The organism is Streptomyces sp. NPDC058284 (assembly GCF_042881135.1).
GTDB lineage: Bacteria > Actinomycetota > Actinomycetes > Streptomycetales > Streptomycetaceae > Streptomyces.
This window is the reverse complement of record NZ_JBHVYE010000002.1, coordinates 1-56708: the sequence shown is the minus strand read 5'-3', so window position 1 is coordinate 56708 and position 56708 is coordinate 1. Positions and strand designations below refer to the sequence as shown.

General features: G+C 70.5%; 52 protein-coding genes and 3 pseudogenes. 35 read left to right on the top strand and 20 right to left on the bottom strand.

Translation table 11 applies throughout. The features are described from left to right. Positions 1-63 precede the first annotated feature (63 nt). Both ACFVYR_RS03475 and ACFVYR_RS03470 read right to left on the bottom strand, forming a co-directional pair. Positions 64-588, bottom strand: coding sequence for a GNAT family N-acetyltransferase (locus ACFVYR_RS03475; RefSeq protein WP_384248113.1), 525 nt, complete (start codon positions 586-588; stop codon positions 64-66). After that, complete coding sequence (locus ACFVYR_RS03470; RefSeq protein ID WP_384248111.1) at positions 585-1811, bottom strand: M20 family metallopeptidase; 1227 nt, start codon at positions 1809-1811, stop codon at positions 585-587. Before ACFVYR_RS03470 ends, ACFVYR_RS03475 begins: the two co-directional genes overlap by 4 nt. A 216-nt stretch (positions 1812-2027) precedes the next feature. Between ACFVYR_RS03470 and ACFVYR_RS03465 the strand changes: the two genes are divergently transcribed. Beyond that, entirely contained in the window at positions 2028-2969 is a 942-nt protein-coding gene (locus tag ACFVYR_RS03465) for a polysaccharide deacetylase (RefSeq protein ID WP_384248109.1), read from the top strand. A gap of 52 nt (positions 2970-3021) precedes the next feature. Here the strand turns inward: ACFVYR_RS03465 and ACFVYR_RS03460 are convergent, their stop codons facing one another. Continuing rightward, positions 3022-4047 carry an HAD-IIA family hydrolase gene (locus ACFVYR_RS03460; RefSeq protein ID WP_384248663.1) on the bottom strand — a complete coding sequence of 342 codons (1026 nt, stop codon included), beginning with the start codon at positions 4045-4047 and terminating at the stop codon, positions 3022-3024. A gap of 136 nt (positions 4048-4183) precedes the next feature. Then, the gene (locus ACFVYR_RS03455) at positions 4184-4600 is read right to left on the bottom strand and encodes a low molecular weight protein-tyrosine-phosphatase (protein WP_384248108.1); all 417 of its coding nucleotides are present in this window, start codon (positions 4598-4600) and stop codon (positions 4184-4186) included. Between the two features lie 251 nt (positions 4601-4851). On the opposite strand from ACFVYR_RS03455, the pseudogene ACFVYR_RS03450 reads away from it, so the two are divergent. Continuing rightward, positions 4852-4956, top strand: a pseudogene (locus tag ACFVYR_RS03450) (3-oxoadipate enol-lactone hydrolase); the annotation flags it as partial. A 287-nt stretch (positions 4957-5243) separates the two neighbouring features. Then, positions 5244-5405: pseudogene (locus ACFVYR_RS03445) on the top strand (IS5/IS1182 family transposase); the annotation flags it as partial. Here ACFVYR_RS03445 and ACFVYR_RS03440 read toward each other — a convergent pair. Then, a complete protein-coding gene (locus ACFVYR_RS03440) occupies positions 5363-5503 on the bottom strand; it encodes a hypothetical protein (protein ID WP_384248730.1) in 141 nt (46 codons plus the stop codon). The pseudogene ACFVYR_RS03445 and the gene ACFVYR_RS03440 sit on opposite strands and share 43 nt — an antisense overlap. On the opposite strand from ACFVYR_RS03440, the gene ACFVYR_RS03435 reads away from it, so the two are divergent. From ACFVYR_RS03435 to ACFVYR_RS03390, 10 genes and pseudogenes are all read left to right on the top strand, one after another. Then, the gene (locus tag ACFVYR_RS03435; protein WP_384248106.1) at positions 5497-6072 is read left to right on the top strand and encodes a hypothetical protein; all 576 of its coding nucleotides are present in this window, start codon (positions 5497-5499) and stop codon (positions 6070-6072) included. The two genes, ACFVYR_RS03440 and ACFVYR_RS03435, sit on opposite strands and share 7 nt — an antisense overlap. A gap of 144 nt (positions 6073-6216) precedes the next feature. Then, complete coding sequence (locus tag ACFVYR_RS03430; RefSeq protein ID WP_384248104.1) at positions 6217-6858, top strand: hypothetical protein; 642 nt, start codon at positions 6217-6219, stop codon at positions 6856-6858. A 265-nt stretch (positions 6859-7123) separates the two neighbouring features. Next, positions 7124-7685: pseudogene (locus tag ACFVYR_RS03425) on the top strand (hypothetical protein); the annotation flags it as partial. Positions 7686-7764: 79 nt separating this feature from the next. Next, positions 7765-8076, top strand: coding sequence for a hypothetical protein (locus tag ACFVYR_RS03420; RefSeq protein WP_384248102.1), 312 nt, complete (start codon positions 7765-7767; stop codon positions 8074-8076). Positions 8077-8083: 7 nt separating this feature from the next. Next, complete coding sequence (locus tag ACFVYR_RS03415) at positions 8084-12550, top strand: DUF6531 domain-containing protein (protein WP_384248100.1); 4467 nt, start codon at positions 8084-8086, stop codon at positions 12548-12550. A gap of 13 nt (positions 12551-12563) precedes the next feature. Further along, the gene (locus tag ACFVYR_RS03410) at positions 12564-13193 is read left to right on the top strand and encodes a hypothetical protein (protein ID WP_384248098.1); all 630 of its coding nucleotides are present in this window, start codon (positions 12564-12566) and stop codon (positions 13191-13193) included. Positions 13194-13506: 313 nt separating this feature from the next. Next, positions 13507-13878: a transposase gene (locus tag ACFVYR_RS03405; RefSeq protein ID WP_384248096.1), complete on the top strand. Its 372-nt coding sequence runs from the start codon at positions 13507-13509 to the stop codon at positions 13876-13878. Between the two features lie 32 nt (positions 13879-13910). Next, complete coding sequence (pcaC, locus tag ACFVYR_RS03400; protein WP_384248661.1) at positions 13911-15212, top strand: 4-carboxymuconolactone decarboxylase; 1302 nt, start codon at positions 13911-13913, stop codon at positions 15210-15212. Positions 15213-15267: 55 nt separating this feature from the next. Continuing rightward, positions 15268-15900 (top strand): MBL fold metallo-hydrolase, encoded by a 633-nt coding sequence (locus tag ACFVYR_RS03395; RefSeq protein WP_384248659.1) that lies wholly within the window; start codon positions 15268-15270, stop codon positions 15898-15900. A 30-nt stretch (positions 15901-15930) separates the two neighbouring features. After that, positions 15931-16710 carry an exodeoxyribonuclease III gene (locus ACFVYR_RS03390; protein ID WP_384248094.1) on the top strand — a complete coding sequence of 260 codons (780 nt, stop codon included), beginning with the start codon at positions 15931-15933 and terminating at the stop codon, positions 16708-16710. A 41-nt stretch (positions 16711-16751) separates the two neighbouring features. On the opposite strand, the gene ACFVYR_RS03385 is transcribed toward ACFVYR_RS03390, so the two are convergent. The 3 genes from ACFVYR_RS03385 to ACFVYR_RS03375 all read right to left on the bottom strand — a co-directional run bounded on the left by ACFVYR_RS03385 (position 16752) and on the right by ACFVYR_RS03375 (position 20655). Further along, entirely contained in the window at positions 16752-18464 is a 1713-nt protein-coding gene (locus ACFVYR_RS03385) for a GDSL-type esterase/lipase family protein (protein WP_384248657.1), read from the bottom strand. 239 nt (positions 18465-18703) lie between these two features. Beyond that, complete coding sequence (locus tag ACFVYR_RS03380; protein ID WP_384248092.1) at positions 18704-19366, bottom strand: response regulator; 663 nt, start codon at positions 19364-19366, stop codon at positions 18704-18706. Then, positions 19363-20655, bottom strand: a complete 1293-nt coding sequence (locus ACFVYR_RS03375) for a sensor histidine kinase (protein WP_384248090.1) — start codon at positions 20653-20655, stop codon at positions 19363-19365. The genes ACFVYR_RS03380 and ACFVYR_RS03375 overlap by 4 nt, the downstream gene beginning before the upstream one ends. Positions 20656-20788: 133 nt before the next feature. Between ACFVYR_RS03375 and ACFVYR_RS03370 the strand changes: the two genes are divergently transcribed. Continuing rightward, positions 20789-21700 carry an ABC transporter ATP-binding protein gene (locus ACFVYR_RS03370; RefSeq protein WP_384248088.1) on the top strand — a complete coding sequence of 304 codons (912 nt, stop codon included), beginning with the start codon at positions 20789-20791 and terminating at the stop codon, positions 21698-21700. After that, positions 21697-22524 carry an ABC transporter permease gene (locus ACFVYR_RS03365; protein ID WP_384248086.1) on the top strand — a complete coding sequence of 276 codons (828 nt, stop codon included), beginning with the start codon at positions 21697-21699 and terminating at the stop codon, positions 22522-22524. Before ACFVYR_RS03370 ends, ACFVYR_RS03365 begins: the two co-directional genes overlap by 4 nt. A 67-nt stretch (positions 22525-22591) precedes the next feature. Here the strand turns inward: ACFVYR_RS03365 and ACFVYR_RS03360 are convergent, their stop codons facing one another. The 3 genes from ACFVYR_RS03360 to ACFVYR_RS03350 are packed head-to-tail and all read right to left on the bottom strand — an operon-like array spanning position 22592 to position 23840. Next, positions 22592-23044, bottom strand: a complete 453-nt coding sequence (locus ACFVYR_RS03360) for a hypothetical protein (protein ID WP_384248084.1) — start codon at positions 23042-23044, stop codon at positions 22592-22594. Continuing rightward, positions 23041-23697: a PRC-barrel domain-containing protein gene (locus ACFVYR_RS03355; protein WP_384248082.1), complete on the bottom strand. Its 657-nt coding sequence runs from the start codon at positions 23695-23697 to the stop codon at positions 23041-23043. The genes ACFVYR_RS03360 and ACFVYR_RS03355 overlap by 4 nt, the downstream gene beginning before the upstream one ends. After that, a complete protein-coding gene (locus ACFVYR_RS03350) occupies positions 23694-23840 on the bottom strand; it encodes a hypothetical protein (RefSeq protein WP_384248080.1) in 147 nt (48 codons plus the stop codon). Before ACFVYR_RS03350 ends, ACFVYR_RS03355 begins: the two co-directional genes overlap by 4 nt. Before the next feature lie 313 nt (positions 23841-24153). Between ACFVYR_RS03350 and ACFVYR_RS03345 the strand changes: the two genes are divergently transcribed. The 5 genes from ACFVYR_RS03345 (at position 24154) to ACFVYR_RS03325 (ending at position 27953) form a co-directional block, all read left to right on the top strand. Next, the gene (locus tag ACFVYR_RS03345) at positions 24154-24597 is read left to right on the top strand and encodes a DUF6278 family protein (protein WP_384248079.1); all 444 of its coding nucleotides are present in this window, start codon (positions 24154-24156) and stop codon (positions 24595-24597) included. Positions 24598-24711: 114 nt separating this feature from the next. Continuing rightward, positions 24712-25455: an amino acid ABC transporter ATP-binding protein gene (locus tag ACFVYR_RS03340; RefSeq protein WP_384248077.1), complete on the top strand. Its 744-nt coding sequence runs from the start codon at positions 24712-24714 to the stop codon at positions 25453-25455. A gap of 15 nt (positions 25456-25470) precedes the next feature. Further along, a complete protein-coding gene (locus ACFVYR_RS03335; RefSeq protein WP_384248076.1) occupies positions 25471-26415 on the top strand; it encodes a glutamate ABC transporter substrate-binding protein in 945 nt (314 codons plus the stop codon). A gap of 9 nt (positions 26416-26424) precedes the next feature. Then, entirely contained in the window at positions 26425-27069 is a 645-nt protein-coding gene (locus tag ACFVYR_RS03330) for an amino acid ABC transporter permease (RefSeq protein WP_384248075.1), read from the top strand. After that, positions 27066-27953 (top strand): amino acid ABC transporter permease, encoded by an 888-nt coding sequence (locus ACFVYR_RS03325; RefSeq protein ID WP_384248073.1) that lies wholly within the window; start codon positions 27066-27068, stop codon positions 27951-27953. Before ACFVYR_RS03330 ends, ACFVYR_RS03325 begins: the two co-directional genes overlap by 4 nt. A 51-nt stretch (positions 27954-28004) precedes the next feature. Here ACFVYR_RS03325 and ACFVYR_RS03320 read toward each other — a convergent pair whose 3' ends face one another. The 3 genes from ACFVYR_RS03320 to ACFVYR_RS03310 all read right to left on the bottom strand — a co-directional run bounded on the left by ACFVYR_RS03320 (position 28005) and on the right by ACFVYR_RS03310 (position 31802). Continuing rightward, positions 28005-29606 (bottom strand): CocE/NonD family hydrolase, encoded by a 1602-nt coding sequence (locus tag ACFVYR_RS03320; protein WP_384248072.1) that lies wholly within the window; start codon positions 29604-29606, stop codon positions 28005-28007. 115 nt (positions 29607-29721) lie between these two features. Continuing rightward, positions 29722-30915: an Ig-like domain-containing protein gene (locus tag ACFVYR_RS03315; protein ID WP_384248071.1), complete on the bottom strand. Its 1194-nt coding sequence runs from the start codon at positions 30913-30915 to the stop codon at positions 29722-29724. 134 nt (positions 30916-31049) lie between these two features. Next, positions 31050-31802 carry a hypothetical protein gene (locus ACFVYR_RS03310; protein WP_384248069.1) on the bottom strand — a complete coding sequence of 251 codons (753 nt, stop codon included), beginning with the start codon at positions 31800-31802 and terminating at the stop codon, positions 31050-31052. Positions 31803-31906: 104 nt separating this feature from the next. On the opposite strand from ACFVYR_RS03310, the gene ggt reads away from it, so the two are divergent. The 15 genes from ggt (at position 31907) to aroC (ending at position 50969) form a co-directional block, all read left to right on the top strand. Further along, the gene (gene ggt, locus ACFVYR_RS03305; protein WP_384248068.1) at positions 31907-33736 is read left to right on the top strand and encodes a gamma-glutamyltransferase; all 1830 of its coding nucleotides are present in this window, start codon (positions 31907-31909) and stop codon (positions 33734-33736) included. Between the two features lie 160 nt (positions 33737-33896). Beyond that, complete coding sequence (locus tag ACFVYR_RS03300) at positions 33897-35399, top strand: hypothetical protein (protein ID WP_384248067.1); 1503 nt, start codon at positions 33897-33899, stop codon at positions 35397-35399. A gap of 183 nt (positions 35400-35582) precedes the next feature. Continuing rightward, complete coding sequence (locus tag ACFVYR_RS03295) at positions 35583-36425, top strand: nitrilase-related carbon-nitrogen hydrolase (RefSeq protein ID WP_384248065.1); 843 nt, start codon at positions 35583-35585, stop codon at positions 36423-36425. Beyond that, the gene (locus ACFVYR_RS03290) at positions 36422-37705 is read left to right on the top strand and encodes an aspartate aminotransferase family protein (protein ID WP_384248064.1); all 1284 of its coding nucleotides are present in this window, start codon (positions 36422-36424) and stop codon (positions 37703-37705) included. The genes ACFVYR_RS03295 and ACFVYR_RS03290 overlap by 4 nt, the downstream gene beginning before the upstream one ends. 64 nt (positions 37706-37769) lie before the next feature. Continuing rightward, positions 37770-39161, top strand: coding sequence for a dihydropyrimidinase (gene hydA, locus ACFVYR_RS03285; protein WP_384248063.1), 1392 nt, complete (start codon positions 37770-37772; stop codon positions 39159-39161). A gap of 518 nt (positions 39162-39679) precedes the next feature. Beyond that, positions 39680-40588 carry an aromatic prenyltransferase gene (locus ACFVYR_RS03280; protein WP_384248061.1) on the top strand — a complete coding sequence of 303 codons (909 nt, stop codon included), beginning with the start codon at positions 39680-39682 and terminating at the stop codon, positions 40586-40588. 193 nt (positions 40589-40781) lie between these two features. After that, a complete protein-coding gene (gene mvk / locus ACFVYR_RS03275) occupies positions 40782-41762 on the top strand; it encodes a mevalonate kinase (RefSeq protein WP_384248059.1) in 981 nt (326 codons plus the stop codon). Continuing rightward, a complete protein-coding gene (gene mvaD, locus ACFVYR_RS03270; protein WP_384248058.1) occupies positions 41752-42807 on the top strand; it encodes a diphosphomevalonate decarboxylase in 1056 nt (351 codons plus the stop codon). The genes mvk and mvaD overlap by 11 nt, the downstream gene beginning before the upstream one ends. Further along, a complete protein-coding gene (locus ACFVYR_RS03265; RefSeq protein WP_384248057.1) occupies positions 42804-43919 on the top strand; it encodes a phosphomevalonate kinase in 1116 nt (371 codons plus the stop codon). Before mvaD ends, ACFVYR_RS03265 begins: the two co-directional genes overlap by 4 nt. After that, positions 43916-45007 (top strand): type 2 isopentenyl-diphosphate Delta-isomerase, encoded by a 1092-nt coding sequence (gene fni / locus ACFVYR_RS03260; protein WP_384248055.1) that lies wholly within the window; start codon positions 43916-43918, stop codon positions 45005-45007. The genes ACFVYR_RS03265 and fni overlap by 4 nt, the downstream gene beginning before the upstream one ends. After that, a complete protein-coding gene (locus ACFVYR_RS03255) occupies positions 45004-46065 on the top strand; it encodes a hydroxymethylglutaryl-CoA reductase (RefSeq protein ID WP_384248053.1) in 1062 nt (353 codons plus the stop codon). Before fni ends, ACFVYR_RS03255 begins: the two co-directional genes overlap by 4 nt. Before the next feature lie 3 nt (positions 46066-46068). Next, a complete protein-coding gene (locus ACFVYR_RS03250) occupies positions 46069-47244 on the top strand; it encodes a hydroxymethylglutaryl-CoA synthase (RefSeq protein WP_384248052.1) in 1176 nt (391 codons plus the stop codon). 137 nt (positions 47245-47381) lie between these two features. Beyond that, positions 47382-48368, top strand: a complete 987-nt coding sequence (locus ACFVYR_RS03245; RefSeq protein WP_384248050.1) for a 3-oxoacyl-ACP synthase III family protein — start codon at positions 47382-47384, stop codon at positions 48366-48368. Positions 48369-48474: 106 nt separating this feature from the next. Beyond that, the gene (aroA, locus tag ACFVYR_RS03240; protein ID WP_384248048.1) at positions 48475-49767 is read left to right on the top strand and encodes a 3-phosphoshikimate 1-carboxyvinyltransferase; all 1293 of its coding nucleotides are present in this window, start codon (positions 48475-48477) and stop codon (positions 49765-49767) included. A gap of 17 nt (positions 49768-49784) precedes the next feature. Then, on the top strand, positions 49785-50969 hold the full coding sequence (gene aroC / locus ACFVYR_RS03235; protein WP_384248046.1) for a chorismate synthase: 1185 nt from the start codon (positions 49785-49787) through the stop codon (positions 50967-50969). A gap of 194 nt (positions 50970-51163) precedes the next feature. Here aroC and ACFVYR_RS03230 read toward each other — a convergent pair whose 3' ends face one another. From ACFVYR_RS03230 to ACFVYR_RS03205, 6 genes are all read right to left on the bottom strand, one after another. Then, positions 51164-51793: a hypothetical protein gene (locus ACFVYR_RS03230; protein WP_384248044.1), complete on the bottom strand. Its 630-nt coding sequence runs from the start codon at positions 51791-51793 to the stop codon at positions 51164-51166. A 66-nt stretch (positions 51794-51859) separates the two neighbouring features. Beyond that, positions 51860-53041: a phage tail sheath family protein gene (locus tag ACFVYR_RS03225; RefSeq protein WP_384248043.1), complete on the bottom strand. Its 1182-nt coding sequence runs from the start codon at positions 53039-53041 to the stop codon at positions 51860-51862. A gap of 48 nt (positions 53042-53089) precedes the next feature. Next, positions 53090-54115: a methyltransferase gene (locus tag ACFVYR_RS03220; protein ID WP_384248041.1), complete on the bottom strand. Its 1026-nt coding sequence runs from the start codon at positions 54113-54115 to the stop codon at positions 53090-53092. Between the two features lie 68 nt (positions 54116-54183). After that, complete coding sequence (locus tag ACFVYR_RS03215; protein WP_384248040.1) at positions 54184-54708, bottom strand: PhzA/PhzB family protein; 525 nt, start codon at positions 54706-54708, stop codon at positions 54184-54186. Positions 54709-54774: 66 nt separating this feature from the next. After that, positions 54775-55470: a phenazine biosynthesis FMN-dependent oxidase PhzG gene (phzG, locus tag ACFVYR_RS03210; protein WP_384248039.1), complete on the bottom strand. Its 696-nt coding sequence runs from the start codon at positions 55468-55470 to the stop codon at positions 54775-54777. Continuing rightward, the gene (locus ACFVYR_RS03205) at positions 55463-56299 is read right to left on the bottom strand and encodes a PhzF family phenazine biosynthesis isomerase (protein ID WP_384248037.1); all 837 of its coding nucleotides are present in this window, start codon (positions 56297-56299) and stop codon (positions 55463-55465) included. The genes phzG and ACFVYR_RS03205 overlap by 8 nt, the downstream gene beginning before the upstream one ends. Between the last annotated feature and the right edge of the window lie 409 nt (positions 56300-56708).

The following is a 56708-nucleotide window of genomic DNA, read 5'->3' as shown; positions in this document are numbered from 1 at the left end:
CCCGGTCAACTCGCGGTTGAATCAGTACGGGTTAACAAGTGGGACAGTAGGAAGAGCGTGCTGTCATCCCTCGCGTCCCGGCGCGACGGTGATCCCTGTGGACCGTTGGAACAGGGCGCCGGAATGACGGTGCGGCAGGTCGACGATGCGCAACAGCTCGAAGCCCTGGCTCAGGTAGTAGCGGTGCAGCAGGCCGTTGGTCTTCCACGCCTCCAGCCGCAGCCAGGGCTTCTCCCGCCGCGCCGCCACCCGGCCCGACCAGTCCAGCAACCGCGCGCCCACCGACTGTCCGGCGGCCGTCCGGCTCACCACCAGGTCGTGGACGTACAGGGCCGCGTCGGGATCGTCGTCCGCCCACCACTCGGGATCACCGTGCTCCTCGACGGTCACCGTCCCCACCAGCAGGCCGCCCCGGAAGGCGAGATGGCAGTCACCGGCTTCGACGGCCCCTTGGATGCGCCGGCGCCTGGGCGGGTACTGCCACTGGTCGAGCCCCTTCGAGGCGAGCCAGCGGCTCGCCTCCACCCACAGTTCTTCCACACGGTCCAGCTCGTCGGGCCGCGCGGGCCGGATCCGCAGGTCGTTCATGACGCACGCTCCTCGCCGCCGGTGCGCGAACGGCTACGGCGCAGGGCCACCGCCGCGTGACAGGCGATCCCCGCCGCGAGGGCGTCCTCGTCGATGTCTGCCCGGTTGGAATGCAGCGCAGGAGCCCGCTCCGGCTCGAGTCCGGGCGGACACGCGCCCAGAAAGGCCATGGCGCCCGGTACCGCGCGCAGGACGTACGAGAAGTCCTCGGCGCCCATCGCCGGTGCGGGCAGCACCTGGACCCGGTCGGGGCCGAGCACCCGCGCCGTCGTACGCAGCACGTACTCGGTGAACGCCGGATCGTTGCGGGTCACCGGATACCCGGGCCGGATCGACACCTCGGCCGCCGCCCCGTGGGCGGCGGCGACTCCCGTGGCGACCCGCTCGACCATCTCATGCACGCGTACGCGCGTCTCCTGCGACAGGGTGCGCAGCGTTCCCCCGAGGTCGACCGTTTCCGGGATGATGCCCGACGCTGAGCCCGCGGCGAGGGAACTCACCGTGACGACGGCCGGGTCGGCGATGTCGACGGTCCTGGTCACCGCGGACTGCAGGGCCAGGACGACCTCGCAGGCCACCGGCACGGGGTCGCACGCCGTGTGCGGCGACGACGCGTGCCCGCCGCGGCCGCGGACGACGATGCGCAGCTTGTCGGAGGCGGCCATCTGCGGGCCGGGGCGCAGCCACAGCGTGCCGCTCGGCAACCCCGGCATGACGTGCAGGGCGAACGCGGAGTCCACCGCGCGGCCGTCCCCGCAGAGCACTCCCTCCTCGATCATGTAGCGGGCGCCGTGGTGGCCCTCCTCGCCGGGCTGGAACATGAACACCACACGTCCGGCGAGGTCGTCGCGCCGCTCGGCCAGCAGCCGGGCCGCGCCGACCAGCATGGCCATGTGGGCGTCGTGCCCGCAGGCGTGCATGGCGTCGGGGACGCGCGAGGCGAACGGGAGACCGGTGGCCTCCGACAGGGGCAGCGCGTCCATGTCCGCGCGCAGCAGGACCACCGGGCCCTCCTGCCGGCCGTCGAGCGTCGCGGTCACCGAGGACAGTCGCCGACCGGTGCGAACCTTCAGGCCCAGGCCGTCCAGCGCCTCCAGGACGCGTCGTCGGGTCGTCGGCAGATGCAGACCGATCTCCGGATCGGCGTGCAGGGAGCGGCGCAGTGCCACCGCGTCGGGCAGGAAACGCCGGGCCTCGTCCAGGGTTACGTCACCGCTCGGCATCCGCACTCTCCTCTCCGCGACCACAGTAGGGATTGCACACGGGTGCCGGGCAGACGGCCGCACCACGGAAGGCCGCGTTTCGGTCAGTGTGGTGACGAGAGGTGTTGTCCTGTTCGCCCTCCTGCCGACGGCCCACGGCACTGGCATGCTCGTCATGACACAGGCTCTCAGCCCCATCTCCCATCCCCCGGTCAGCGGAAGAAGTGAGGGACGGCCATGACCGTGTCGGACGCGGACGCCGGGAGGGCGTCACGGGCGCCCTGGCAGTGGCGGGAGGAGGAGTGGCGTCGGCACGTCGAGCGGGTCCGCGCCGGGCGCAGCCTCAAACCGGCTCGGTGGCCGCACGGCGCCCGGGCCGCCGTCGCGTTCTCCTTCGACCCCGACCACGAGACGATCCCGTTGCGGGACGGGGAGGTGCTGCCGGGCAAACTCTCGCAGGGCGAGTACGGGGCCCGGGTGGCGGTGCCGCGCATTCTCCGGCTGCTGGAACGGCACGCCCTGCCCGCGACGTTCTTCATGCCGGCCGTGTGCGCGCTCCTGCGCCCGCAGGAGGCCCGGGGCTACGTGGAGCACGGCCATGAGGTCGCCATCCACGGCTGGATCCACGAGCGCAACACGGAACTCGGCCGCCAGGACGAACGGGAACTCGCCTTCCGGTGCGCGGAGACCCTCGAACGGCTCACCGGACAGCGGCCCGTGGGCATCCGCACCCCGTCCTGGGACTTCAGCGAACACACGCTGGACATCACCCTCGAACTCGGACTGTCGTACGACTCCTCCCTGATGGCCGACGACGACCCGTACGAGGTCCTCTCCTACGGGCGGCCGACGGGACTGGTCGAGATACCTCCCGAGTGGATACGGGACGACGCCGTCTACTTGAACATGGACCGCTACAGCGCCGTGCGCCCGTACACGATGCCGCGGCACGTACTGGAGCTGTGGCGGGACGAGTTCGACGCCGCCTACGCCGAAGGCGGCCTGTTCGAGATGACCCTGCACCCGCACGTCATCGGCCACCGGTCGCGGATCGTCGCCCTGGAGGAGCTGCTGGAGCACGTCTGCGGGCGCGCCGACATCTGGTACGCGACGCATGCGCAGGTCGCCCAGCATGTACGTCACGAGGCGGCGCTCGGCGACGGCCGCCCCGCCACGTGACCGGGCAGCGTGCTGAGAGGCGGGGTGCCGAGAGGCGGGGTGCCGGTCGGCGTCACGAACCCGCGCACCGGTCCAGTACCGTCAACGCCGCTGCCACCGAGGGCGGTTCGGCCGCCGACCACGCGGCCCGGCACGCCGCCCACAACGCGTCCTCGGGATCTCCCCGCCCGGTCAGCACCAGCTCGCGGTCCCGCACACCGCTCACCCAGCCCCCGCACCGGTAACCGCAGGACTGCTCCTCGACGCGGCGCGCGGGAGCCAGCAAACCGCGCAGGTCCGCCGCCAGATGTGTCGGGCGGCGGTGCTCCGGGGCGGTGAGCAGGTCGTGCGCGGTGGTGGCACCGGTGAGGACCACAAGGCTGTCGAACCCGGCACTGCGCGCACCCTCCACGTCGGTGTCCAGCCGGTCCCCGATCATGAGCGGCCGCCGGGCACCGGCCCGGGCCGCGCCCTCCCGCAACAGGGCGGCGGACGGCTTGCCCGCCACGGTGGGGACGGCTCCGGTGGCGGCCCGCACCACGCCCGCGAGAGCACCGTTGCCCGGCGCGGTGCCCCGGTGCGTGGGCGCGCTCGGGTCGGCGTTGGTGACGATCCACGGCACTCCCCGTCCCACCGCGTACGCCGCCTCGGCCAGTTCGCGCCAGCTCACCGTCGGCGCGAAGCCCTGGACGACGCAGCCGGGATCCTCATCGGCCGAGCGCACGGGCTCCAGGCCGTACGCCCGTAACGCGGCCAGCAGTCCTTCGCCTCCGATGGCCAGGACCCGGGTGACCGGCGGACGCAGCTCGGCGGCCAGGCGGGCGGCGGCCTGGGCCGAGGTCACCACGTCGTGCTCTGCCGCGGGCAGGCCGAGCCGCCGGAGGTGTCCGGCCACCGCGAGGGGCGTGCGGTAGGCGTTGTTCGTGATGTAGGTCAGGCGCATGCCCAGCGCCCCGGCGCGCGTCAGGGACAGGGCGGCGTGCGCCACTGCGTGCGGCCCCACGTAGACGACACCGTCGAGGTCGAGCAGCGCGGTGTCGTACGCCCGCGCGAGGGGAAGGGGGCCCGGTTCGTCGTCCACGGCGAAGTGCCCGGTCATCGCACCGTCCTGGATCAGTCGGAGACCGCTCGGCAGGCGTGGCGCCCGCAGGGGCACGGCCATCATGACAAGGGCGCAAAGCGCGCACAATGCCCGGGGGCGAGGCCGCGCGGGTTGTCGCCGAGCTGCGCGATGGCTAGGGGAGGTGCTGCGGTGCACCTTCCTCGATGGTGGTCGCGCAGGCGGTGAACGCCTCGTCGTCGCCCCCGTACGGATCGAGCACGTCGCGGTCACCGAGGAACAGGGCGAGTTTGTGGGCGGTCGCCCCGTCGGCGAGGCGGCGCAGCTCGGTCAGGACCGCGCGGTCCATCGCCAGGACGACGTCCGCCCACTCCATCAGGCCGGAGCTCACCTGAACGGCGCGGTGAGCACTCAGGTCGTACCCGCGCTCGGCCGCGACAGCGATCATGCCGGAGTGCGCGGGCATGCCGACCCACATGTCGATCAGGCCCGCGGAACGGACCTGCACCGCCGCCCCACCGTCCTGCGCGAGCACGCAGGCGGCATACGGCGAGCGGCAGATGTTACCGAGGCACACGGTCAGGATGCGCATGGTCCCTCCGGGGCGGCGGTGAGTCTCGCGGGGGCCGGACCGTCGGAATGCGGTCGTCCCCGAGAACGTGGCGGACAACCCATGCCTGCCTGGGTTCTCGCCGGCAGGCCCGGCGGTGCGGGAGCGTAGCAAGGTCTGCTGGGCCTGTCTTTCGGATCAGGCCGGTCCTGGCCCCGGACAGATCCGAAAGACAGGCACCTTGGCCCACCCCGGCGATGTGACAGCTCGTGACGGATGAGAGGGTCTGGCGGGTGAGCGAGACACCGATGAACACTTTGCAATACCGCTTCGACGGGCCAGAAGACGCTCCGGTCCTGATCCTTGGTGCCTCACTCGGTACCACCTGGCACAGGTGGTAGGAGCCGTCTGCTGGCGTCTATGTGGTCCAGCTCGGGAGCGTTTGACCGAGTTGGGATCTTGCCGTCCAGGCGTGTCAACGGTGTTGGTGACACGGACGTGACAGATGTTGCCCCCGTCGGCTCGTTTCGGCAGGGGTCTGGTTGCGGATCAGGCCCTATCCTCAGATCCCTGCCCCGTCACCCGAGGAAGCCCCGTCGTCTGATTGCCGAGGCGCGCGTATTTGTGGTCGCCCCGGCACAGCCACAGAGTGGCGGGCTCCGGTGAGTTGTCTTGCGCGGCGCGTCGGCCTACCTGCTTCGATTCCGTACCGTATGCCCGCAGAAACGAAGTCGAGCGGCTGGTCCGAAAGTTGAAGGTCAATCAGGCAGTGGCCATGCGCTTCGACAAGCGGGCATACGTCTTTCACGGCACGGTGACCGTGGCCGCGATCCGGTTGTGGCTGCGCTCGTGGGTGCGACGCGTCTCATGGGTGGTGTCCTTCTGCGACCAGGGTTTGCCGCAGCCCCAAGGCTGATTGAGGAGAATTCGCAGTGCGTATGTCATCGCGCGCGTGGCCCCTGGTGCCACTCGCTGCTTTGCTGGTGGCGGGATGCTCCTCCTCGGAATCCCCGGCGACAGCGTCTGCCAAGCCCGCCGCCGGAGGTGCGGCGGCGGCCGTACCGATCAAGGCAGGTGGAGTCGACAAGAGCTCCATCTGCCAAGCCGCGCTCACGGATGCCCAGCAGCAGGCCGCCGGTATCGAGGACGCCGAGCCCGACTCGGACAAGGGCGAGTTCAGTTGCTACTTCTTGATGACGTCCGACGAGGACAATCCGGCAGGCTACGTCGTCAGCCTGTTCAAGGACGAAGCCGCACTGCTCCAGGTCGCCGATGCGACGGACTCGAGCCCGACGAAGGCTGTCCCCGTGATTCTCAAGGGGCGTAACGCTGCGCGGCAGGTCATGTACGGCGACACCTGGCGGTCGTCGCTCACGGTGGACATCGGAGCGGGGCAGTTCCTGTACGTCGAGAGGTACTCGCCCGCCCACGTGGTAGCCGAGAAGGACCTCAACAGCCAGGCGCGCAAGGTGGCTGGACAGGTGTTGGAGAATCTGGGGAAGAGACGTGCGTAGCGGAATCGCCGCGGTCGCCACTTGCACCGGGATGCCTCTGCGCAGCTACGTCTCAGCCAAAGCCTGACCCGCTCTCATGGTCACCGGGTGGTCACAGATAGCGTTGCTTCGCTCGGGTTAACCCTCACCTCACCGGAGACAACAGTGACTCGCTCGATCCGGCGCGTGGCGGCCGCGCTCACGGCCTCCGCCGCCCTGTTGCTGACCGCCTGCGGAGGATCGGACGACAGCAAGGACCACGACAAGATCGCCGGCGCTGACGCGGGCAGCGAGAAGCCGGCATCGCCGTCACCGTCCGCGCCGGCAGATGGGGCCAAACGGCCGGAGATCAAACTGCCCAAGACGTTCCAGGCGAACTTCGAAGGCTGGACGAACAGCGAACCGAAGCTGCAAGCCATCCTGGACGACGGGAAAGAGCGACTGCGCGCCGGATACGCCGCCATCATCGCGAGCGATCCGCAGGACACCGCCCTGAAGTTCTACACCACGGGCACAGCCCGCAAATCCGGACCCGAGTGGGTAAAGACATACAAGGATCTCACCCTCAAGGGAAGCGTCCACGTCTTCAATCCCCAAGTGCATGTGAGCAACGAAGGGTTCGGCGTCCTCTTCTACTGCGTTGACGAGTCCAAGGGCTACACCCGGAATCTCAAGACGGGCAAGGTCGCAGGTACGCCAGAAGGCGAGGATCCCAAGATCCAGTACCGAACGCGGCTGGACAGAAATGCCCAGGGTGTTTGGCAGACCTCAACCGTGGAGACGGGCGAGGGAGGTTGCGACCGGTGACATCCCTCCGTCGTTTCGTCGACGGCACCTTGGTGCTACTGGCTGCCACAGCTGTCCTGGTTCCTTCACCAGCACTCGCCCTCGGCGACGGCGGGAAGGAGTCGCCGGTAGGCGGGGGGACACATGACTCCGTGGAAGGCGATGCCTCGGGTAAGGACCTGATGGCTTCGGTGTCCAACTCGAAGATCAAGCTCACGTATCCCGGCGGCCGGACGGCGAAGGCGTCGGTGGGTGAGCTGAAGTCCGTGGACCCCACTCCAAGGTGTGGGACTGCGGCCGGATCATGTTCTGGCAGGACGCCGGCACGATCCCCAAGCAAGAACGCCCCCACTCCCGAGACTCTCGCCGCCTTCGCGTACGACAAGATCAAGGTCCCGGACACTGAGGTGGAGCTGAAGCCCGAGGGCAAGTCGAAGGTGAACCTGCCCACCTGGGCGTGGCTGGACAAGGCCACCTTCAAGGACGTCACGGTCCGCGCCGACCTGCCGGGCACCGGCTTGTGGGCGGTGACCACGGCCAAGCCCGTCGCCCTCCACCTGGAGCCGGGCACCGAGGATGCGAAGACCTTCCCCTCTTCCGGCGACTGCCCGGTCAATGAGGATGGCTCCATCGGTGCCCCGTACAAGAAGGGCGGCGCCGGGCAGGAGCCGCCGTGCGGGGTTCAGTACCTCCGCGCCACGAGCGGTGAGCCGTATCAGTTGAAGGCGTCGATCACCTGGGAGATCTCCTGGGAGGGCACGGGTGGCGCGAAGGGCGAGCTGCCGGATGGCACCTTCGAGACCATCCAGGACATGAACGTCCAAGAGATCCAGTCCATCAACCGCTGACCGAGGCGGCAGGCCGGTCCGGTCTGCACACGTCAGCGCGTCGCACGTAGAACCATGTCAACCAACGGGGGCGGGCAGCATGTCGGACCTGAAGAAGGATGCGGAATCCCTGCACAAGGCGGCCTCCGCCCTGGGCAAAGTGGATCACCACACCACCAAGCCGCTGCACGACTTCATTTCCGCCTCGCACGACATGTCCGCCTTCGGCGTGCTGGGCTCGCTGATGAGCGCCAAGGACGACATCCAGGACGGCATGGACACCATCGCCAAGCTCACCAAGAGCCTGCACAAGGAGTGGGAGGAAGAGGCGAAGTTCCTGGGGGATGTCTCGGATGCCTTCGACCTCCTCGATGTCCTGCTGACGGCTGCGGCCCGCGCCAAGAAGGGCTGAGCCGTCCATGGGCTTCGACATCCCCGGCATCGACGTCGACGACCTCAACCCGCTGCACTGGATCAACAAGGCCAACCACGCTTTCGGTGACACCCTCGCCAGCAATCTGGAGTTCCTCGGCATCACCGACCCCGCCGTCGACCCCGACGGCATCCGCGAGATAGCCAAGCAGTGGCGGGCCCTGGCCAAGGGGCTTGACGCCGCAGCTCACGCCGCCGAGACGGCGCTCACGGATCTGGAGTGGGAGGGAAATTCCGCCAAGGCCCTCCACAAGCGGGCCAAGACCGCCCGCACGCAGGCCACCAACATGGCCGACTCGCTACGCGACGGTGCCAAGGCGCTGGACGACTTCGCCGACGAGGCCCACGAGCTGCTGACCGAGATCGGTGTGATCCTCGCGGAGATCGCCGAGTTCGAGATCGCGAGTCTGGCCCTGTCGGTGCTGACCGGTGGCCTGTCCGTGATCGCCGGCAACCTGGCGGCTGGTGCACGGGCTGCGAAGGTCGTGGCGCTGATCGCCCGGATCGAGAAGTCCGGGACCCGCATGGCCTCGGTGATCCGCACCGTCATGGAGGCCATCCGCGGCCTGGAGCGGGCACTGAAGGCCCTCGGCGAGATCAAGACGATCGCCAAGGCCGGCAAACTCGCTGGCGAGGGCATGAAGTTCGCCGCCTTCGAGGCCCTGTTGAAGGATCCGGGGACGTTCAAGGATCCGGGCAAGCTGGCGGAGACGCTGGCCATGGGGGCCGCCTTCGGGGTGGGCCTCGGCGGTCTGGGCAAGCTTCTCGGTAAGGGCCTGGGCAAGCTCAAGCCCAGCGAACTCGCCAAGATCGGACAGAAGTTGGGGCTCGACGGCTCGGGCCTGTCCCGGCTGAAGCTGCGCCCTTCGGAGTGGGAGAAGCTGCCCGCCTCCATCCGGGCCGCACTCAAGAAGTGCGACCTGGACCCGATCGACGTGGCAACCGGCGACATGTTGCTGCCGCAGACCGACGTGCAGTTGCCCGGCGTGCTCTCCCTCGTGCTGGAGCGCACGCACCTCTCGTCGTACCGGTGGGGCGGCTGGTTCGGCCCCAGCTGGGCTTCCACCCTCGACCAGCGCCTCCAAATCGACGAGGACGGGATCACCTACGCCGCGCCCGACGGCGCCCGCCTGGCCTACCCGCTCCCCGCTCCCGACAGAACTGATCCTGTCTACCCCGAGTTGGGCCCCCGAATACCCCTGACCTGGGACGACGAGGTCGACGGCGCTCTGCGCCTCAACGATCCCGACACCGGGCACACCTACGTCTTCCACTCCCCATGCCCCGCCGATGACGGGCAGGCGGTCGACCTGCCCCTGCAGGCCATCGTGGACCGCAACGGCCAGCGCATCACCGTCCTCTACACCGTCGACGGCACTCCTGTGGAAGTCGCCCACAGCGGTGGCTATCGCATTGCCCTTGACCGCGACCGCGACCTGCCCCGCATCAGCGCCCTGCGCCTGCTCGAGCCGGACCAGCCTGACGACCGGGGCACCGTCCTTGTCTCCTACGGCTACAGCGAGGAGGGCCACCTCACCGAAGTCACCAACTCCTCCGGCCTACCTACTCGGTTCACCTACGACACCGAGGGCCGCATCACCACGTGGACCGACCGCAACGGCACCACGTACGCGTACACCTACGACCAGCAGGGCCGGGTCGTCCGCACCGAGGGGAGTGACGGCTTCCTCTCCGGAACTCTTGCCTACGACGACGCCACGCGCACCACCGCAGTCACCAACTCCCTGGGGCACACCACTCGTTACGAGCACAACGAAGCCCTGCGCCTGGTTCGCAAGACCGACCCACTCGGGCACACCATGTTCCAGGAGTGGGACACCGAGCACCGGTTCACCGCGATCACGGACGCCCTCGGCCATACCACCCGCTACACCTACGACGGGCAGGGCCGGATCACCTCCGTACGGCACCCGGACGGAAGCGAAACACGCACGGAGTACAACGAGTTCGGGCTGCCGAGGACGGTCATCGAGCCTGATGGCGCCCAGTGGCATCACACCTATGACGCCCACGGCAACCGCACACAGCTGACCGACCCGGCCGCGGCCACTACCCGCTACTCGTTCACCACGGCGGGCCATCTCGCCAGCGTCACCGACGCCTTGGGTAACACGCTGCAGATCCGTGCCGATGCAGCGGGGCTACCGGTCGAGATCACCGACCCGCACGGCGCCCGCATCACCTACGAGCGCGACCAGTTCGGCCGGCCCGTCGCCCTGACCGACCCGCTGGGCGCGGTAACCCGCCTGGCCTGGACGGTGGAGGGCAAACTCACCTCCCGCATTGCCCCGGACGGCGCCCGTGAGTCATGGGAGTACGACGGTGAGGGCAACTGCACCAAGCACACCGATGTGCTGGGCGGCATCTCACACTTCGAATACACCCACTTCGACCTGCTCGCAGCCCGCACCGGCCCCGACGGCGTGCGCTACACCTTCACGCACGACACGGAACTTCGCCTCACCCAGGTCACCAACCCGCACGGCGCCACCTGGAGCTACACGTTCGACCCTGCAGGCCGCCTGGTCGGGGAGACAGACTTCGACGATCGCACCCTCGCCTACACCCACGACGTGGCAGGCCGCCTCACCACCAGGACCACTCCGGCCGGGCAGACCATCCGCTACGAACGCGACCCGATGGGCCGGACGCTCACCAAGGATGCGGACGGCACCACCGTCTACACCTACGACTCCTCAGGCCGGCTGACGGAGGCCAATGGCCCCGACGCCGCGCTGAACCGTCGCTACGATGCAGCCGGCCGACTGCTGGCCGAAACCGTCAACGGCCGCACCACCACCTACGCGTACGACCTCCTGGGACGTCCTGCATCCCGCACCACTCCCACCGGCGCGACCAGCACCTACGCCTACGACGCTGCCGGCAACCGCACCCATCTGACCACCGCTGGCCACACCCTTACTTCCGAGCACGACGCGGCCGGACGCGAACTGTCCCGCCGCATCGGCGACCACCTCACTCTGGCCAGCACCTTCGACCCCCTCGGTCGCCTGACCGACCGCACCGTCACCCATGCCACCGGCGCCACGATCCAGCAGCGCACCTACACCTACCGGGCCGACGGTTCTCCGACCGCCGTCAACGACCAGCTCAACGGTTCCAGCCGCTTCGAGCTCGACGCAGCGGGTCGTGTCACCGCGGTCCACGCCACCGACTGGGCCGAAACCTACGCCTACGACGAGGCCGGCAACCAGACCCACGCCACCTGGCCCTCCACTCACTTCGAGCAGGAGGCCACCGGACCGCGCACCTACACCGGCACCCGCATCACCCGCGCCGGTCAGATCCGCTACGAACACGATGCCGCCGGACGTATCACCCTGCGCCAAAAGCGCCGCCTATCCCGCAAACCGGATACATGGCGCTACACCTGGGACGCAGAAGACCACTTGGTGTCGGTGGTCACCCCGGACGGCACCGTCTGGCGCTACACCCACGATCCGTACGGCCGACGCACAGCCAAACTCCGGATAGCGGCCGACGGGGAATCAGTCGTCGAGCGCACCGACTTCACTTGGGACGGCACCACCCTCTGCGAGCAGACCACCACCTCGGCAGAGCTACCGAACCCGGTCACCCTCACCTGGGATCACCAGGGCATGCGCCCGATTGCTCAGACGGAACGCCTCACCGCGGCCGATGCCCCCCAGGACGAGATCGACTCGCGCTTCTTCGCGATCGTCACCGACCTCGTCGGCACCCCCACCGAGCTCGTGGATGAAACAGGGGACATCGCCTGGCGCACTCGCACCACCCTCTGGGGGGCGACCAGTTGGGAGTCGACCAGCACCGCGTACACCCCGCTCCGGTTCCCCGGCCAGTACTTTGACCCAGAGACACATCTCCACTACAACTACTTTCGCCATTACGACCCCGAAACCGCCCGCTATCTCACCCCCGACCCTCTGGGGCTGACACCGGCACCAAACGCGTGCACCTACGTCAGAAATCCATTCGTATGGATCGACCCCCTGGGCCTCACACCCTGCAGTCCTGGAACACAACAAGATGCGCTCCTGGCCCTGGATCGCGCTGAAGAGCTGCAGGCAATTCGGAATGACTACTGGATGGCCGACGTCAAGGGAACCACCTCGGTGATTGGTGTATTCAATTCCGAAACCAAGCAATACACGAAACGCATCGGTATTAATGGTGAAGGCCCCATGCCTAGCGCGTGGAAATTGCGAGACGGTGAGACGTTCGTGCGCGCTCCCGGGCATGCCGAGGAGGGTATACTCAAGTCTCTGGGCCCCAACGAGCATGCCGTTTACGGGGCGGCTTCGCGTAACTTCTGCAACGACATATGTCTGCCGCAGATCAGTGCACGGGGAGTGGAAGTAGGGGGTCAGGGAATTCGCGGCCACATGCCGCAGAATTCTCCTTACACGCTGTTCTGGAGCAAGGGAGACTGAGTTGACTCGCAACGTGGAGACCTACTCCGCACTTCACGAGATCCCGAGTATTTTCCTTGCAGGGTTCTGCCTTTCCTGCGCGGAGCGCGGGAGTGGCGTCTTCTCCGCGCTTGCCGATGAGCCGGATGTCGAATGGTTCTCCTACATTCTGGACAGTGCCTGGAAGGCGCCGCTCGGCGAGGTGGAAGAGGACGAGCTCATGGAAATCTTGGAGGAGTTCGAGGCGAGAGGAGAGTCGTTCGACGCTGATGATCCGGGAACCAAGGGGTTCTCCATCCTCCAGTCTGCAATGCTCGCAGCCAACGCGATCGCCGTTTTCCTGAATCCGACTCCTTCACGGGCCGAGATGTCCGGCCAGACCCTAGAAACAATCCTCGGTAGCTTCGACTTCAAGCTCGGCGGCAGCAGAATCGCCATGATTGAGGCAGGAGAGGAAGAAGAGGTCGGACGGCTCCAGCAACTGGAACAGGATGCCCAGAAAGCCTTCGTGGCCTCCGTCCGGAACTTGAACAGCGACCAGGTGGAAGCTGGACTCACAGGAGCATTCCTGGAAGATCTTCGCGGCTCTTGCGCACCCGTTCGTGACGAGATCAAAATGGCCACCGCCTCCGTCGCTGAACTCGCCGGCTGGGACGGGGAATGACGCTTCCTGCCGATCGGCTTCATGATCAGTGACCATCAGGGAGTCGCACCTGGGATCGTTGAAATTCGGTTCGTGCTTTGCGCGACGGTGGGCGTGGTGGCGCTCGCGTTCGAGACTGGCGCAGTGTGCCCGGAGAGTGCGCAAGGTCCTCCCGGTCAGGTAGCCCTCAGTGCCCAGCGGACGGCGGTGCTGCAGCCCACGCGGATCACACTGGGTCTGCTCGCCCACCGGATCGGCCAGCTCTCCGAGCAGATCCGGGAGGTGGACACTCGCCTGGCCCGCCTCGCGAAATGCCATGCCCCGCAACTGCTCGATGCAACTGCTCGATGTGGTGGGCATCGGTCCGGACACGGCGGTCGCGTTGTTGATCACGGTGGGAGACAACCCGGAACGCTTGGACAGCGAGGCGTCCTTCGCCGCTTTGTGCGGGGTCAGTCCCGTCGAGCGTTCCTCGGGACGCCGGCAGTTCCGTCGCCTCAACCGCGGCGGCGACCGGCAGGCCAATGCCGCCCTCCACCGCATTGTGCTCACGCGCCTGCGGGTCGACACACGTACCAAGGACTACTACGAGCGCCGGGTCAAGGAGGGGAAGACCCGTCGCGAAATCGTCCGTTGCCTCAAACGCTACGCGGTCCGGGAGGTCTTCCACCTGGTCAAACAGCTACAGCCAGTACCCCGCTCATAGGGGCTGTCGTGACGGATGAGAGGGTCTGGCGGGTGAGCGAGACACCGATGAACACTTTGCAATACCGCTTCGACGGGCCAGAAGACGCTCCGGTCCTGATCCTTGGTGCCTCACTCGGTACCACCTGGCACATGTGGGACCGGCAGATACCCGAGCTGATCCGGCAGTGGAGGGTGTTCCGCTTCGACATGCCCGGGCACGGTGGCGCGCCCGCCCACCCGTGCGGGTCCGTCGGGGAGCTCGCCGACCGGCTGCTCGCCACGCTCGACGAGCTCGGTGTGCAGCGCTTCGGGTACGCGGGGTGCGCCTTCGGCGGCGCCATAGGGGCCGAGCTCGCGCTCCGGCATCCGCAGCGCGTCGCCTCCCTCGCGCTCATCGCCGCCTCGCCGCGGTTCGGCACGGCCGACGAGTTCCGCCAGCGCGGCGTCATCGTGCGCAGCAACGGCCTCGACCCCATCGCGCGCTCGGCACCCGACCGCTGGTTCACGCCCGGCTTCGCCGCCGCCCAGCCCGCGATCACCGACTGGGCCGTGCAGATGGTGCGCACCACCGACCCGGGGTGCTACATCGCCGCCTGCGAGGCCCTCGCCGCCTTCGACATCCGCGCCGAGCTGGGCAGGATCGGCGTGCCGACGCTGGTCCTCGTGGGCTCCGAGGACCAGGTCACCGGACAGGGCGAGGCCCGCACGCTCGTCGCGGGGGTCCCCGACGCGCGGCTCGCCGTCGTGCCGGGCGCCTCTCATCTCGCGCCGGTCGAGCAGCCCGCCGCCGTCACCGACCTCCTCGTACGCCACTTCTCCTCGGCCTGGCAGAGCGCCGCCGAAGCGGGCGCGGGGCAGTCGGCCATCAGCGCGCCGCCCGTCAAGCCCGTCCTCGCCCCGCCGTCGCCCGTCGCGCCCGTCGCCGAGATCGCCTCGGTGGAGCAGCCCGAGGCCGTGGCGGGCGGGGTCCGGCCCGACCTCTACGACGCCGGGATGAAGGTCCGCCGCGAAGTCCTCGGGGACGCGCACGTCGACCGGGTCCTCGCCGCCGCCGACGACTTCTCGGGGGAGTTCCAGGAGCTCGTCACGCGCTACGCCTGGGGCGAGGTCTGGAACCGCCCGGGTCTGGACCGCCGCTCACGCAGCTGCGTCACGCTCACCGCGCTCGTCGCGGGCGGCCACCTCGAGGAGCTCGGCTTTCACACCAGGGCCGCGCTGCGCAACGGCCTCACCCCCGCCGAGATCAAGGAAGTCCTGTTGCAGGCCGCCGTCTACTGCGGTGTTCCCGCGGCGAACTCGGCCTTCCGGGTCGCCCAGGCCGTGATCCGTGAGGAAACCACGCCGCAGGAGTAGCAGGATGGGAGGCATGACGACTTCCGCCGACACCCGCTCCGTCCGCGCCAAGGGCATGACGTTCACCAAGAAGTCCCACGCGTGCGTGCGTCTCGAAAAGGACGGACGCACGCTCGTCGTCGACCCCGGCGGCTTCAGCGAGGAGGACGCCGCGCTCGGCGCCGACGCGATCCTCGTCACGCACGAGCACCCGGACCACTTCAGCGAGGACCGGCTGCGGGCCGCCATGGAGGCCCGCCCCGGCGCCGAGATCTGGACCCTGAAGTCCGTCGCGGAGAAGATCTCGGCGGCCTTCCCCGGGCGCGTGCACACCGTCGGGCACGGCGACACCTTCACGGCCGCCGGGTTCGACGTGCAGGTCCACGGCGAGCTGCACGCGGTCATCCACCCGGACATCCCGCGGATCACCAACGTCGGATACCTGGTGGACGGCTCCGTGTTCCATCCCGGCGACGCGCTGACCGTCCCTGACCAGGCCGTCGAGACGCTGATGCTGCCCGTCATGGCCCCCTGGAGCAAGATCTCCGAGGTGATCGACTACGTACGTGAGGTCAAGCCGCAGCGGGCCTACGACGTGCACGACGCCCTCCTCACCGACCTGGCCCGGCCGATCTACGACAACCAGATCGGCTCCCTCGGCGGCACCCGGCACCTGCGGCTCACGCCGGGGGAGTCGGTCGCGCTCTGACTGTCAGTGGTGTTCGGTAGGTTGGGGAACATGCGCATCGCCACCTGGAACGTGAACTCGATCACCGCCCGTCTGCCGCGGCTCCTGGCCTGGCTGGAGAGCAGCGGCACGGACGTGCTGTGCATCCAGGAGACCAAGACGACGGCCGAGCAGTTCCCCGCCGCCGAGCTCCGTGAGCTGGGCTACGAGTCCGCGGTGAACGCGACGGGTCGGTGGAACGGCGTGGCGCTGGTCTCCAGGGCCGGCCTCGACGACGTCGTCAAGGGCCTGCCGGGCGGCCCCGGGTACGACGGCCTCGACGAGCCGCGCGCGATCTCCGCGACCTGCGGTCCGGTCCGCCTCTGGTCGGTGTACGTGCCCAACGGCCGCGAGGTCGACCACGCCCACTACACCTACAAGCTCCAGTGGTTCGAGGCCCTGAGGGCGGCGGTCGCCGAGGACGCGGCGGGTCCGCGCCCCTTCGCGGTCCTCGGCGACTTCAACGTCGCGCCGACCGACGACGACGTCTGGGACCCGTCGCTCTTCGTCGGCGCCACGCACGTCTCCCCGGCCGAGCGCGCCGCCCTCGCGGCCCTGCGCGAGACGGGCCTCACGGACGTCGTGCCGCGCCCCCTGAAGTACGCGCACCCGTTCACGTACTGGGACTACCGCCAGCTGGGCTTCCCCAAGAACCGCGGGATGCGCATCGACCTCGTCTACGGCAACGAGCCGTTCGCGAAGGCCGTCTCCGACTCGTACGTGGACCGCGAGGAGCGCAAGGGCAAGGGCGCGTCCGACCACGCCCCGGTCGTGGTCGACCTGGACGTATAGGGCGTACAGGGGGCATATCAGTACTTGTATGGCTCTAGTGCTTACGGCGCCAGCAGTCGCAGCTCCACCGACCCGGCCAGTGCCGCGAGGCCCGCGTCGCCCGGGTGCAGGTGGTCCCCGCTGTCGTAGGCAGGGGACATCCGCGCCGGGTGCGCGGGATCGCGCAGCACCGCGTCGAAGTCGAGTACGGCGTCGAAGGCACCGCTCCCGCGCAGGTACGCGTTGACGGCCTCCCGCTGCCCGTTCGCGGCCGCCGTGCAGAGCGACTCGCCCTCGCAGGGCGCGATCGTCGCCGCCACGGCCCGCAGGCCGCGCGCGTGGGCGCGGTCCGCGAGCTGCCGCAGACCGGCGATCACCTCGCCCGCCGAGGCGCCCCACCGCACGTCGTTGACCCCTTCGAAGACGACGACGGTGCGTGCGGACGTCTGGGCCAGGACATCGCGGTCGAGCCGGTGCAGGGCGCTCACGCCGCCCGTGTCGGTGGAGACGCCGTCGCCGGGATAGCGGTCGGCGACCACCCGGTTCGCGGAGACGCCCTGGTTGAGCACGCCGTAGCGCGGCACACGGGTCTGGTTCCTGAGGCGGTCCGCGAGGACGTCGGGCCAGCGCCGGTTGGCGTCCGGTGTCGACTTCGCGCCGTCGGTGATCGAGTCGCCGAGCACCACGACGGAGCCGGGCCCGCCGCTCACGTCGACGCCGGTGAGCAGCGGCCACGTCGTGATCGTCGAGGTGTACGCCGCCGGGGAGGCGTCCGCCGCGTGGTCGCCGGGCGTGCTGACGTACGAACGCTGGCTCGCCTGGCTGTGCACGGGCGCGGCCGTCACGGGGCCCGGCAGGTGGAAGCTGACCAGGAGGTCGGTGTCGGCGGGCACGTCGAAGCCGAGGGGATCGCTGAACGCCTGGGCGCCCGCCGGGATCTCCGTGCCGGTGGCGCCGCGGAACGTCAGCCGCCGCGGCTCGCCCCGTGCGCCCGCCCCCGTCCCCCGCGCCGCCACCGTCGCGCCGCCGATCCGCACGGGCGCCGCGGCGAAGGTGTTGTCGAGCCGGACGCGTACCCGCGGCCCGCCGGCGCTGGTGTGCACGACGAGCCGCACGGTCCGGTCGGTCCAGGGGCCCACCGCCGGGTAGCCCGCGGTCGACGCCGACCAGGTGCCGGTCCAGCCCTTCGTCCCCGCCCGCACGGACAGGGCGAAGACGTGCAGGTCGGCGGCGCCGGGATCGCGGGGCAGCCGCACCGAGGCGACCTCGCGGCCCGGGGCCAGCGGCACCGTCACCACGTACAGCTTCGCCTTCTCGGCGAGTTGACCGCCGGGGGTGTTGATGTGCGGCAGGGCGACGGACTTGGTGGCGAGCGGGCCCGAGCGCCAGTCCGGGGCGGTGAGCCGGTAGCCGCCGCGCGAGCCGTCCCGGTAGTGGACCGTGCCCGTGCCGCTCGCCTCGCCGCCCGTGCCCGCGACCAGGAAGGCGAGGGCGTCCCCGCGCCCGCGCACCCGTACCGCCTGCCCGTCGGCCCGCACGTTGTCCGGCGCGCCCGGCGCGGTGCGCGGCCAGGTGAGGCGGGCCCTGTCGACGGCCAGGGGCCGGCCGGGGAGCCAGCCCGCGGAGGCCAGGTCCCGCGCGGACAGCGAGCCGCCCGCACCGTCGAAGTCCGCGTCGGCGGGGCGGGCGTCGTCGCTGACGGCGCGGTTGTCGAAGAGCCGCTCAAGGGGGAGCGGCCCGGGTCCGTGCGGGGCGGCGGCCTGTGCCGGTGCCATGGGCAGGATGCCCGTGAACAGGGCGAGCGCGACGGCGGCTCCCCGGATACGTCGAGGCAACGTACGCAACGTAGCTCCTCCCGCGCGGTGGGCGATGACGGATGCGCCATGAAGCTAAGGAGGCACCGGAGACGAGTCAATGAGGGACGCGTGAACGCGACGCGAACTCGCCGGGGAGACGGGAGACGGGGGACGGGGGACCGGCGCCTGCCGCAGCACCGGCTGTTTCCCTGGCCGCCTCAACGCTCCGCCGACACCAGCCCGTTCTCGTACGCGATGATCACCAGCTGCACCCGGTCCCGCGCGCCGAGTTTGGCGAGCAGCCGGGTCAGGTACGTCTTCGCGGTGGCGACGCTGAGGCAGAGCTCCCCGGCTATCTCGGTGTTGGAGAGGCCGCGGCCCACCAGGGTCAGGACCTCGTGCTCGCGGTCGGTGATGCCCGCGAGCGTGACATCGCGCGGCGGCGCGGACGCGGGTCGCTGCGCGAACTCCCTGATCAGGCGGCGCGTGACGCTCGGCGCGAGCAGCCCGTCGCCGGTCGCGACGGTCCGCACCGCCGCCAGGATGTCGTCTAGGGCCATGTCCTTGACGAGGAAGCCTGCCGCACCGGCGCGCAGCGCCCCGTACACGTAATCGTCGTCGTCGAACGTGGTCAGGACGACGACGTGCGCGGGCGTCGGGCCCGACGTGATCAGGCGGGTGGCCTCGATGCCGTCCATGCCGGGCATCCGGATGTCCATCACCACGACGTCCGGGCGCAGTTCCGCGCACCGCCGGACGGCCTCGTCACCGGACGCGGCCTCGCCCACGACCTCGATGTCCGGGGCCTCGGCGATGACCATGCCGAGGGCGGTACGGACGAGGGGCTGATCGTCGACGAGCAGGACGCGGACCGCCGTCATCGGGCGACCGCCGGGGCGGGCAGGGGCAGCCGGGCGCGTACGCGGAAGCCGCCTCCGGGCCGGGGCGCGGCGCTGAACTCGCCGTGCAGCAGGGCGACTCGCTCGCGCATGCCGACGAGGCCGTAGCCAACGCCCGTGCCTGAGGCCGTGCCTGGGCCCGTGCCCGTGCCCGTGCCGGTGCTTGACGCGGCGGCCGTCTTCGCGCGGCCCCGGCCGCGGTCCTCGATCTCGATGATGATCTCCTCGTCGCGGTGGTCCACGGACACCGTGCAGGCCGTGGTGGCCGCGTGCCGCACCACATTGGTGAGTGATTCCTGAATGATGCGGTACGCCGACAGGTCGACGTCCGTGGGCAGCGGCCGCCGCTCGCCCCGCCATGTCACGTCCACCCGCACCCCGGCCGCCGTCGTCGATGCGGCGAGCCGCTCCACGTCCGCGAGGCCTTCGGCGGGACCGCGCGGCGCCGGCCGACGCGTCCCGTCCGGCCCCTCGCCCGACTCGTTCTCGCGCAGCGCGCCCAGCATCCGGCGCAGCCCGGCGAGGGTCTCCCGGCCCGCGAGCTCGACCGCGGTCATCGCCTCCCGCGCCGCCGCCGGCCGGGTCTCGACGACCCGGGCCGCCGCGCCCGCCTGCAAGGCGATGATGCCGATGCTGTGCGCCACCGTGTCGTGCATCTCCCGTGCGATGCGCAGCCGTTCGGCGGTGACGGCCTGCGTCGTGGCCTGCGAGCTGAGCCGCTCCGCGTACGCGCGGGCCCGCCGCACAGAGTCGCCCACCAGCCAGCCGACGACGGCCATCAGGGAGTAGGTCCGCCACTCGGACCAGCTGGTGTCCAGGGAGTGGGGGAGCTGGACGGGGAGGCCGAGCAACTGCCGCAGGAGCGCGTAGCCGGGCAGGACACAGAGTGCGAGGACGAGGGCCGCCCGGCGCGAACGCGGGGCCCTGGTCGCCGCGATGAAGCCCAGGGCGACGTCGATGGCCGCGTACTGCAGGAAGGCGATGCCCGTCTCGTTGAGCGCGAGGGTGGCAGCGTACGAGGCGATGATCAGCAGCCCGAGGGCCGGCAGGGGACGGCGCCCCAGCAGCCGCGCGGCGACCACCGCCGTCCCGGTGGCCACCACGACGACCAGCCACCCGACCGGGGACGGGCCCCCGAACGCACTCGTCGGCATCAGCGGGAGCCCGGAGTACGCCCGGGCGGCGACAGCCATGCCCAGACACCAGGAGGCGGCGGCCCACACGCCCGGCGGGGCATGCCTGAACAGGGACATCGGCGGTGTGACGGACATGCGCCGATCGTAGCCAGGCGGATTCGTCCGGACATCGGACCGCGGGTGTACGACCCAGGTCGACCCCCGCCGACGGCAAGTGTCAGCGCCGGGCCGACGACGGGCGGGGGCGGCGCGCGGCACCGTGGTCCCCATGATCGAAGTCAACGAACTGACGAAGAGGTACGGCGCCACGACCGCGGTGAACGCCCTCAGTTTCCAGGTGCGCCCGGGCCTGGTGACGGGGTTCCTCGGCCCGAACGGCGCCGGGAAGTCCACCACCCTGCGCATGATCCTCGGCCTCGACGGGCCCACCGGCGGCTCCGTCACCGTCGGCGGGCGGCCGTTCCGCGACCGGGCGCGCGGCCTGCGGCACGTCGGTGCCCTCCTCGACGCGGGCGACGTGCACGGCGGCCGCACCGCCCGCGCCCACCTCCGCGTCCTCGCCCGCGGCAACCGCATCCCGCGCTCCCGGGTCGACGAGGTCCTCGCGGAGGCCGGCCTTGCGGACGCCGCACGGCGCCGCGTCGCGGGCTTCTCGCTCGGCATGCGGCAGCGCCTCGGCATCGCCGCCGCGCTCCTCGGCGACCCGCCGGTGCTGCTCTTCGACGAACCGCTCAACGGCCTGGACCCCGAGGGCGTGCGGTGGGTGCGCGCCCTCTTCCGGCGCCTCGCCGCCGAGGGCCGCACCGTGTTCGTCTCCAGCCATCTGATGTCCGAGATGGAGCACACCGCGGACCAGCTGATCGTCATCGGGCGCGGCGAACTCATCGCCGCGGAGAGCCTCGCCGCGTTCGCCGGCCGCTCGGGCCGCGCCGCCGTGACCGTACGCACCCCCGACGCCCCGGCGCTCGCCCGGCTGCTCACCGCCGCCGGGGCGTCGGTGGCCGCCGAGGACGACGGGCGGCTCGCGGTGAGCGGAGTGAGCGCGCCCCGCGTCGGCGAACTCGCCCTGGAGCACCGGGTCCCGCTGCACGAACTGACCACGCGGACCGCCTCCCTGGAGGAGGCGTTCATGGAACTGACCGCCGACAGCGTCGAATACCCGGCAGGAGAGCCCCGATGAACCGGCAGCCCGCCGAGCCCCGCCCCCGCTTCCGCGACCTCGTCGCCGCCGAGTGGCTGAAGCTGTGGTCACTGCGCTCCACCGGCTGGTCCCTGCTGCTCGCCGGGCTCGCCGTCGTCGCCGTCAACGCCGGTACGGCGTACGACACCTACCGCTACTGGTCGCAGGACGACGCGGCCCACCGGGCCCGCTTCATCCGTGACGGCATCCCGCTGCAGGAGGCCTTCACCGGCAACGCCAGCCTGATCCTGGTGCTCTCGGCCGGCGCCGTCGGCGCCCTCTGTCTCGTCGCGGAGTTCCGGACCGGGCTGATCCGCACGACGTTCGCGGCCGTCCCGGCCCGGCGCCCGCTGATGGCCGCCAAGGCCCTGGTGATCGCCGCGGTCATGACCGCCTTCGGGGCGGCCGTCGCGGGCGGCTCCTTCTGGCTGACCCAGGCGATCCTGTCCGGCAAGGGCGCCGGCGTCCCGATCGGCCACCCCGGCGCGTGGCGCCTGGTCATCGCGTCCGCGCTGCTCGCGCCGGTCTCCGCCCTGGCCGGCATGGCGCTCGGCGCCCTGCTGCGCCACAGCGGCGCCACCATGGTCGCCTCGTTCGTGCTGCTCCTCCTGCTGCCCATCGCGCTCAGCGACGACCGGTACGTCACCGCGGTCATGGGCCACACGATGCCGTACAAGGCGTGGCTGCGGCTCTCGGAGCAGGGCGCCGGCGGCGCCGATGCCCTCTACCCGTGGACGCCCACGGGCGCGTGGCTGGTCATGGCCATCTGGCCGGTGGCCGCGGCGGCCGTCGCCGTGTTCACCGTGGACCGGCGCGACGTGTGAACTCGTCCCGGGGTGAGGGGTGAACTCGCCCCGGGGGACATGTGAGCTCATCCGGGGCGACGACCCGTCAAGCGCCGCCCTCCCCGGCGACACCGATGACCACGGCGTACGAGCCGATGCCGAGCAGCCGGCCGCCCGGGATCCGGTCGCCGCGCGAACTGTGCAGGGTGTCGATGCGACCGGACTCCGGGTCGAACGCGACGTCGGCGAGTGTCCCCACGGTGTCGCCGAGCTCCGTCAACAGGCGCTTGCCCAGCAGGTCCTGACTCTTGGACGAGTCGGCCGAGACGAACCGGGCCGCCGTGGCCGCCCCGACGACGACCGCGTCGGGACCGACCGCGTGCACGTCCGCCCAGGCGACGACGTCACCGCCGTCCTTGACGCCGTCCAGGCGCACGCCGGTGACGAGGGCGCCGTCCGGGCCCTCCGGTTCGACGACGAGCCCGGCCACGGTGCCGATTTGAGCGGCGTCCGATGCGCTGACGACAGGGCGTCCCACGGTCTGACTGAGCAGCATCATGAGGTCCGCTCCTCACCGGTGGTGCCGGGGCCCGCGTGGGGCTCCTCCGCGATGTGCGGCCCGCCCGTCGCCGTGAGCCCGCCCGTGTCGGCGAGCCGTTTGCTCCACATCGCGGCGGCCAGCTCGCCCAGCTCCTCGACGACGTACTCGGTGTCCCGCGCGGGGACAAGCAACGTGTCGCCGGTCATGGCCGGGCAGCCACCGAGGGGCAGGAAGACCTTGCGCTCGTGCCGGCCAAGCGCCTCGGTGGAGGACATCTCGACGCCGACCACCCGGCCTTCCCGGCCGGCCTCGACCAGTACGTCGAGGACGGTGCCGACCTGCACGCCCTGATCCGTGAGCACGCGGGCGCCCCGCACCAGACCGCCCGAGGCCTCCTGCCAGGACGCGACGGCCGACTTGTCCTCCAGCGAGTCGGCCGAAGCGATCATCACGGCGTCGGCGCCCAGCGCGTGGACCGCCGCCCACGGCAGGCTCTTGCGCATCGGGCCGGACAGCAGCCCGCGCCCGGCCAGCGTGAACCCGGCGATCCGGCCGCCCGCTCCGTCCAGCACGACATCCTTGACCTGCGCGACCGCCTCGCCGTCCAGTGTGACCACCGGCCGCTTGGTGAGGTCACCCGCCGCGAGCACCGCGGGCAGGGCCGCCGTCATCGTGCCCTCCCCCGCCCGGGGCGCCGCCCGCGCCGCACCACGATCACACCGCCGCTGCGCCGCCGGGCCTGCACACCGACCAACGCGGCGACCAGCAGCCCCACCACGACGAGCACGGCGACCAACCACGCCCACCACACCATCGTCCACCTCCCGGACCGACCGGGACCGGCCCCGTCCGACCGGACCGGCCATCAGATCCCCACGGGTACCCCCTCGCGCCGAACAGTCACCTCATGGGTCATCGGGTGAGAGCCTGTGTCATATCCCCGGCCGGGTGGGCGCCGCCCGGCCTCCTCAACGGCGAACGGATCGAGGTCTTCCCCGGCTGAGCGGCGGATCAGATGCGATGCGCCGGGTGCCAGGACGACCCTCTGCGGAGGGTGATCCGCCTGATTCCGTGATCAGCTGACGCAAGGTACATTCGTGGGAATCCGGACATGGGAGAGGCCGATCATGAATATCCCGTTCCTCGACAAGTGGCGCAGACGGCACTCCTCGGCGGATCCGGCCGAAGGTCTCGCGGCCGCCTTCCAGCAGGACCCGGACGGTGTCGCCGAGCTGCTCTTCGAGTGTGAGCTGCTGCGCTCCCAGGCCGGCGCCGCCGGTCTCGAACTCGACGATTCCCCGGCCTCGTTGACCGCCCTCGACCAGCTCCTGCCGCGCTGGCGCGACGACCCCGAGCTGCTGCCCTGGCTCGGCAACGACGCGGGGCTCTACCTCGGCTCCGTCGTGGTGCGGACCGTGCCGGGCGCGACCTGGGACGTCTGGCCGGGCGGCAGCCCCGTCGTACGGCTGAGGAGCGGGCGGGACATCCAGGTCGTGGAGGCGGGGCTCGGCTGGGCGGTCCACGGGGCGCCCGAGCTGTCGCAGGTCTACGCGGAGGCTTCCGAGGCGTAACCGGAATTGCGTCAAATACGGTTAATGCCCATAAGTGCGTGTCGTCCAGTAAGTCCCGTTTCTACGTGGATAGTTTGCGCGGACGTACACAGCTGAGAGTGGGCAGGTCTTGCCATGGCCGTCGATCCGTTGATCGAGCTGCGTGATGTGAACAAGTACTACGGGGAACTGCATGTCCTGAAGGACATCGACCTCACCGTCGGCAAGGGGGAGGTGGTCGTGGTCATCGGCCCTTCGGGGTCGGGCAAGTCCACACTGTGCCGGACGATCAACCGGCTCGAGACCGTCCAGTCGGGCGAGATCCGGCTCGACGGGCAGCCGCTGCCCGACGAGGGAAAGGCGCTCGCGAGACTCCGCACCGAGGTGGGCATGGTCTTCCAGTCCTTCAACCTCTTCGCGCACAAGACCGTTCTCCAGAACATCTCACTGGCGCAGATCAAGGTGCGGGGCCGCAAGAAGGACGAGGCAGACCGGCGTTCCCGGGAGCTCCTGGAGCGCGTGGGGCTCTCCGCGCACGCCGAGAAGTACCCGGCGCAGCTCTCCGGCGGCCAGCAGCAGCGCGTGGCCATCGCCCGCGCGCTGGCCATGGACCCCAAGGCGCTCCTCTTCGACGAGCCGACCTCGGCCCTCGACCCCGAGATGATCAATGAGGTCCTCGAAGTCATGCAGCAGCTCGCCCGCGAGGGCATGACCATGGTCGTCGTCACCCACGAGATGGGCTTCGCCCGCTCCGCCGCCAACCGGGTCGTGTTCATGGCGGACGGCCGCGTCGTCGAGGACCGCACCCCCGAGGACTTCTTCACCCACCCGGAGAGCGAGCGCGCCAAGGACTTCCTCTCCAAGATCCTCAAGCACTGACGGGGGGACGTGCTCGTGAAGCGCCACACCACGCGTCACACCACGCGCCGGACCACACGTACGACACGCCTGCTCGCCGCGCTCCTGCTCGCCGCCTGCGCCGCCGCTGCCTGCGGCAAGGAGGGCAGCCCGCCGGCCAAGGGGCCCGCCGCCGAGAAGCTGCCCAAGTACCGGGTGGCGACCGGCTTCCAGCTGCCCGCGTCGCGGACCTGGAAGAAGGCCAGGAGCCGCGGCCACTTCGTCGTCGGCGCCAAGGAGGACCAGCCCTACCTCGGCGAGAAGGACCCGGCCAACGGCAGGTACTCCGGCTTCGACATCGAGATCGCCAAGATGATCTCGGCCTCGCTCGGTCTCGACCCGGGCCGGATCGAGTTCAAGACCATCGCGTCGGCGAACCGCGAAACCGCCCTGCAGAACGGGCAGATCGACTACTACGTCGGCACCTACACCATCAACGACAACCGCAAGAAGCTCGTCGGCTTCGGCGGCCCCTACTACATGGCGGGCCAGGGCCTGCTCGTGCGCAGCGACGAGGACGGCATCAAGGGCCCGCGGGACCTCGCCGGCAAACGCGTCTGCTCGGCCGCCGGATCCACCCCCTACCAGCGCATCCAGCAGGACTACCCGAAGGCCACCCTCGTGGCCTACGACACGTACTCGGTCTGCGTCGACAACCTGCTGACCTTCCAGGTCGACGCCGTCACCACCGACGACGCCATCCTGATCGGCTACGCGGCCAAGGTGCCCGACGAACTCAAGGTGACCGGCAAGCCGTTCTCGAAGGAGCCGTACGGCATCGGCGTGCCCAGGAGCGACAACGCCCTCAGGCTCGCCGTGGACGACGCCCTCGCGGCCCGCGAGAAGGACGGCGACTGGAAGAAGGCGTACGACGCCACCCTCGGCCTCTCCGGGGTCCCGGCTCCGAAGCCGCCCGCCATCGACCGCTACCCGGCGAGCTGAGGAGGCGTCGTGGACGTACTGACAGACAACTTCTCCACGTTCGGCAAGGGATTCCTCGGCACCGTCGAACTGACCGTCTACGCCTCGGTCCTCGCCCTCGTGCTCGGCTTCGTCATGGCGTCCTTCCGGGTGGCGCCCGTCGGCTCCTTCCGGGCGCTGGGCACGGCGTGGGTCACGATCCTGCGCAACACCCCGCTCACACTGCTCTTCTTCGCGGTGCTGCTCGGTCTTCCGCGCTTCGGCCTGGTGCTGCCCTTCAAGGTGTTCGCGGTGCTCGCCCTCGGCTGCTACACCTCGGCCTTCATCTGCGAGGCGCTCAGATCGGGCATCAACACCGTGCCCAAGGGGCAGGGGGAGGCGGCCCGCAGCCTCGGCATGTCCTTCGGCCAGACCCTCTCCATGGTGGTCCTTCCGCAGGCCTTCCGCTCCGTCATCGCGCCGGTCGGCTCCAACCTCATCGCGCTCGCCAAGAACTCCGCGATCGCGGGCGCGTTCAGCGTCACCGAGCTGCTCGGCACGTACAAGACGCTCAGCGAGCTGGGCTACAACATCATCTGGACCTTCGTCTGGATCGCCGTCGGCTACCTCGTCATCACCCTCGCCATCAGCGCGGTCTTCAATGTCCTCGAAAAGCGCTGGGGAGTCGCCCGATGAAAGCCCTCTCCCACGATTCCACCGCCCTCTACGACATCCCGGGCCCCCGGACCGTCCGCCGCCACAAGGCGTACGGGGCGCTCTCCACCCTGCTCGTGCTCGCGCTCATCGGGTGGATCCTCTACCTGCTCTTCGACACCGACCAGTTCACGTCGGTGAAGTGGACGCCCTTCGCGTACAAGGGCATCCAGGAACTCCTCCTGCGCGGCCTCGGCAACACGCTCAAGGCCTTCGCGATCTCCGCGGTCCTCGCGCTCGCGCTCGGCGGCCTGCTCGCCATGGGCAGGCTCTCCGACCACCGGCCCGTGCGCTGGGCCGCCACACTCGTCGTGGAGTTCTTCCGCGCCATGCCGGTCCTGGTGATGATCTTCTTCGTCTTCGTGGCGCTGAAGGTCCAGCCGTTGCCCGCGCTGGTCGCCGGGCTCACGCTCTACAACGGCTCCGTACTCGCCGAGGTCTTCCGATCCGGCGTCAACTCCGTGGAGAGGGGGCAGCGGGAGGCGGCCTACGCACTTGGAATGCGCAAGACACAGGTCATGTCACACGTCCTCGTACCGCAGGCCGTTCGTGCCATGTTGCCCGCCATCATCAGCCAGTTGGTGGTGGCCCTGAAGGACACCTCGCTCGGTTATCTCATCACCTACGAGGAGTTCCTCCATGCCGGGAAGCTGATCGCGTCGAACCTCGACTACGATTTGCCTTTCATCCCCGTGGTCATGGTGATCTCACCTGTCTACATCGGGATGTGCATGTTGCTGTCGTGGTTCGCCCAGTGGGTGTCCAAGCGTCAGCGGCGCAACCCCAAGACGGAGGCCGCCGATGTGGCGCCGGCCGAACCGGGGACGCTGCTGCCCGGTGGTCCCCCCACGCCCATGGGGCCGTAGGGGGAGCGCAGTAGCACGTAGGGCCATGCCCGGTCCGGCGGCAGCCGGAGATCACTGCTCGCGCAGGGGAACGGACACGTACGACGGGTCCGCTTCCGGCGAGGAGAAGGTCAGCTGCGCGCCGGACGGGTTGTGCTCGATGTAGAGCGGGTCGACCGTGTCGACGACCAGGGCGAGCTTGTGCCCAGCCGGTATGTCGTAGGCCGTGGAGAACAGCTCCAGGTCCACGCCGAACGGCTTCCCGGGCGTCTTGCCGTGGAAGGTGTACGGCGCGTTGCTGACCAGCTTGCCGAGGCCGAGCGGGCCCACGTCGTAGAGGTACGCGACGAGGGTGCCGCTCTCCTTGGTGCTGGAGAGGGTGGTGTGCAGCTTCGCCGTCCCGCGCACACGCTGGGTGTCCGCGTACCTCTCCGACTGCCAGACGCCGGTGTAGCGGCGCGGGAGCAGCGGCACCGAGGCCATCGGCGGGATCTTCAGGAACTGGTCGAGGGCGTTGGAGAGGATGGCGATGCCGCCGTTGGCGCCCGAGTCGACGTTGGTGTGGATCGTGGTGGTCCCCGCCATGTCGATCTTCTTGCGGGTGGGCCCCACCGACTTCCAGTCCGGGTAGCCCTCGTAGCCGCCTTCGGAACGGGACTTGAGCTGGACCGGCTGCTCCTTGTCGATGCCGTTGTCCGCGCCCTTGAGGTAGTGGTCGAACCAGCGCCGGGTGGAGGTCCAGGTGTCGTTGGGCAGGCCGAGCAGGCCCGTCGCCTCCGCCGTCGCGTGGTCGCCCGGACGGAACTCCAGGCGCTTGGGGCCGGTGAGGCGCTCGTAGAACTCGGCGTACTGGTTGGGCGGAAAGAGCGTGTCGCCCCAGGCGTTGCCCAGCATGACGGCCGCGCCGTTCTCGTTGATCCGGTCGAGGTAGGTCGCGGGGGAGCGCTTGGCGCCCCACGCGATCATCTCGTCCTCCTTGTCCAGGTTGGAGCCGAGGAAGTCCTTCAGCGTCTCCTGGAGTTCGGCGCTGGGGCGGCCGGTGAGCGCGCCCGCGCCGCCGAGCAGGGCCGCCGCCTGGGCGTGCTGGGTGCGGCCGCTGTAGATGGAGTCGATGAGGTCGCCCCAGCCGCTCAGCGCGGCGACGGCCTTGACCCGCTTGTCGTGCCCGGCGACGAGCAGGCTGATGCCCGCGCCGTACGAGACGCCCGCCATGCCGACCTTGGCCGGGTCGGCCGGGGTGTGGGCGAGGGTCCAGTCGATGACCTTGGAGGCGTCGGCGATGTCCTCGGGTCCCGCGGTCTCGATCTCGCCGCCGGACTGCCAGAAGCCGCGCGAGTTGTAACTCACCACGACATAGCCGGCGTCGGCGAGCTTCTGGGCCTGGGCGACGTACTCGATCTGCGGCATGGCCCAGCTGGTGGGCAGCACGATCGAGGGGTACGTCGTGCCCGGCTGCGCGTCCCCCGGGGTGAAGACGTTCGCCTTGAGGACGGTGCCTCCGTCGCCGGGTATGTCGACGAAGCGTACGTCCGCGGGGCTCGCGGCCGGCGGCGCGGCGGCCGGTGCCGCCTGCGCCGTCGGGGCGAGACCGAGGGCGGCGCCCGCGACGAGGGTCGCGGAGACGGCGCCCACGGTGGTGGTGCGCAGGGCCCGGTGCGGGTGCGGAGCTCTCACAGGTCACTTCCTCACTCGTTGAAAGTGCAAAGTGACCCGACGGTAACCGCGACGCTTTACCGGGGGTAACCCGTCGGTAAGTTACGCCCCGGTAACGATGTTGAAGAGTTGGCGGCTACGCGAGCGCGCTCTTGGCCTGCCAGTCCGACCAGGAGATGTTCCACTCGCCGTAGCCGTTGCCCGGGTCGGGGACGCCCTTCGAGCCGCTCCCGGCGACCTCGAAGGGGTCGCCGATCTGGGTCTCGTGGTAGAGCCAGTCCGCGTTGGCGGTGCTCATGCCGATGCAGCCCGAGCTGTGGTTGGTGTTCCCGAAGTACGAGGCGTTCCACGGGGCCGCGTGGGCGTACATGCCCGACCAGGTGAGCCGCATCGAGTCGTCGACCATCTTGTTGTAGCTGTCGCTGCCGGAGAGTCCGACCGTCTCGGAGCGCATGTTGATCGTGCCCTCCTTCGACATCAGGACGGAGGTGCCGCCCCAGGAGGCCTTCTCGCCGCCGGGCGTGCCGGCCGACATCGGAACCGACTTCACGGCCTTGCCGTCGCGCTGAAGGGTCGCCGTCCTGCTGTCCAGGTTCACCTTGACGACCTGGCTCCTGCCGACGGTGAAGCCGGTCGCGTAGTCGCGGACGAACCAGTCGTCGCCGCCGGAGTCGATGCCGTTCAGGCGGGCGTCCAGCTTCACCTTCGTGCCGGACTTCCAGTACTCCTTGGGGCGCCAGTCGACGCGGTCCTTGCCGTCGTAGTTCTTGATCCACCCCCAGGATCCCGTGGTGCCGTTCGACGTCGTCACCTTGAGGGCCTTCTCGACCTCGGCCTTGTTGCGCACCGGGTGGTCGAAGGTGATCGACAGGGGCTGGGCGATGCCGACCGTGGTGCCCTTGCCCGGGGCGAGGGTCACCTTGTTGACCTTCTCGGGCGCGGCCGTCCTGAAGGACGACTTGGCGCTGCCGCCCTTGTCCGTGCTCGCCTGGACCCGGTACGCGGTGCCGGGCGCCGCCGCGCGCTGCGAGGTCCAGGTGGTGCCGTTCGCGGACACCTTGCCGGGCAGCTTCGCGCCCTTGTCGTCGGCGACCGACACCTCCTTCAGCCGGCCGTCGGCCAGCTTCACCGTGACCGGGCCGCCCGCCTTCGCCTGCTGTCCCGAGAGGTTCACCGAGATCTTCGGCTTCTCGGCGGCCTTGGCGTCGCCGGACGAGCCGCTGCCGCCCGAACAGGCGGTCAGGGCGGCGGTGAGCACCGCGAGGCCCGCGACCGCCGTGTGGCGGGCGCGAAGGGGGCGTCGGCGGCTCGAAGAGCTCTGGGGGGTCAAGGAACGTACCTCCGTGCGAATGTGGACTGCACGGAAAGAGGGCGGATGGCCCGGATGGGTTGTCTGTTGTCCGGAAAATGCCTAGTAGGTCACAGAAGTGCCCTGAATGGTGTCGCCACTCCGTGAGAGTCGCCTCACTTGGCGCGATGAGAGGTGCGGGACGGCGCGGGCAGCGGGGTCCGGGCCTCGCGCGTGACGTCCGCTACGAGCTCGACGACGTCCGGCCCGTACGCCTGCGAATTCACGATCTTCAGGAGCAGTACGAAGGGGCTGTTGCCGTGCTTGCGGGCGAGCTTCTCGTGGTGGCGGGCCAGATAGCGGGTGGCGGCCTGGCTCGCGACCGCGCGCTGGCCGCAGAAGAGGAAGACGGGCCGTGCGTCCTGGCCCTGGTCCGCGGTGAGCCGGGCGAGGATGACGTACTCGGTGAGACCGGCCTCGAGGCGGTAGCGCTCGCCGCCGATCTGGAAGGCGCCGCGGTCGGGTACCGGCTCGGGCTCGGCGTTCACCCGGACGCCGGGCAGCAGGGAGTGCATATGGGCGGCCATGCGGCGATTCGCCACCGGTGTGCCCACGCAGAACTCGGTGCGCTCGCCGAAACCCTGCTGGGCCGCGTCGTGCGCGACGACCTGGGTGTGCGCGCCGCACTCCTTGATCACCGCGGCCAGCTCGATGAGCGCGAACACGTCCTGGCGCACCACCATGAGCTCCGGGCCGCCCGTGTCGCGGTTCACCACGAGCAGCGACTCGGAGTTGTCGGGCAGCCCGAAGAAGGCCTGCTTGCGGCGGAGCCTGCGCTTCCACAGGTGGCCGCGGAGGAGCCAGCCAAGGACGGCGCTGATGCCGACCGCGATCAGGCCGAGGACGAGGTTCCGCACGTCTTCAGTCATGGGGGCGCATGCTAGCGGGCTGTCGGACCGGTGTTCGAGGAGGTCCTTACGTGATGGGGGCGTCGAAGTTACGCTGCGCAGACGGATGTTGACTGGAGGTACGAATGCGTCGCGCTGTCGCACGAAATCTGACGCTATTGGCGGTCGGAGGGGTATTGGCGTCGGTGGGTGCCGCCGCGCCCCCTTCGCCCGCGCGCCCGGCGGAACCGGCTTCCGCGCAACAGGGGGCGAGGACCCCCGACAAGGTGCCGGTCGCCGTCGGTGAGGGGGGCGCCGTCGCCAGCGTCGACCCGGACGCGTCGGCGGCCGGCATCGAGGTGCTGAAGAACGGCGGCAACGCCGTGGACGCGGCCGTCGCCACCGCCGCCGCGCTCGGCGTCACCGAGCCATACTCGGCGGGCGTCGGAGGCGGCGGGTACTTCGTCCACTACGACGCCAGGACCCACGAGGTCAGCACCATCGACGGCCGCGAAACGGCCCCGCGCACCGCCGACTCCGGGCTCTTCCTGGAGAACGGCAAGCCGATCCCGTTCGCGGACGCCGTCACCAGCGGCCTCGGCGTCGGCACCCCCGGCACCCCCGCCACCTGGCGCTCCGCGCTCGACACCTGGGGCAGCAAAAGCCTGCGGACGCTCCTGAAGCCCGCCGAGCGCCTGGCACGCGACGGTTTCACGGTCGACCCGACGTTCCGCGCGCAGACCAAGTCGAACCAGGAGCGGTTCGCGGACTTCCCCGCCACGGCGAAGCTGTTCCTGCCGGGCGGCGAGCTGCCCGTGGTCGGCTCGACCTTCAAGAACCCCGACCTCGCGCGCACCTACGCGGAACTGGGCAGCAAGGGCGTGGGCGAGATGTACCGCGGCAAGCTCGCCAAGGATGTCGTACGCACGGTGAACAAGCCGCCCGTGGACCCGGACTCGGACCGTGCGGTCAGGCCCGGCGACCTCTCCCTGCGGGACCTCGCGGCGTACGGGGTGAAGCGGCAGAAGCCCACGAAGACCTCCTACCGCGGCCTCGACGTCTACTCCATGGCGCCGTCCTCCTCCGGCGGCACGACCGTCGGCGAGGCGCTCAACATCCTGGAGCGCACCGACCTCTCCAGGGCGTCGAAGACGGAGTACCTGCACCGCTACATCGAGGCAAGCCGCATCGCGTTTGCCGACCGGGGGCGCTGGGTGGGCGACCCCGCCTTCGAGGACGTACCGACGAAACAGCTCCTCACCCAGCGGTTCGCCGACTCGCGGGAGTGCCTCATCAAGGACGACGCCGTCCTCAAGAGCCCGCTCGCGCCCGGCGACCCGCGCCACCCCACGGCGTGCGGCACGGTCGGCAAGGCGGCCCCGACGACGTACGAGGGCGAGAACACCACGCACCTGACGGTGGCCGACAAGTGGGGGAACATCGTCGCGTACACCCTCACCATCGAGTCCACGGGCGGCAGCGGCATCACCGTCCCGGGCCGCGGCTTCCTGCTCAACAACGAACTCACCGACTTCTCCTTCGCGCCCGCCTCCCCGGCGGTCCACGACCCGAACCTGCCGGGCCCCGGCAAGCGCCCGCGCTCCTCGATCTCCCCGACGATCGTGCTCAAGAACGGCAAGCCGGTGGTGGCGCTCGGCTCGCCGGGCGGCGCGACCATCGTCACGACCGTCCTGCAGACCCTGACGAACTTCGTCGACCGGGACCTTCCCCTGGTCGAAGCGATCGCCGCGCCGCGCGCGAGCCAGCGCAACACCGCGCAGACCGAGCTCGAACCGGGTCTCTGGAACAGCCGGACGAGGAAGTCCCTGGAGTCGATCGGGCACTCCTTCAAGCAGAACCCCGAGATCGGCGCGGCCACCGGAGTGCAGCGGCTGTCCGGCGGCAAGTGGCTCGCGGCAGCGGAGACGAGCCGCAGGGGCGGCGGTTCGGCGATGGTGGTGCGGCCCGGCGAGTGAACCGGCGCGTTCGGGGGCCTCGGAGGCGGGGCCCCCGTTCACCGGAGAACCCCGCGGATCCCGCAGGCGTCCGAAAACTGCATGTAGTCGTCCCGTAACGCATCTGGTGTTATCTTCCGAACCGGCAGACTCCAAGTCTCCACGGGGCGGTGCTGAACAGATGGCAGTGGGACAACTTCCGGACCAGGTACGGGAGTTCGCGAGATACCTGAGGGATCTGGTCGGACGGCTCGATCAGGGCGCGGGCTGGTGCGGCGTGTTCTGGCAGCGCGACCCCGACGGCATGCGCGCCTGCCTGGACGGCGCCGAGGTCCCGCCCTGGGACGTCGTGCAGGCGCTGCTCCACGACCTCGCGGCGGACCGCGGCGTCCCGGAGGCCGAGCGCGAGACGGGCCGCGCCCGCGCCCTGCACCGGGCCTCGCTCGACGCGTACGACGCCAGGCCCGGCGGCCGCGAACTCCTCAGCGACCGGCTCGACATGATGCTCAGGGAGCAGCGGGTCGCCCTGGAGCGGCAGGCGGAGCTGTCGCAGCAACTGGCCTCGGCGGCCCACGCCGACGACGTCGACCGCCTCAACCTCGACCTGGCGTGGGTCCGCGACGACCAGGAGCGGGCGACCGCCCGCTGCGTCGAACTCCAGGAGCGCATGGACCGCCTGACCGAGGCGGCGCGCCCGTCCTGGGTCGACCTCGGCGGGGGAGCGGGGTCGGCGGACGTCTTCGGTGGCGGTCCCGTGAGCCCCGCGGACGCGCACGGCCTCGCGGGTGAGTACGTCCCCGGCGGCGAGCACACCCCGACCTCGGCCCACGGCTTCGACCCCGTACCGGCGCACGGGGACCCGGGCGGCGGGGCGGGCGTGCCCCGGCAAGGCGTCGGGCCCGGAGTGTCCACGGAGCGCGCCGAGCGTTCCCGGCGCCGCCCGCGCGGCGCGCGCTTCGCCGGGCCGGCGGACACCGGAGGGCAGGGAGAGGGTGCCGGTGGGCAGGGCGCCGCGTCCGCACCGGCATCGGCGCGGGCGCCGGAAGTGCCCCGCGGCGCACGGTACGCGCCGACCGCCTGGCCGACGCCCGCGCCGCACGTCACCGAAGCCGAGGCCGGGACCGAGGCCCGCAGCGAGCCAGGCACCGAGGCCGACGCCGACGCCCGCGCCACCTCCGACGCCGTGCGCGACCTCATCCGGCTCCGCGGCGAGGGTCGCAGCGGCGAGGCGCACGGCGTGCTCGTCGAGGCCGCCGCCTGGCCCGCGTCCCGGCTGCCGCTGTTCGCCGGGGAGCTGCACCGCGCGGGGCTCGGCGCCGACTGGGCGACCCTGCTGTGGGAGGCCGCGTCACTGCCGCCCGACCGGCTCGTCGCCCTCGCGGACGCGCTGGCCGGGGCGGGCCGCGGCGAGGACTGCCGAAAGCTGCTGCGCCAGGGCGTCGCGCGCCCCGCGCCCGAGATCGCCGAGGCGATCCTCGCGCTGATGGACGCGGACCGCGAGCGCGAGGCCCGCGCGCTCCTCGACTCCTACCTCCGCGTCCGCACCCCCGAGGACGTGGCCCGCTGCGCGCACACCGACCCGCACCGCCTCATCCCCGTACTCCTGGAGACGGCCAAGGCGGTGTCGGACGAGCATCACTGGGACCTCGTGCACGCCCTGCGCGTGGCGGGATTCAGCGCCTGACCGCCGCCCCTTCGTGCCCGCTTCTCGCCCGCTCGGGTGCGAAACATGATCGACTCCGCCGGTTGACGGCGATGGTCTTGCTCAGCCCGTCGGCGCAGGCTTACGTTCTCCTAATCCACGCAGCAAGTCTACGTGCGTAGAGGCTCATCGACGTCCTCCGGGGGACCCGCGAAGGAGCAGCTCATGGTCAACGTCGTACGCGCCGCACTGGTCCAGGCGACCTGGACAGGCGACACCGAATCCATGATCGCCAAGCATGAGGAACACGCCCGCGAGGCGGCCCGCCGCGGGGCGAAGGTCATCGGGTTCCAGGAGGTCTTCAACGCCCCCTACTTCTGCCAGGTCCAGGAGGAGGAGCACTACCGCTGGGCCGAGCCCGTGCCGGACGGGCCCACCGTCACGCGCATGCGGGAGCTCGCCCGCGAGACCGGCATGGTGATCGTCGTCCCCGTCTTCGAGGTCGAGCACTCCGGCTTCTACTACAACACCGCGGCCGTGATCGACGCCGACGGCAGCTACCTCGGCAAGTACCGCAAGCACCACATCCCCCAGGTCAAGGGTTTCTGGGAGAAGTACTACTTCAAGCCGGGGAACATCGGCTGGCCCGTCTTCGACACCGCGGTCGGCAAGGTCGGCGTCTACATCTGCTACGACCGCCACTTCCCCGAGGGCTGGCGGCAGTTGGGCCTGAACGGCGCCCAGATCGTCTACAACCCCTCCGCCACCTCGCGCGGCCTCTCCGCCCACCTCTGGCAGCTCGAACAGCCCGCGGCGGCCGTCGCCAACGAGTACTTCGTCGCCGCGATCAACCGCGTCGGCCAGGAGGAGTACGGCGACAACGACTTCTACGGCACGAGCTACTTCGTCGACCCGCGCGGGCAGTTCGTCGGCGAGCCCGCGAGCGACAAGGCCGAAGAACTTCTCGTCAGGGACCTCGACCTCGGCCTCATCGAGGAAGTACGCCATCAGTGGGCGTTCTACCGCGACCGCCGACCCGACGCCTACGAAGGACTGGTGCAGCCGTGACCGATCTGTACGACCGCCACCGGGCCGTGCTGCCCGACTGGCTCTCGCACTACTACCGGCGGCCCATCGAGCTGACCCACGGCGAGGGCCGCCACGTCTGGGACGCCGAGGGCACCAAGTACCTCGACTTCTTCGGCGGCATCCTCACCACCATGACGGCGCACGCCCTGCCCGAGGTCACCAAGGCGGTGAGCGAGCAGGCGGGCCGGATCATCCACTCCTCGACCCTCTACCTGAACCGCCCGATGGTCGAACTCGCCGAGCGAGTCGCGGCGTTGTCCGGCATCCCCGACGCCCGCGTCTTCTTCACCACCTCGGGCACCGAGGCCAACGACACGGCGCTGCTGCTCGCCACCGCCCACCGCCGCTCGAACCAGATCCTGGCGATGCGCAACAGCTACCACGGCCGCTCCTTCACCACCGTCGGCATCACCGGCAACCAGTCGTGGTCGCCGACCAGCCTCTCGCCGCTCCAGACGCTGTACGTGCACGGGGGCGTTCGCAGCCGCGGCCCGTACGCCGCTCTGAGCGACACCGATTTCATCGCGGCCTGCGTCGCCGACCTGCGGGACATGCTCGGGCAGAGCCGCGGGGGAGTGGCGGCGCTGATCGCCGAGCCGATCCAAGGCGTCGGCGGCTTCACCTCACCGCCCGACGGCCTGTACGCGGCCTTCCGCGAGGTCCTTGACGAGCACGGCGTCCTGTGGATCGCCGACGAGGTGCAGACCGGCTGGGGCCGCACCGGCGAGCACTTCTGGGGCTGGCAGGCGCACGCGGGCAGCGGCCCGCCGGACATCCTCACCTTCGCCAAGGGCATCGGCAACGGCATGGCGATCGGCGGCGTGGTGGCCCGCGCCGAGGTCATGAACTGTCTCGACGCCAACTCGATCTCGACGTTCGGCGGGTCCCCGGTCACGATGGCCGCGGGACTCGCCAACCTCGCGTACCTCCTGGAGCACGACCTCCAGGGCAATGCCCGGCGCGTCGGCGGGCTCCTCATCGAGCGGGTGCGGGCGATCTGCGCCCAGCTGCCCGTCGTGCGCGAGGTGCGCGGCCGGGGCCTGATGATCGGCGTCGAGCTGGTCGAGCCCGGCACGGACCGGCCGAACCCCCGGGCGGCGGCCGCCGCCCTGGAGGCGGCCCGCGAGGGCGGTCTGCTCATCGGCAAGGGCGGCGGTCACGACACCAGTGTGCTGCGCATCGCCCCGCCGCTCTCGCTGACGGTCGCGGAGGCGGAGGAGGGCGCCGCGATCCTCGAACGGGCGCTGCGGAGCGTCTAGTCGACCCCCTCGGGCCCCACGTGCGTACGGCCTCCGCAGGACCGCAGGAAAGGGAGCGCACCACATGAGCAACCGCACCTTGATCACCGGCGGCCTGGTCATCACGGCCTCCGACGAACTGCCCGTCGACGTCCTGGTGGAGGACGGCCGGGTCGTGGCCCTCGCCACCCGTGACAGCCACGGGTGGAGCGCCGACCGCGTCCTCGACGCCACCGGGAAGTACGTGATCCCGGGCGGCGTCGACGCCCATACGCACATGGAGATGCCGTTCGGCGGCACCCTCGCCGCGGACACCTTCGAGACCGGGACGCGCGCCGCGGCCTGGGGCGGCACCACCACCATCGTCGACTTCGCGATCCAGTCCAAGGGCGGCTCCCTCGCGGAGGGCCTGGACGCGTGGCACGAGAAGGCGGCGGGCCGGTGCGCCGTCGACTATGGCTTCCACATGATCATGTCCGACGTGAACGAGTCGTCGCTGAAGGAGATGGACCGGCTCGTCGAGGCGGGGGTCAGCTCGTTCAAGCTGTTCACCGCCTACCCGGGCGTCTTCTTCTCCGACGACGGGCAGATCCTGCGGGCCATGCAGCGCGCGGGGTCCAACGGCGGCCTGGTGATGGCGCACGCGGAGAACGGCCTCGCCATCGACGTCCTCGTGGAGCAGGCCCTCGCGCGCGGCGAGCGGGACCCGCGCTACCACGGGGAGGTCCGCAAGGCGCTCCTGGAGGCCGAGGCGACGCACCGGGTCATCAGGCTGAGCCAGGTGGCGGGCGCCCCGCTGTACGTGGTGCACGTGTCGGCGCGGGAGGCGGTCGCCGAGCTGACCCGGGCCCGCGACGAGGGCCTTCCGGTCTTCGGGGAGACCTGCCCGCAATACCTCTTCCTGTCGACGGACAACCTCGCGGAACCCGGCTTCGAGGGCGCCAAGTACGTCTGCTCGACGCCGCTGCGGCCGCGGGAGCACCAGGCGGCGCTGTGGCGCGGGCTGCGGACGAACGACCTGCAGGTGGTCTCCACTGACCACTGCCCGTTCTGCTTCAAGGGGCAGAAGGAGATGGGCAGGGACGACTTCTCGAAGATCCCGAACGGTCTGCCGGGCGTCGAGAACCGCATGGACCTGCTGCACCAGGCCGTCGTCGACGGGCACATCAGCCGGCGCCGCTGGATCGAGGTCGCCTGCGCGACGCCGGCCCGGATGTTCGGCCTCTACCCGAAGAAGGGCACGATCGCGCCGGGCGCCGACGCGGACATCGTCATCTACGACCCGCACGCCGAGCAGACCATCTCCGCGCAGACGCACCACATGAACGTCGACTACTCGGCGTACGAGGGTAGGCGGGTGACCGGGCGGGTGGAGACGGTGCTGTCCCGCGGTGTCCCGGTGATCGACGACCGGACGTACGCGGGACGGGCGGGGCACGGATCGTATGTGCCGCGGGGGATCTGCCAGTACGCGTAGCGGCGGGCCGCGCCGGGCGGCCGGTGCTGTCGGGCGAGGACCGTGCTCCGGGGTCCTCGCCCCCTCAATTGCCTGCCACAGGCGATCACTTCACGCAATGTGACCCGCGTCACTTCTGCGAAGCCTTGGCTCGAAGGTGGCCCCCGTGTCACTATTTCTGCACGCCGACTCTGCCCAAAACCCGCCGCGAGGCCGGGGGTTGAGCGCGTAGCCGCCGGTTCGTCCGGGCGAGCCCGAGCCCCTGCTCGGTCCACTACCTCGGTGCACTACTGATTCCCTCCGCATTTCATCCCACGCATGCCGTGCCGCTTCCTGTGCGGACGGTTCCTGAGCCGCGCGTGTGATGGTGCCCCCCACCCCTTTGCGGGCGAGGCCGAAAGGCCCGCCGCGCCCCGGAGTTGTCCCCCCTTCGGGAGAGCTCTGCGGCCCGAGGGGAATTGACGACCTTAAGTGTGAGATGTCGCCCCGGCAATTGTGCGGGCAGTACACGGACGCCCAGAACGATTCATGGAGGAACAATGCCAGAGACCACCGACTTGAATGAGCTGTACTCGATCATCGAGAAGACGGCTCAGGTGGTGGACGTCACCAGCTCCCGCGAGAAGGTCTGGCCCATCCTGGAGACCTACAAGGACGTCATCGGGCAGTCGGTGATCTCCTTCCGGGCCTCGACCGGAGGCAGCGCGGAAGACCTCGACTGCCGGTTCACGATGCTCCCGGCCGGCCTGGACCCGTACGGCCTGGCCCTGGAGAACAACCTCACGCCGAAGACGGACCACCCGGTCGCGAGCCTCCTCAAGGAGGTCCACGAGAACCTCCCGATCACCAGCTGCGGCGTCGACTTCGGCGTCGCCGGCGGCTTCACGAAGACCTGGTCCTTCCCCACCGCCGAGAAGCTGATCAGGATCGAGGACCTCGCCAAGCTGCCTTCCGTCCCCGACGGGGTGGCCGCCAACCTCGACTTCTTCAAGAAGTGGGGCCTCGCCGACATCGTGAGCACGGTCGGCATCGACTACACCAAGCGCACGATGAACCTGTACTTCGGCGGCGGCGTCGGCGACCGGGTGCCGGCCGAGTGCTTCGAGGAGAAGGCCGTCAGGGAGATCCTCGCCGAGCTCGGGATGGCGGAGCCGAGCGAGGAGTTCCTGAAGTTCTGCGAGCGGTCGTTCGTCATCTACGTGACGCTGAGCTGGGACTCGCCGAAGATCAACCGGATCACCTACTCCGTCATGACGCCGGAGCCGCTGGGCCTTCCCATCGAGATGGCGCCCACCTTCGAGCGGCTCATCAAGAACGCCCCGTACGACACCACGGGCCGCAACTACATCTACGGCATCGCGGCGACGCCCAAGGGCGAGTACCACAAGATCGCCTCGTACTACCAGTGGCAGAAGCGCGTGGAGAACCTGCTGCGTTCCGACGCCTGAGAGACATCCGACGCCTGAGGGACATCCGCCCGCCGGGGCCCGAAGAACGAGGGTCTGCGGAGAAGTAGCGACATACTTCCCCGCAGGCCCTTTTCTTGCTTCATCTCTTCCTAGAACTCTGGATGATGCGATCTCCATGCAGAAAAGACAAAGGGAGCTGAGTGCTTTGACATCACCCGCCTCGGCGGAGGGGGTGTCAGAAATCCGTCGTGCTCGCTCGGTCGGTATCGGTCGCGCCCATGCGAAGACCATTTTGCTGGGGGAGCACGCGGTTGTTTACGGCGCCCCCGCCCTCGCGATTCCGGTGCCGCAACTGGCGGTCACGGCCAGCGCCGGCTGGTCGGCACGGACCCCGGGCGACTCCGGCGACGTGTCCCTGACGATGACCGGTTCCGCCACGCGGCCGGTGGCGACGCAGGCATCCGACTGGCTCCAGCGGCTCACCGACGAGTTCCGGTCGACGATGGACGTCACCGGCGACGTCCACCTCGACGTGATCCTGGACTGCGCGATCCCGCCGGGCCGCGGGCTCGGCTCCAGCGCGGCGTGCGCGCGCGCCGTCGTCTTCGCGCTGGCCGACCTCTTCGACCGCGAGGTCACCCCGCAGACCGCCTTCGACCTGGTGCAGACCGCCGAGAACGTGGCGCACGGCCGCGCCAGCGGCGTCGACGCCACCGCCGTGGGCGCGTCCGGGCCCCTGCTGTTCCAGCAGGGCAGGGCCGAGGAACTGCCCATCGGCTGCGACGGGTTGTTCATCGTCGCCGACAGCGGCGAGGTGGGCCGCACCAAGGACGCGGTCGGGCTGCTGTGCGAGGGCTTCGAGCGGCACGACGGAGCGCGGGAGCGGTTCGTACGCCGCGCCACGGAGCTCACTGACGAGTCCCGGCACGCCCTGGCTGACGGCAAGCCGCAGGAGCTCGGCTCCCGCATGACGGAGTATCACGAGCTGCTCAGAGGCGCCGGGTTGAGCACCGACCGGATCGACGCACTGGTCGAGGGCGCGCTCGGGGCGGGCAGCCTCGGGGCGAAGATCACTGGCGGTGGCATGGGCGGCTGCGTGATCGCGCTGACCCAGTCGGAGCAGGCGAGCGCGGTGACCCGGCAGCTGCACGAGTCCGGCGCCGTCCAGACCTGGGTCGTACCGCTGAGGGGGTTCGCCGGCCATGGGCGCTGAACAGCAGACTACGGCGGTGCGCACCGCCGACCGGGACACGGCGGGCACCGCGACCGCCGTGGCGCACCCGAACATCGCCCTCATCAAGTACTGGGGCAAGCGCGACGAGCGGCTCATCCTGCCGCGCACCGACAGCCTGTCGATGACCCTGGACATCTTCCCGACGACCACCCGGGTCCGGCTCGCCCCCGGCGCCGCGCACGACGAGGTGACGCTCGGCGGCAGACCCGCGGAGGGCGACGCGCGACAGCGCATCATCACCTTCCTCGACCTGGTGCGCGAGCTGTCCGACACCAGCCACCCGGCCGTCGTGGACACCGAGAACACCGTCCCCACCGGGGCGGGTCTCGCCTCGTCCGCCAGTGGCTTCGCCGCCCTCGCCATGGCCGCTGCCGCCGCCTACGGCCTGGAACTCGACGCCACCGCGCTGTCGCGCCTCGCCCGGCGCGGCTCCGGATCGGCGTCCCGCTCCCTCTTCGGGGACTTCGTCGTCTGGCACGCGGGACGGCAGGACGGCACGGACGAGGAGGCGGACCTGAGCTCGTACGCCGAGCCGGTTCCCGCGGGCCCCCTCGACCCCGCACTCGTCGTCGCGGTGGTCAACGCGGGCCCCAAGGACGTGTCCAGCCGCGCGGCCATGCGCCGCACCGTCGACACCTCGCCCCTCTACGAGCCGTGGGCCCTCTCCAGCAAGGCAGACCTGGCCGACATGCGCCTGGCCCTCGGCCGCGGCGACCTCGAAGCGGTCGGTGAGATCGCCGAACGCAACGCGCTCGGCATGCACGCCACGATGCTGGCGGCCCGCCCGGCGGTGCGCTACCTCTCCCCGGCCACGCTCACCGTGCTCGACAGCGTGCTGCGGCTCAGGCGCGACGGCGTGGCCGCCTACGCGACCATGGACGCCGGGCCGAACGTGAAGGTGCTCTGCCGCAGCGCGGACGCCGACCGGGTGGCCGACGCGGTGCGCGCCGCCGCGCAGGGCGGCGCGATCCACATCGCCCGGCCGGGGCCGGGCGCCCGGCTGCTGCCCGGGGACGGGCGGTGACCGGTCGGCCGACCGTCGTCCGGCGCGCGCCGGGCAAACTGTTCGTCGCCGGTGAGTACGCGGTGGTGGAGCCGGGCAACCCGGCGATCCTGGTCGCCGTCGACCGCTACGTCACCGTCACCGTGTCCGACCCCGGCGAACCCGGCGTCGTACTCTCCTCCGACCTCGCCGCGCGAAAGGCGCACTGCCGATGGCGGGAGGGCCGGCTCGGCGGGATGGAACCGCGGGACGAGCAGCTGCTCCACGAGAGCTTCGCCCATGTGGCGGCGGCCATCGAGACCGTCGGCCGGCTGCTCGCCGAACGAGGCCTTCCGGCGCCCGCGCTCGACGTCTCGGTCAGCAGCGAACTGCACGAGAACGGAACCAAGTTCGGGTTCGGGTCGAGCGGAGCAGTCGTCGTGGCGACCGTCGCCGCCATGGCGGCCCACTGCGGCATCGACCTGACCCGCGACGCCCGCTACCGCCTCGCGATGCTCGCCACGGCGGGCATCGAACCCAGGGCATCCGGCGGTGATCTCGCCGCCGGCACCTGGGGCGGCTGGATCGCCTATCGGGCACCCGACCGGGCCGCCGTCCTCGACCTCGCCCGAAGAGCGGGCGTCGAGGAGGCCCTGCGCGTGCCCTGGCCGGGCCATGACGTACGCGTACTGCCCCCGCCCGCGGGCCTCTCACTGGAGGTCGGCTGGACCGGCACACCCGCCTCCACCTCGTCCCTGGTCTCCGGCCTCGACCGGCGGACCTGGCGGGGCGGCGCCTCCCACCGGAGGTTCGTGGAGACCAGCAACGACTTCGTGCGTGCCTCGACCGACGCACTGGAGGGCGGCGACCGCGAAGGTCTGCTGCGGCAGATCCGGCGGGCCCGGCAGGAGTTGGCCCGCCTCGACGAAGAGGTGGGGCTCGGAATCTTCACAGAGCGGCTGACCGCGCTGTGTGACGCCGCCGAAGCCGTCGGCGGCGCGGCCAAGCCGTCAGGGGCGGGCGGCGGCGACTGCGGCATCGCGCTCCTCGACGCCGAGGCGTCACTGGACATCGCTCACGTACAGAACCGGTGGACCACGGCGGGGGTGCGGCCCTTGCCGATCCGTCCCGCCATGGAAGGGAACACAGAATGATCTCTCAACGCAAGGACGACCACGTCAGGCTCGCTGTCGAGCACCAGCGCCAGCACAGCGGACACAACCAGTTCGACGAGGTGTCGTTCATCCACCACGCGCTGGCCGGCCTCGACCGGCCCGACGTGTCCCTGGCCACGACCTTCGCCGGCATCTCCTGGCCGGTGCCCCTCTACATCAACGCCATGACCGGCGGCAGCGTCAGCACCGGCGTCATCAACCGGGACCTGGCCATCGCCGCCCGCGAGACCGGCGTGGCCGTCGCCTCCGGTTCCATGAGCGCGTACTTCAAGGACCCCTCCTGCGCCGACACGTTCAGCGTGCTGCGCAAGGAGAACCCGAACGGGTTCGTCCTGGCGAACGTCAACGCGACGGCCTCGGTCGACAAGGCGCAGCGCGCCATCGACCTGGTGCAGGCCAACGCCCTGCAGATCCACATCAACACGGCCCAGGAAACACCGATGCCCGAGGGCGACCGGTCGTTCTCGTCCTGGGTCCCGCAGATCGAGAAGATCGCGGCGGCCGTCGACGTGCCCGTGATCGTCAAGGAGGTCGGCAACGGCCTGAGCCGCGAGACCGTCCTCCTCATCGAGAGCCTGGGCGTCAAGGTGGCCGACCTCGGCGGCCGGGGCGGCACCGACTTCGCCCGCATCGAGAACGGCCGCAGGGAACTGCGCGAGTACGCGTTCCTGCACGGCTGGGGCCAGTCCACCGCCGCCTGCCTCCTGGACAACCAGGACGTCGGCATCCCCGTCCTCGCCTCCGGCGGCGTCCGCAACGCGCTCGACGTGGCCCGCGCCCTGGCGCTGGGCGCGTCCGGCGTCGGCGTCTCCGGCGGATTCCTGCGCACCCTGAAGGACGAGGGCGTCTCCGCGCTGATCGCGCAGATCTCCACCTGGCTCGACCAGCTGGCGGCCCTGCAGACCATGCTCGGCGCCCGCACCCCCGCCGAACTCCAGCGCTGTGACCTGCTGATCCACGGCGAACTCCGAAACTTCTGCGCCGACCGCGGTATCGAGACCGGGCCCTTCGCCCAGCGCTCGCGCTCCGTCGAGGCCGCCACCGAGCTGACGGGAAGCACCCGATGACCGAGACACACGCGATAGCAGGCGTCCCGATGCGCTGGGTCGGTCCCCTGCGCATTTCGGGCAACGTCGCCACCACCGAGACCCAGGTCCCGCTCGCCACCTACGAGACGCCGCTGTGGCCCTCCGTGGGTCGTGGCGCGAAGGTCTCCATGCTGGCCGAGCACGGCATCGTCGCCACCCTCGTCGACGAGCGGATGACCCGCTCGGTGCTCGTGGAGGCGACGGACGCGCAGACCGCGTACGTGGCGGCGCGGGCCATCGACGCCCGCATCGACGAGCTGCGCGAAGTGGTCCGCGGCTGCAGCAGGTTCGCCGAGCTCATCAACATCCGGCACGAGATCAACGCCAACCTGTTGTTCATCCGGTTCGAGTTCACCACCGGTGACGCGTCGGGCCACAACATGGCGACCCTCGCGTCCGACGCGCTCCTCAAGCACCTCCTCGACACGATCCCCGGCATCGCCTACGGGTCGATCTCGGGCAACTACTGCACGGACAAGAAGGCCACCGCGATCAACGGCATCCTCGGCCGCGGCAAGAACGTGGTCACGGAGCTGCTCATCCCGCGCGACGTCGTCACCGACGTGCTGCACACGACCGCCGCCAAGGTGGTCCAGCTGAACATCCGCAAGAACATGCTCGGCACCCTGCTCGCCGGCGGCATCCGCTCGGCGAACGCCCACTACGCCAACATGCTGCTCGGCTTCTACCTGGCGACCGGCCAGGACGCGGCCAACATCGTCGAGGGCTCCCAGGGCGTCACGATGGCCGAGGACCGCGACGGTGACCTCTACTTCGCCTGCACGCTGCCGAACCTGATCGTCGGCACGGTCGGCAACGGCAAGGGCATCGAGTTCGTCGAGACCAACCTCGCCCGGCTCGGCTGCCGGGCCGAGCGCGAGCCCGGGGAGAACGCGCGCAGGCTCGCCGTCATCGCGGCGGCGACCGTGCTGTGCGGGGAGCTCTCGCTCCTCGCCGCGCAGACGAATCCCGGCGAACTGATGCGTGCACATGTCCAGTTGGAGCGCGACACCAAGACGGAAAAGGTCGGTGTGTAAGGCATGGCCAGTGGTTCAGGCATAGGTATTCATGATCTGTCGTTCGCGACGACCGAGTTCGTGCTGCCGCACACGGCGCTCGCCGAGTACAACGGCACGGAGATCGGCAAGTACCACATCGGCATCGGCCAGGAGTCGATGAGCGTCCCCGCGGCCGACGAGGACATCGTGACGCTCGCCGCCGCGGCGGCCGCCCCGATCGTCGAGCGGCACGGCAGCGAGCGGATCCGCACCGTTGTCTTCGCGACGGAGTCCTCGATCGACCAGGCCAAGTCCGGTGGTGTGTACGTCCATTCGCTGCTCGGGCTGCCCTCGGCGGCGCGTGTGGTGGAGCTGAAGCAGGCCTGCTACGGGGCGACCGCGGGGCTCCAGTTCGCGCTCGGCCTGGTCGCCCGCGACCCTTCGCAGCAGGTCCTCGTGATCGCCAGCGATGTGTCCAAGTACGAGCTGGACAGCCCCGGCGAGGCGACCCAGGGCGCCGCCGCCGTGGCGATGCTCGTGAGCGCCGACCCGTCGCTGATCCGCCTCGACGGCCCCTCGGGGCTGTTCACCGCGGACGTGATGGATTTCTGGCGGCCCAACTACCGCGACGCTGCGCTGGTGGACGGGCAGGAGTCGATCTCCGCCTACCTCCAGGCCGTCGAGGGCTGCTGGAAGGACTACACGGAGCAGGGCGGACACGCCCTGGAGGACTTCGCCGCGTTCTGCTACCACCAGCCGTTCACGAAGATGGCCTACAAGGCCCACCGCCACCTGCTGAACTACTGCGGCTACGACACCGACAAGGACGCCATCGACCAGGCGCTCGGGCTGACCACCGCGTACAACAGGGTGATCGGCAACAGCTACACGGCCTCCGTCTACCTGGGCCTCGCCGCGCTGCTCGACCAGGCGGACGACCTGACCGGCCGGTCGATCGGCTTCCTGAGCTACGGCTCAGGCAGCGTCGCGGAGTTCTTCGCGGGACAGGTGGTGCCCGGCTACCGCGACCAGCTGCGCACGGCGGAGCACCGCGCCGCCATCGAGCGGCGCAAGCCGCTGGACTACGCGGGCTACCGCGAGCTGCACGAGCGGTCCTTCCCCACGGACGGCGGGGACTACCCGACGCCGGTGCAGAGCGGCGGCCAGTTCCGCCTCGCGGCTCTCCGCGGCCACAAGCGGATCTACGAGCGGCGGTAGGGCATCGTGCGGGTCCGTGAGTGCGTGGGCGGTCCATGGCGGCCGCCCACGCGTGCCGCGCACGGGAACGGCGGGGCCGTACAGGCACCGGCCATGTGCAGAATCCATTCACGTCGCGTTGAGGGTGGGGCAGGCGAATGACCGGTATCGCAACCGATATCGCAGTTCTCGGTACGGGCGCCCATGTGCCGGACCGTATCGTCTCCAATGACGAGGTCGGGGCCCCGGCCGGGGTCGACGGCGAGTGGATCGTCCGTAAGACCGCGATCAGGGAACGGCGCTGGGCCGCGCCCGAAGAGGCCACGTCGGACCTGGCGGCGGCGGCGGGACGCGCCGCGCTGGAATCGGCGGGCATCACCGCGGGACAGCTGTCCCTGATCGTGGTGGCCACCTCCACGCCGGACCGGCCGCAGCCGCCCACCGCCGTCTACGTGCAGCAGCGCCTCGGCGCCCTGGGCGCGGCTGCCTTCGACGTCAACGCCGTCTGCTCGGGCAGCGTGTTCGCGCTGTCGGTGGTCGAGGGCATGCTGTCGAAGACGGGCGGCCACGCGCTGGTCATCGGCGCGGACGTGTACTCGCGCATCCTCAACCCGGCCGACCGCAAGACGGTCGTGCTCTTCGGCGACGGAGCGGGCGCGATGGTCCTCGGACCCGGCAGGGGCCCGAAGGTGCGCCATGTCGCCCTGCACACCTACGGCGAGCTGTCGGACCTGATCCAGGTACCGGCGGGCGGCAGCAGGATCCCCCCTGACCGGGCCGCGATCGACGCCGAGCTGCAGTACTTCGCGATGGACGGGCGCGAGGTGCGCCGCTTCGTGGTGGAGCAACTGCCGCAGCTCACCAAGCAGTTCCTGCACGAGGCCGGTGTGGTGCCGGACGACATCGCCCACTTCGTGCCGCACCAGGCCAACGGCGTCATGCTCGACACCGTGATCGAGGACCTGTCGCTGTCCCGCGCCACCACGCACCTCACGCTTGAGGAGTACGGGAACACGGGCGCCGCCTCCATCCCGATCACACTGGACGCCGCCGCCCGCAAGGGGGCCTTCGCCCCGGGCGACCTGGTCCTGCTGGCCGGCTTCGGCGGCGGCATGGCCGCGGGGCTCGCCCTGCTCGAATGGTGACGTCACCACCGCGCACACGGTGCGCCGGGCCGGGAACCTGACGGCCCCGGCCCGGCGCACCGCTTCGTATCCTCATCCGCCCGCCTCGTCGCAGGGAGACACCCGCGTGATCACGGAGAACGCGCCGGGCACCGGCCTGGCCGCCCGTATACCGGGATCCAAGAGCCTGACCAACCGACTGCTCCTGCTGGCCGCCGCCGCCGACGGCACGAGCAGAGTGCACGCCCCGCTGGTGAGCGAGGACACCGTCGCGTTCCGCGAGGCGCTGAGCGTCTGCGGCCACCCGGTCCGCAGCAGCCCGGAGAACGAGTTCTGGGAGGTGACGGGTGCGGGCCGCGGGCCGAAGGGACCCGCACGCCCCTGGTGCGCCGACGCCGGCACGGCGGCCCGCTTCCTGCCGCCGTTCGCCGCCACCGGACACGGCACCTTCCTCTTCGACGGCTCCTCCCAGCTGCGCGCCCGCCCCCAGCGCCCCCTGCTCGAAGCGCTCCGGGCGCTGGGCGCCGACCTGGAGCCGGGGCCGGGCAACGGACTTCCGCTGCTGATCCGGGCGGGCGGCCTGGAAGGCGGCGAGCTCACGGTCGACTCGTCCCTGAGCAGCCAGTACCTGAGCGGCCTGCTGATGGCCGCGCCACTGATGCGCCGCGGCCTGTGCGTGCGCACCGGAGGAAACCTGGTCAGCAGGCCGTACGTCGACATGACGGTGGCCCTGATGCGACGCTTCGGGGCCCAGGTCGACGAGGACGGGGACGGCACCCTGCGCGTGGCGCCCCGCCCGTACGGCGCCACCGACGTCGTGGTCGAGCCCGACGCGTCGTCCGCCTCGTACGTCTTCGCCGCCGCGGCCGTCACCGGACGCACCGTCACCGTGCCCGGCCTCGGCACCGACAGCCTCCAGGGCGACCTCCGCTTCGTCGAGGTCCTCCGGCAGGCGGGTGCCGACGTGCACGTGGGCCGGGCGGCCACCACGGTGACGGGCACCGGCCCGCTGCGCGGCGGCTTCACCGTCGACATGGGCGAGATCTCGGACACGTTCATGACCCTCGCGGCCATCGCGCCGCTGGCCGACGCGCCCATCACCATCCGCGGCGTCGCGCACGCGCGGCTGAAGGAGTCCGACCGCGTCGCCGCCGTGGCGGCCAACCTGCGGGCCTGCGGCATCGAGACCGCCGAAGGCGAGGACTGGATCACCGTCCGGCCCGGAGTGCCGCGTCCCACCCGCGTCGAGTGCCGACGCGACCACCGGATCGCGATGGCGTTCTCCGTACTCGGGCTCGCCGTGCCGGACACGATCACACTGGACGACCCGGCCTGCGTGGCGAAGACCTTCCCGGAGTTCCACGACGAGATGCGACGCCTGTTCACCGGCTACGCGCTCCCGGTGGGCACGAACAGCTGAGGCAGAAGGAGCATCCGTTGAGCAGGTTGCGTTGGCTGACCGCGGGGGAGTCGCACGGACCCGCGCTTGTCGCGACGTTGGAGGGGCTTCCCGCCGGCGTGCCGATCACGACGGAGATGGTGGCGGATCATCTGGCGCGGCGGCGGCTGGGGTATGGCCGTGGGGCGCGGATGAAGTTCGAGCGTGATGAGGTCACGTTCCTGGGTGGTGTGCGGCATGGGCTGAGTATGGGTTCGCCGGTTGCTGTGATGGTGGGGAACACGGAGTGGCCCAAGTGGGAGCAGGTCATGTCGGCGGATCCGGTGGATCCGGGTGTGCTGGCGGATCTGGCCCGTAACGCTCCGTTGACCAGGCCGCGTCCGGGGCATGCGGATCTGGCGGGGATGCAGAAGTACGGCTTCGATGAGGCGCGTCCGATTCTGGAGCGTGCGTCGGCGCGGGAGACCGCGGCGCGGGTGGCGCTGGGTGCGGTGGCCCGTTCGTACTTGAAGGAGACGGCCGGGATCGAGGTTGTCTCGCATGTGACGGAGCTGGCGGCGGCGAAGGCCCCGTACGGTGTCTACCCGACCCCCGCGGACGTGGAGAAGCTTGATGCGGATCCGGTGCGGTGCCTGGATGCGGATGCGTCGAAGGCGATGGTCGCGGAGATCGATCAGGCGCACAAGGACGGCGACACCCTGGGTGGTGTGGTCGAGGTTCTGGCGTACGGGGTGCCGGTGGGGCTGGGTTCGCATGTGCACTGGGACCGGCGTCTGGATGCTCGGCTCGCGGCTGCGTTGATGGGTATTCAGGCGATCAAGGGTGTCGAGGTCGGTGACGGCTTCGACTTGGCGCGGGTGCCGGGTTCGAAGGCGCACGACGAGATCGTGACGACCGAGGAGGGCATCAGGCGTACGTCGGGTCGTTCCGGTGGTACGGAGGGTGGGCTGTCCACGGGTGAGTTGTTGCGGGTGCGTGCGGCGATGAAGCCGATCGCGACGGTGCCGCGTGCGTTGGCGACGGTTGATGTGGTTACGGGTGAGGCGGCCAGGGCGCATCATCAGCGTTCGGATGTGTGTGCGGTGCCGGCGGCGGGCATTGTCGCCGAGGCGATGGTCGCGCTGGTCCTTGCGGATGCGGTGGCGGAGAAGTTCGGTGGTGACAGCGTGCCGGAGACGCGACGCAACGTGCGGTCCTACCTCGACAACCTGCACATCCGGTGAGGTCGGCGGAGCGGAAGAGGGCGGGGCGCGCGCCGCTTGCGGCCACGCGCCCGCGCCTACTCCCATGCCTGCGCCTGGCTCGGTCCTCTCGGTACCCCGCCCCGCTCCGTCCTGCTCTCTCCCGCTGAACAGGCCGGACAACGCGCGGTGCCGACCGGCCGTGTCAGGGCCGTCGGACCGTCAGGACGACGCCGTCAAGCGGCCTCCCTGCTCTGTCGGTCCATGAGGTGCCGCAGGACGAGCCACTCCCGAATCTCCCACGAGTGCCCCGACGAACAGCTGATGCTGTTGCCCGACTGCGCGGTCGCGGCGGGCTGCGGCGAGGCGTTGATCGTCCCCGGGCAACTGTCCACCACACACCGCCTGGTGAGCGGGTTCCGATCGGCGTGGTCGGGCTCGATGACCCGCAGCAGCTCGTCGTGCAGTTCCTCGATCTCGTCCGCGAAGTCCGCGGCCGGCGGCTGGGCCGTCAGCCACTCCAGGTGGAGCAGGAGGAAGCGCGCCAGCTGGGGGACGGAACGGGCCGGAGCCGCGGCGCCGAGTTCGTCCGCGACGTAACCCGCCCACGACTCCAGGACGGCGAGGATGTTGCTCCTCGCGTCGAGCGCGGCGACATTCAGATGATCCCGCTTGCGACTGCCCGAAACCTTTGTCGGATTCCGTCGCCTGGAAGCCGCCATGACGTGGTGCAGGCCTTCTTGATGCATGCCGGGAAGGGCGCGCAGATCGCGCTTCAGTTTCCCGACGCACGGGTCACAGAGGACGGCCCCGCCGACCGGACGGGTCTCCTGTTTGTGGTTCCGCGGGCATGAATGGATCTCCATTGCAGTGAATCTCCTTAGCCGGGCGTTACCCCTTTTGAGGGTGTCACCCCTTTGAGGGCCTTACCTTTATGGACCGTCTTGCTGGATGCGGAAGGTGCTGAATTCGGCCGGACGCACGGTGGCGAGTCCGACGTCGAGGATCACCCGGCTCCGCGCGTCGTTGTTCGTGTCGTCGCAGACGACGCGAAACGCGTCGGCCGCGCTCTCGCCGCGCAGCGCCCCCTGGCGCCACAACCCCCTCAGGAACGTCACGGCGGACTGGCGTACCAGCGCCCGCAGATGGGCGTCGTTGGTCTCGAAGGCGGCCCACCTGGTCCCTTGTACGAGCGAGGCCCGGACATGGTTCACCAGCCGGCGCACACCGAGATCCGTCCAGTCGGGATCGGTGGACAACGTGCGCGCCTGCGTCACCCGGATGCCCTTCCCCGGGACGAACCGCAGGCAGTTCACCCCCAGAGCACCGATCGTCTCCCGCTCGTCGGCGGACAGTTCCCGCTCGTGTTTGACGACTCCCACCAGGGCGCCCGCGGGAGCCCTGGGCACGCCCTGCTCGATGTCGACACGGCAGCAGAGCCCGGACACGTGGCCCGAAGGCGGGACCATGCGTTCCGTGCCGCCCGCCTCGCTCACCATGACCCACGGATAGTGGACGGCGACGAACCGGGCCTCCGGCTCGGCGAGTTCGAAAGGCCTGCGTACGTCGGCGGGGGCGAGTCCCTGCCGGGTGTGCAGCAGGGCGACCCGGTTGCCGGCACGCTCGCAGTGTCCGGCGACGAGCCGCGCGATGCCGTGCGCGTCCCTCTCCACCCGCCACAGGTCGGGAGCCACCACGACGGTGATCTCCGGCAGGCGCTCCAGCTCGGCGAGAGCGGACCGGTAGGCGCCGATACGGCCCCCGTCGGAGCCCGTTCCGAGGAGGTCGGGGTCCGTTCCGAGGACCCACGCCCCGCCCCCACCGTTGCGGAAGTGGCCGAGCACGGCGTCGTGCACGAAGGAGGGTGCCGCCCCGGCGGCCCCGCGCGGCGAGAACGCCTCCAGGAATTCCTGTGGGTGCCGGACGAAGACCGGTCTGCGCGGCAGCCCCGGGGCGTCCCCGACGAAGGCGGCCACCGACGTGTGCAGCCCGCGGATGACGGGCGCGCCGAGACCGGTTCCCCGCACCCCGTCCGCTTCCCGGAGGCGGATGCCGGGGCCGAGCGACCCGGTCGTGCTGATGGCGCGCGGTGGGTTCGGCTGCTGTTGCGACATGCGGGCTCCTCGGTCACGACGGGAGGACGGGCGGGAGGGGGGCGGACGTCAGACCACGGGGGTGAGGACCAGGGCCTCCGTCTCCATGGGGAGCGGGACGGACCGCTGGATGGACAGGCCCGAACGCGCCGCCAGTTCGCGGTACTCGCCGGACGAACGCTGATGGCCGCCGTTGACGACCATCAGGTGCAGGTCCCACAGCGGCGCGAGCAGGCCCACCTTGCCGTCCTGGACGATCATTTCGATGATCAGGAGGCGGGAGTGCGGGGCCATGGCCCCGCGTATGTTGCGCAGCAGGCGTACGCAGTCGTCCTCCGGCCAGTCGCCGAGGACCCGGGACAGCAGGTAGGTGTCGGCCTTCTCGGGGATCGTGCCGGTGAACATGTCCCCGGCGACGAGCTCGGCGCGGTCGATGCCCACGGTCCGCTCCAGGTGCGCACGGGCGATGGGGATCGTGTGCTCCAGGTCGAGCAGGGTGCCGCGGGCCTTCGGCGCGGCGCCGAGGACGGTCGCGAGGAGCTGGCCGCTGCCGCCCGCGATGTCGACGACGTGCCGGTCGGCGCTGAAGTCGATGTACTCCGGGACCGCGTCGAAAGCGAAGTTGCTGGCCTGGGCCTGCATGGCGCGCTGGAAGCGCTTCGCGGCGTCGGCGTCATCGCGCAGATAGCCGACGAGCGTCTGACCGTACGCCTTCTCGAACCCGGCCCTGCCGGTCCTGAACGTCTCGATGGAGTCCCCCCAGGCGCGGTAGAACTCCTCCCCGTAGAGCAGACACACGTCCCGCAGCGACCCGGGCCGGTCGCGGAGCATGTCGCCCACGGACGTGTTGCGGTAGCCCCCGCTCTCGTCGCCTTCGACCACGTCCAGACGCAGCAGCAGGCGCAGCAGGCGCCGTACGGCGTCCTCGTCCGCGCCGGCGGCCCGGGCGATGTCGGCGGGCCCTGTGTGCCCTGCCGCGATCAGATCCGGCACCCCCAGCTTGGCCGCCGCGTAGACGGCCTGGGTGTGCCAGGCGGCGGTGATGAGGTCGATGGTGGCGCGGGCCGCCGGTCGCGGGCTGCTGTCCGAGCTCATGGGCTGGCTCTTCCTTCGTACTCGGGAACGGGACGGGACAAGGGGTACGTCGGCGCGTACCGGGGGGTTCAGGAGGGGATCCAGTCCCGTTTGATGTGGGGGGTCTCGATGTTCAGGGCGCGCATGTGTTCGATGGGGTTGGTGTATTCGCGGCTGGCGGCGATCTGTCCGTCGTGGAGGGTGAAGCCGTGGATGAAGTGGTTGCGGTAGCGGCCCTCGGGGTAGCCGGGGAAGCGGATGGTGCCCTCGCCGTCGCATTCGACCCAGATGATCGCGGGGTCCTGGGTCTCGTAGAGGTGCACGTTGGACCACTGCCAGTCGGGCAGGACCTTCAGGGAGAGTTCGCCGTGGCGCTGGAGCTTGTCGCGGCCCTGGACGACGATGGGGCGGCCGATGTCGGTGTTGAACAGGGCTGCGGTGCCGTCGTCGGTGTAGAGGGTGTAGCGGCTCAGGCGGGCCTCGGGTCCGGTCTGCATGTACTGCTCCACGGCGCGCCGGTTGCGGGCCCGCAGGGCCAGGTGGTTGGTGAACACCGGACCGTCGTCGGCGGCGTCGGCAGTGGTGGTGTCGGTGGTGGGGGGTGTTGAGGTCATGGTGTCTCCGGGCGAGGCGGTACGGGGGCGGCGCCAGCGATACGGCGGGGGTTCAAAGACAGGCTCTCAGGGCTGGAGGCGGGTGGTGGTCCAGCCGGTGGTGGTGCGCTCGTAGCGCAGGCGTTCGTGGAGGCGGTCGGTGCCGTTGGCCCAGAACTCCACGCTGGCCGGGGCCAGGCGGTAGGCGGCGAATGCCTGGGGGCAGGGCAGCGGGCGTCCGGGGGCGGCCAGTTCGAGGGCGGCGGCGCGCAGGTGTTCGGCATGGTCGAGGTCGTGCAGGGGTTCGCTCTGGCGGGCCACGGTGGACATGGGGTGGGTGAACGGGGGGCGGGCGGCCCACAGGGCCTCGGCTTCGCTGCGGGGCAGTTGGGTGACGGGGCCGGCCAGGGTGATCTGCTGGCTGGTCTCGCGCCAGTACAGGACGCCGGAGGCGTAGGGGTTGGCGGCCAGTTCGCGGCCCTTCTGGCTGCCGGTGTGGGTGATGAAGACCAGGCCGGTGGCGTCCAGGGAGTTGACGGCCACGATCCGTGAGGAGGGCCGGCCCTGGGCGTCGGCGGTGGCAAGGGCCAGGGCGCGGGGCTCGCGGACCTGGCGTTCGGTGGCCTCCTGCAGCCAGGAGGCCAGCAGACCCAGGGGCTCGGCGGGCGGGGTACGGAACTCGGGGAAGGCCACCTCCAGGGTGCCCGTCAACGTCTCCGAACGCCGCTCCGCAGCAAGGCCGTTGGCCGGCGCGGCAGGGCGGGGGCTGGTCACATCAGACATGCATGAGTCCTTCGATCGTGACGACACCGTGGCCCGAGACGTCGACGGAGTCGACCCGGTCGCCCTCGCCCTGGACAAGGGCGCTCATGGGGGAGGGGCGGCCGATCTCGATGCCCTGGGTGATCTCGATGCGCTGCCCGTACGAGGCGAGGCCGTGCCGGGCGATGTGGATGGCGATGGGCCCGGCGACGGAGCCGGTGGCGGCGTCCTCCACGACCCCGTACGCGGGCGAGAACATGCGGTTGCGCCAGGTGGTCCCGGACCCGGCGATGCAGTTGGTCGCCATGTCGGGGAAGCTCGCAAGCGCGCGGTGGTCGGGGTTCACCTTCGACAGGGCCTCGAAGCTCTCGAAGCCGACCAGGACGTGCCGCGGGCCGTTGCGGTAGATCTCCACCGGCAGCGTCGACTCCTGGATTCCCAGCGCCTCAAGGAGCTCGTCCGCGCGGTCGAAGGGCTCCCACACCGGCACCGGCTGGCGCATGCTGGTCGAGACGACCTTGCCGTCGACGCGCTGCAGCTCGAAGGGGATCACGCCCATGGCGGTCTCGACGCGCAGCTGGTCGGCGTCGGTGCGCTGGCCCAGAGCGATGGCGGTGCCCAGCAACGGGTGCCCGGCGAAGGGCAGTTCGTTCACCGGCGTGAAGATCCGTACGTGGACGTCCCCGCCCTGCTTGGCGCCGAGGACGAACGTCGTCTCCGAGAGGTTCATCTCCCGGGCGATGCGCTGCATCTGCTCGGCGCTCAGGTCGTCGCTGTCGAAGAACACGGCCACCGGGTTGCCGGTGAGGGGCTCTCGGGCGAAGGCGTCGACGACTACGTAGTTGTGCATCTTGTTCTGTTCTCCCACTCGTCTTTGGTGGTGCCGGTGCTGCCGTGCCCGCCGTACCTGGCGTGACCCGCCGTACGCGGGTCGAGGGCCGGGCCGGCGCTCGGGGGAGGGCGCCGGCCCGGCGGTTCTTCGGGGCGTCGGCCCGGTGGCCGGGGCGGAAGCGGCGGATGCGGGGGGTGTGGGCCGGACTGCGCTGTCCGGCCGGGTCGCTGCCCACGATGCGCCGTCCATCTTTGGCGGGAACGGATTCCGACTGGAATGGCCCCGGACCCGCCCAATGCCTCCGTGGCCCGGGCCCCGGGTCAGGCGGTTCGGGCGGGCCAGGCGGAGACGACGCTGAGGGCCTGGGTGGGGTTGAGGCGGGGGTCGCAGCAGGAGGTGTAGCGCTCGCCCACGCGCTCGAGGTCGG

Bases quoted from the DNA above. Each gene is read 5' to 3' on its own strand.
- phzG (WP_384248039.1), bottom strand. From the start codon at position 55,470: ATGTCTGATGTGACCAGCCCCCGCCCTGCCGCGCCGGCCAACGGCCTT.
- ggt (WP_384248068.1), top strand. From the start codon at position 31,907: ATGCGTCGCGCTGTCGCACGAAATCTGACGCTATTGGCGGTCGGAGGG.
- ACFVYR_RS03440 (WP_384248730.1), bottom strand. From the start codon at position 5,503: ATGACATACGCACTGCGAATTCTCCTCAATCAGCCTTGGGGCTGCGGC.
- ACFVYR_RS03465 (WP_384248109.1), top strand. From the start codon at position 2,028: ATGACCGTGTCGGACGCGGACGCCGGGAGGGCGTCACGGGCGCCCTGG.
- ACFVYR_RS03250 (WP_384248052.1), top strand. From the start codon at position 46,069: ATGGCCAGTGGTTCAGGCATAGGTATTCATGATCTGTCGTTCGCGACG.
- ACFVYR_RS03300 (WP_384248067.1), top strand. From the start codon at position 33,897: ATGGCAGTGGGACAACTTCCGGACCAGGTACGGGAGTTCGCGAGATAC.
- ACFVYR_RS03340 (WP_384248077.1), top strand. From the start codon at position 24,712: ATGGCCGTCGATCCGTTGATCGAGCTGCGTGATGTGAACAAGTACTAC.
- ACFVYR_RS03345 (WP_384248079.1), top strand. From the start codon at position 24,154: ATGAATATCCCGTTCCTCGACAAGTGGCGCAGACGGCACTCCTCGGCG.
- ACFVYR_RS03220 (WP_384248041.1), bottom strand. From the start codon at position 54,115: ATGAGCTCGGACAGCAGCCCGCGACCGGCGGCCCGCGCCACCATCGAC.
- ACFVYR_RS03360 (WP_384248084.1), bottom strand. From the start codon at position 23,044: ATGATGCTGCTCAGTCAGACCGTGGGACGCCCTGTCGTCAGCGCATCG.
- ACFVYR_RS03255 (WP_384248053.1), top strand. From the start codon at position 45,004: ATGACCGAGACACACGCGATAGCAGGCGTCCCGATGCGCTGGGTCGGT.
- ACFVYR_RS03385 (WP_384248657.1), bottom strand. From the start codon at position 18,464: ATGGCACCGGCACAGGCCGCCGCCCCGCACGGACCCGGGCCGCTCCCC.
- ACFVYR_RS03455 (WP_384248108.1), bottom strand. From the start codon at position 4,600: ATGCGCATCCTGACCGTGTGCCTCGGTAACATCTGCCGCTCGCCGTAT.
- ACFVYR_RS03225 (WP_384248043.1), bottom strand. From the start codon at position 53,041: ATGTCGCAACAGCAGCCGAACCCACCGCGCGCCATCAGCACGACCGGG.
- ACFVYR_RS03420 (WP_384248102.1), top strand. From the start codon at position 7,765: ATGTCGGACCTGAAGAAGGATGCGGAATCCCTGCACAAGGCGGCCTCC.
- ACFVYR_RS03245 (WP_384248050.1), top strand. From the start codon at position 47,382: ATGACCGGTATCGCAACCGATATCGCAGTTCTCGGTACGGGCGCCCAT.
- ACFVYR_RS03380 (WP_384248092.1), bottom strand. From the start codon at position 19,366: ATGACGGCGGTCCGCGTCCTGCTCGTCGACGATCAGCCCCTCGTCCGT.
- ACFVYR_RS03435 (WP_384248106.1), top strand. From the start codon at position 5,497: ATGTCATCGCGCGCGTGGCCCCTGGTGCCACTCGCTGCTTTGCTGGTG.
- ACFVYR_RS03415 (WP_384248100.1), top strand. From the start codon at position 8,084: ATGGGCTTCGACATCCCCGGCATCGACGTCGACGACCTCAACCCGCTG.
- ACFVYR_RS03310 (WP_384248069.1), bottom strand. From the start codon at position 31,802: ATGACTGAAGACGTGCGGAACCTCGTCCTCGGCCTGATCGCGGTCGGC.
- ACFVYR_RS03390 (WP_384248094.1), top strand. From the start codon at position 15,931: ATGCGCATCGCCACCTGGAACGTGAACTCGATCACCGCCCGTCTGCCG.
- ACFVYR_RS03375 (WP_384248090.1), bottom strand. From the start codon at position 20,655: ATGTCCGTCACACCGCCGATGTCCCTGTTCAGGCATGCCCCGCCGGGC.
- ACFVYR_RS03370 (WP_384248088.1), top strand. From the start codon at position 20,789: ATGATCGAAGTCAACGAACTGACGAAGAGGTACGGCGCCACGACCGCG.
- ACFVYR_RS03215 (WP_384248040.1), bottom strand. From the start codon at position 54,708: ATGACCTCAACACCCCCCACCACCGACACCACCACTGCCGACGCCGCC.
- ACFVYR_RS03355 (WP_384248082.1), bottom strand. From the start codon at position 23,697: ATGACGGCGGCCCTGCCCGCGGTGCTCGCGGCGGGTGACCTCACCAAG.
- ACFVYR_RS03365 (WP_384248086.1), top strand. From the start codon at position 21,697: ATGAACCGGCAGCCCGCCGAGCCCCGCCCCCGCTTCCGCGACCTCGTC.
- ACFVYR_RS03395 (WP_384248659.1), top strand. From the start codon at position 15,268: ATGACGTTCACCAAGAAGTCCCACGCGTGCGTGCGTCTCGAAAAGGAC.
- ACFVYR_RS03475 (WP_384248113.1), bottom strand. From the start codon at position 588: ATGAACGACCTGCGGATCCGGCCCGCGCGGCCCGACGAGCTGGACCGT.
- ACFVYR_RS03350 (WP_384248080.1), bottom strand. From the start codon at position 23,840: ATGGTGTGGTGGGCGTGGTTGGTCGCCGTGCTCGTCGTGGTGGGGCTG.
- ACFVYR_RS03470 (WP_384248111.1), bottom strand. From the start codon at position 1,811: ATGCCGAGCGGTGACGTAACCCTGGACGAGGCCCGGCGTTTCCTGCCC.
- ACFVYR_RS03205 (WP_384248037.1), bottom strand. From the start codon at position 56,299: ATGCACAACTACGTAGTCGTCGACGCCTTCGCCCGAGAGCCCCTCACC.
- ACFVYR_RS03405 (WP_384248096.1), top strand. From the start codon at position 13,507: ATGCAACTGCTCGATGTGGTGGGCATCGGTCCGGACACGGCGGTCGCG.
- hydA (WP_384248063.1), top strand. From the start codon at position 37,770: ATGAGCAACCGCACCTTGATCACCGGCGGCCTGGTCATCACGGCCTCC.
- ACFVYR_RS03280 (WP_384248061.1), top strand. From the start codon at position 39,680: ATGCCAGAGACCACCGACTTGAATGAGCTGTACTCGATCATCGAGAAG.
- ACFVYR_RS03460 (WP_384248663.1), bottom strand. From the start codon at position 4,047: ATGACCGGGCACTTCGCCGTGGACGACGAACCGGGCCCCCTTCCCCTC.
- ACFVYR_RS03295 (WP_384248065.1), top strand. From the start codon at position 35,583: ATGGTCAACGTCGTACGCGCCGCACTGGTCCAGGCGACCTGGACAGGC.
- mvaD (WP_384248058.1), top strand. From the start codon at position 41,752: ATGGGCGCTGAACAGCAGACTACGGCGGTGCGCACCGCCGACCGGGAC.
- fni (WP_384248055.1), top strand. From the start codon at position 43,916: ATGATCTCTCAACGCAAGGACGACCACGTCAGGCTCGCTGTCGAGCAC.
- ACFVYR_RS03230 (WP_384248044.1), bottom strand. From the start codon at position 51,793: ATGGAGATCCATTCATGCCCGCGGAACCACAAACAGGAGACCCGTCCG.
- ACFVYR_RS03325 (WP_384248073.1), top strand. From the start codon at position 27,066: ATGAAAGCCCTCTCCCACGATTCCACCGCCCTCTACGACATCCCGGGC.